At 69.6% G+C, this 56,903-nt stretch carries 46 protein-coding genes and 21 pseudogenes (2 of these 67 running past the window's edge); 45 read left to right on the top strand and 22 right to left on the bottom strand.

The features are described from left to right. From QQK48_RS14960 to QQK48_RS15020, 13 genes and pseudogenes are all read left to right on the top strand, one after another. Window positions 1-281, top strand: partial view of an FtsW/RodA/SpoVE family cell cycle protein gene (locus QQK48_RS14960; RefSeq protein WP_284328981.1) — the final stretch only. The gene continues 601 nt to the left of window position 1, outside the view; only the last 281 of its 882 coding nucleotides appear in the window; its start codon lies off the left edge, out of view; it ends in the stop codon at window positions 279-281. Next, window positions 190-1,302 (top strand): UDP-N-acetylglucosamine--N-acetylmuramyl-(pentapeptide) pyrophosphoryl-undecaprenol N-acetylglucosamine transferase, encoded by a 1,113-nt coding sequence (locus QQK48_RS14965; RefSeq protein WP_284328982.1) that lies wholly within the window; start codon window positions 190-192, stop codon window positions 1,300-1,302. The genes QQK48_RS14960 and QQK48_RS14965 overlap by 92 nt, the downstream gene beginning before the upstream one ends. Then, window positions 1,299-2,729 (top strand): UDP-N-acetylmuramate--L-alanine ligase, encoded by a 1,431-nt coding sequence (murC, locus tag QQK48_RS14970; RefSeq protein ID WP_284328983.1) that lies wholly within the window; start codon window positions 1,299-1,301, stop codon window positions 2,727-2,729. The genes QQK48_RS14965 and murC overlap by 4 nt, the downstream gene beginning before the upstream one ends. A 185-nt stretch (window positions 2,730-2,914) precedes the next feature. Further along, window positions 2,915-3,847, top strand: a complete 933-nt coding sequence (locus QQK48_RS14975; RefSeq protein WP_284328984.1) for a cell division protein FtsQ/DivIB — start codon at window positions 2,915-2,917, stop codon at window positions 3,845-3,847. A gap of 136 nt (window positions 3,848-3,983) precedes the next feature. Further along, window positions 3,984-5,164, top strand: a pseudogene (gene ftsZ, locus QQK48_RS14980) (cell division protein FtsZ). A gap of 1 nt (window position 5,165) precedes the next feature. Next, the gene (locus tag QQK48_RS14985; RefSeq protein ID WP_284328985.1) at window positions 5,166-5,879 is read left to right on the top strand and encodes a purine nucleoside phosphorylase YfiH/LACC1 family protein; all 714 of its coding nucleotides are present in this window, start codon (window positions 5,166-5,168) and stop codon (window positions 5,877-5,879) included. Between the two features lie 179 nt (window positions 5,880-6,058). Next, window positions 6,059-6,445 carry a cell division protein SepF gene (locus tag QQK48_RS14990; RefSeq protein ID WP_284328986.1) on the top strand — a complete coding sequence of 129 codons (387 nt, stop codon included), beginning with the start codon at window positions 6,059-6,061 and terminating at the stop codon, window positions 6,443-6,445. A gap of 18 nt (window positions 6,446-6,463) precedes the next feature. Further along, window positions 6,464-6,754 carry a YggT family protein gene (locus tag QQK48_RS14995; protein WP_284328987.1) on the top strand — a complete coding sequence of 97 codons (291 nt, stop codon included), beginning with the start codon at window positions 6,464-6,466 and terminating at the stop codon, window positions 6,752-6,754. A gap of 97 nt (window positions 6,755-6,851) precedes the next feature. Further along, window positions 6,852-7,325, top strand: coding sequence for a DivIVA domain-containing protein (locus QQK48_RS15000; RefSeq protein WP_284328988.1), 474 nt, complete (start codon window positions 6,852-6,854; stop codon window positions 7,323-7,325). A gap of 56 nt (window positions 7,326-7,381) precedes the next feature. Continuing rightward, window positions 7,382-7,723, top strand: coding sequence for a hypothetical protein (locus QQK48_RS15005; RefSeq protein ID WP_284328989.1), 342 nt, complete (start codon window positions 7,382-7,384; stop codon window positions 7,721-7,723). A 214-nt stretch (window positions 7,724-7,937) separates the two neighbouring features. After that, complete coding sequence (locus QQK48_RS15010; RefSeq protein ID WP_284329422.1) at window positions 7,938-8,303, top strand: TraR/DksA family transcriptional regulator; 366 nt, start codon at window positions 7,938-7,940, stop codon at window positions 8,301-8,303. Next, window positions 8,300-8,908 carry a signal peptidase II gene (lspA, locus tag QQK48_RS15015; RefSeq protein ID WP_284328990.1) on the top strand — a complete coding sequence of 203 codons (609 nt, stop codon included), beginning with the start codon at window positions 8,300-8,302 and terminating at the stop codon, window positions 8,906-8,908. The genes QQK48_RS15010 and lspA overlap by 4 nt, the downstream gene beginning before the upstream one ends. After that, window positions 8,862-9,804 (top strand): annotated as a pseudogene (locus tag QQK48_RS15020) (RluA family pseudouridine synthase); the annotation flags it as partial. The gene lspA and the pseudogene QQK48_RS15020, both read left to right, overlap by 47 nt. A 186-nt stretch (window positions 9,805-9,990) precedes the next feature. On the opposite strand, the gene QQK48_RS22160 reads toward QQK48_RS15020, so the two are convergent. The 3 genes and pseudogenes from QQK48_RS22160 to hrpA all read right to left on the bottom strand — a co-directional run bounded on the left by QQK48_RS22160 (window position 9,991) and on the right by hrpA (window position 15,137). Beyond that, a complete protein-coding gene (locus QQK48_RS22160; protein WP_431308435.1) occupies window positions 9,991-10,344 on the bottom strand; it encodes an alpha/beta hydrolase in 354 nt (117 codons plus the stop codon). Next, window positions 10,319-10,711: pseudogene (locus QQK48_RS22165) on the bottom strand (alpha/beta hydrolase); the annotation flags it as partial. The pseudogene QQK48_RS22165 and the gene QQK48_RS22160, both read right to left, overlap by 26 nt. A 243-nt stretch (window positions 10,712-10,954) precedes the next feature. Beyond that, a pseudogene (gene hrpA / locus QQK48_RS15030) lies at window positions 10,955-15,137 on the bottom strand (ATP-dependent RNA helicase HrpA). A gap of 242 nt (window positions 15,138-15,379) precedes the next feature. On the opposite strand from hrpA, the pseudogene dnaE reads away from it, so the two are divergent. Then, window positions 15,380-18,924 (top strand): annotated as a pseudogene (dnaE, locus tag QQK48_RS15035) (DNA polymerase III subunit alpha). A gap of 16 nt (window positions 18,925-18,940) precedes the next feature. Here dnaE and QQK48_RS22170 read toward each other — a convergent pair. Together QQK48_RS22170 and QQK48_RS15050 are read right to left on the bottom strand one after the other, a co-directional pair. Further along, entirely contained in the window at window positions 18,941-19,954 is a 1,014-nt protein-coding gene (locus tag QQK48_RS22170; RefSeq protein ID WP_431308365.1) for an SDR family NAD(P)-dependent oxidoreductase, read from the bottom strand. Continuing rightward, window positions 19,951-20,526, bottom strand: a complete 576-nt coding sequence (locus QQK48_RS15050) for a TetR/AcrR family transcriptional regulator (protein ID WP_284328992.1) — start codon at window positions 20,524-20,526, stop codon at window positions 19,951-19,953. Before QQK48_RS15050 ends, QQK48_RS22170 begins: the two co-directional genes overlap by 4 nt. Window positions 20,527-20,654: 128 nt before the next feature. On the opposite strand from QQK48_RS15050, the gene QQK48_RS15055 reads away from it, so the two are divergent. The 4 genes and pseudogenes from QQK48_RS15055 (at window position 20,655) to hisD (ending at window position 23,493) form a co-directional block, all read left to right on the top strand. Continuing rightward, window positions 20,655-20,846, top strand: coding sequence for a hypothetical protein (locus QQK48_RS15055; RefSeq protein WP_488798433.1), 192 nt, complete (start codon window positions 20,655-20,657; stop codon window positions 20,844-20,846). Then, window positions 20,843-21,784, top strand: a complete 942-nt coding sequence (locus QQK48_RS15060) for a Rossmann-fold NAD(P)-binding domain-containing protein (protein WP_284328994.1) — start codon at window positions 20,843-20,845, stop codon at window positions 21,782-21,784. Before QQK48_RS15055 ends, QQK48_RS15060 begins: the two co-directional genes overlap by 4 nt. A 10-nt stretch (window positions 21,785-21,794) precedes the next feature. Further along, the gene (locus QQK48_RS22175) at window positions 21,795-22,181 is read left to right on the top strand and encodes a DUF4260 family protein (protein ID WP_431308366.1); all 387 of its coding nucleotides are present in this window, start codon (window positions 21,795-21,797) and stop codon (window positions 22,179-22,181) included. A 4-nt stretch (window positions 22,182-22,185) separates the two neighbouring features. Beyond that, a pseudogene (gene hisD / locus QQK48_RS15075) lies at window positions 22,186-23,493 on the top strand (histidinol dehydrogenase). 4 nt (window positions 23,494-23,497) lie between these two features. Here hisD and QQK48_RS15080 read toward each other — a convergent pair. Both QQK48_RS15080 and QQK48_RS15085 read right to left on the bottom strand, forming a co-directional pair. Continuing rightward, a complete protein-coding gene (locus QQK48_RS15080; RefSeq protein ID WP_284328995.1) occupies window positions 23,498-24,487 on the bottom strand; it encodes an NAD-dependent epimerase/dehydratase family protein in 990 nt (329 codons plus the stop codon). A 95-nt stretch (window positions 24,488-24,582) separates the two neighbouring features. Continuing rightward, window positions 24,583-26,741: pseudogene (locus tag QQK48_RS15085) on the bottom strand (RecQ family ATP-dependent DNA helicase). Here QQK48_RS15085 and QQK48_RS15090 point away from each other — a divergent pair. The 10 genes and pseudogenes from QQK48_RS15090 to QQK48_RS15130 form a co-directional block, all read left to right on the top strand. Continuing rightward, window positions 26,673-26,879 carry a hypothetical protein gene (locus tag QQK48_RS15090; RefSeq protein WP_284329478.1) on the top strand — a complete coding sequence of 69 codons (207 nt, stop codon included), beginning with the start codon at window positions 26,673-26,675 and terminating at the stop codon, window positions 26,877-26,879. The pseudogene QQK48_RS15085 and the gene QQK48_RS15090 overlap by 69 nt on opposite strands. Window positions 26,880-27,043: 164 nt before the next feature. Then, window positions 27,044-27,430: pseudogene (locus QQK48_RS22180) on the top strand (CAP domain-containing protein); the annotation flags it as partial. A 35-nt stretch (window positions 27,431-27,465) separates the two neighbouring features. Then, window positions 27,466-27,831 (top strand): hypothetical protein, encoded by a 366-nt coding sequence (locus tag QQK48_RS15095; protein WP_284328996.1) that lies wholly within the window; start codon window positions 27,466-27,468, stop codon window positions 27,829-27,831. A 75-nt stretch (window positions 27,832-27,906) separates the two neighbouring features. After that, window positions 27,907-29,003, top strand: a pseudogene (locus QQK48_RS15100) (histidinol-phosphate transaminase). Further along, window positions 29,000-29,599, top strand: a complete 600-nt coding sequence (gene hisB, locus QQK48_RS15105; RefSeq protein WP_284328997.1) for an imidazoleglycerol-phosphate dehydratase HisB — start codon at window positions 29,000-29,002, stop codon at window positions 29,597-29,599. The pseudogene QQK48_RS15100 and the gene hisB overlap by 4 nt, the downstream one beginning before the upstream one ends. Further along, the gene (locus QQK48_RS15110; RefSeq protein WP_284328998.1) at window positions 29,596-30,267 is read left to right on the top strand and encodes a hypothetical protein; all 672 of its coding nucleotides are present in this window, start codon (window positions 29,596-29,598) and stop codon (window positions 30,265-30,267) included. The genes hisB and QQK48_RS15110 overlap by 4 nt, the downstream gene beginning before the upstream one ends. Window positions 30,268-30,332: 65 nt before the next feature. Then, window positions 30,333-30,933: pseudogene (gene hisH / locus QQK48_RS15115) on the top strand (imidazole glycerol phosphate synthase subunit HisH). Between the two features lie 32 nt (window positions 30,934-30,965). Continuing rightward, on the top strand, window positions 30,966-31,424 hold the full coding sequence (locus QQK48_RS15120; RefSeq protein WP_284328999.1) for a hypothetical protein: 459 nt from the start codon (window positions 30,966-30,968) through the stop codon (window positions 31,422-31,424). Between the two features lie 86 nt (window positions 31,425-31,510). Continuing rightward, window positions 31,511-32,249 (top strand): annotated as a pseudogene (priA, locus tag QQK48_RS15125) (bifunctional 1-(5-phosphoribosyl)-5-((5-phosphoribosylamino)methylideneamino)imidazole-4-carboxamide isomerase/phosphoribosylanthranilate isomerase PriA). Between the two features lie 76 nt (window positions 32,250-32,325). Next, a pseudogene (locus QQK48_RS15130) lies at window positions 32,326-32,709 on the top strand (SseB family protein); the annotation flags it as partial. 229 nt (window positions 32,710-32,938) lie between these two features. Here the strand turns inward: QQK48_RS15130 and QQK48_RS15135 are convergent. The 4 genes and pseudogenes from QQK48_RS15135 to QQK48_RS15150 all read right to left on the bottom strand — a co-directional run. Continuing rightward, window positions 32,939-33,838, bottom strand: coding sequence for a S1 family peptidase (locus QQK48_RS15135; protein ID WP_284329000.1), 900 nt, complete (start codon window positions 33,836-33,838; stop codon window positions 32,939-32,941). After that, complete coding sequence (locus QQK48_RS15140; protein ID WP_284329001.1) at window positions 33,835-33,966, bottom strand: hypothetical protein; 132 nt, start codon at window positions 33,964-33,966, stop codon at window positions 33,835-33,837. The genes QQK48_RS15135 and QQK48_RS15140 overlap by 4 nt, the downstream gene beginning before the upstream one ends. Next, window positions 33,953-34,852 carry a hypothetical protein gene (locus QQK48_RS15145; RefSeq protein ID WP_284329479.1) on the bottom strand — a complete coding sequence of 300 codons (900 nt, stop codon included), beginning with the start codon at window positions 34,850-34,852 and terminating at the stop codon, window positions 33,953-33,955. The genes QQK48_RS15140 and QQK48_RS15145 overlap by 14 nt, the downstream gene beginning before the upstream one ends. Before the next feature lie 4 nt (window positions 34,853-34,856). Further along, a pseudogene (locus QQK48_RS15150) lies at window positions 34,857-35,211 on the bottom strand (DUF1844 domain-containing protein); the annotation flags it as partial. 224 nt (window positions 35,212-35,435) lie between these two features. Here QQK48_RS15150 and infC point away from each other — a divergent pair. The 9 genes and pseudogenes from infC (at window position 35,436) to QQK48_RS15195 (ending at window position 41,529) form a co-directional block, all read left to right on the top strand. Beyond that, window positions 35,436-36,061 (top strand): annotated as a pseudogene (gene infC, locus QQK48_RS15155) (translation initiation factor IF-3). Between the two features lie 128 nt (window positions 36,062-36,189). Beyond that, window positions 36,190-36,345 (top strand): 50S ribosomal protein L35, encoded by a 156-nt coding sequence (locus tag QQK48_RS15160; protein WP_348523661.1) that lies wholly within the window; start codon window positions 36,190-36,192, stop codon window positions 36,343-36,345. A 3-nt stretch (window positions 36,346-36,348) separates the two neighbouring features. After that, window positions 36,349-36,731 (top strand): annotated as a pseudogene (rplT, locus tag QQK48_RS15165) (50S ribosomal protein L20). A gap of 10 nt (window positions 36,732-36,741) precedes the next feature. Next, window positions 36,742-37,582, top strand: a pseudogene (locus QQK48_RS15170) (TrmH family RNA methyltransferase). A 375-nt stretch (window positions 37,583-37,957) separates the two neighbouring features. Next, window positions 37,958-38,746 carry a cache domain-containing protein gene (locus QQK48_RS15175; RefSeq protein ID WP_284329002.1) on the top strand — a complete coding sequence of 263 codons (789 nt, stop codon included), beginning with the start codon at window positions 37,958-37,960 and terminating at the stop codon, window positions 38,744-38,746. Beyond that, window positions 38,739-39,275, top strand: coding sequence for a GGDEF domain-containing protein (locus QQK48_RS15180; protein WP_284329003.1), 537 nt, complete (start codon window positions 38,739-38,741; stop codon window positions 39,273-39,275). The genes QQK48_RS15175 and QQK48_RS15180 overlap by 8 nt, the downstream gene beginning before the upstream one ends. 91 nt (window positions 39,276-39,366) lie before the next feature. Continuing rightward, window positions 39,367-40,524, top strand: coding sequence for a hypothetical protein (locus QQK48_RS15185; RefSeq protein WP_284329004.1), 1,158 nt, complete (start codon window positions 39,367-39,369; stop codon window positions 40,522-40,524). Then, complete coding sequence (locus QQK48_RS15190; protein WP_284329005.1) at window positions 40,485-41,039, top strand: diguanylate cyclase; 555 nt, start codon at window positions 40,485-40,487, stop codon at window positions 41,037-41,039. The genes QQK48_RS15185 and QQK48_RS15190 overlap by 40 nt, the downstream gene beginning before the upstream one ends. 31 nt (window positions 41,040-41,070) lie before the next feature. Beyond that, complete coding sequence (locus tag QQK48_RS15195; protein WP_284329006.1) at window positions 41,071-41,529, top strand: hypothetical protein; 459 nt, start codon at window positions 41,071-41,073, stop codon at window positions 41,527-41,529. Between the two features lie 22 nt (window positions 41,530-41,551). Here QQK48_RS15195 and QQK48_RS15200 read toward each other — a convergent pair whose 3' ends face one another. After that, window positions 41,552-41,716: a hypothetical protein gene (locus QQK48_RS15200; RefSeq protein ID WP_284329007.1), complete on the bottom strand. Its 165-nt coding sequence runs from the start codon at window positions 41,714-41,716 to the stop codon at window positions 41,552-41,554. Window positions 41,717-41,811: 95 nt separating this feature from the next. On the opposite strand from QQK48_RS15200, the gene QQK48_RS15205 reads away from it, so the two are divergent. The 6 genes and pseudogenes from QQK48_RS15205 to QQK48_RS15220 all read left to right on the top strand — a co-directional run bounded on the left by QQK48_RS15205 (window position 41,812) and on the right by QQK48_RS15220 (window position 47,956). Next, the gene (locus tag QQK48_RS15205; RefSeq protein ID WP_284329008.1) at window positions 41,812-43,065 is read left to right on the top strand and encodes a GGDEF domain-containing protein; all 1,254 of its coding nucleotides are present in this window, start codon (window positions 41,812-41,814) and stop codon (window positions 43,063-43,065) included. 389 nt (window positions 43,066-43,454) lie between these two features. Continuing rightward, a pseudogene (pheS, locus tag QQK48_RS15210) lies at window positions 43,455-44,531 on the top strand (phenylalanine--tRNA ligase subunit alpha); the annotation flags it as partial. A gap of 2 nt (window positions 44,532-44,533) precedes the next feature. Continuing rightward, a complete protein-coding gene (locus QQK48_RS20450; protein WP_348523662.1) occupies window positions 44,534-45,535 on the top strand; it encodes a phenylalanine--tRNA ligase beta subunit-related protein in 1,002 nt (333 codons plus the stop codon). After that, entirely contained in the window at window positions 45,477-46,709 is a 1,233-nt protein-coding gene (locus QQK48_RS20455; protein ID WP_348523663.1) for a phenylalanine--tRNA ligase subunit beta, read from the top strand. The genes QQK48_RS20450 and QQK48_RS20455 overlap by 59 nt, the downstream gene beginning before the upstream one ends. Continuing rightward, on the top strand, window positions 46,648-47,139 hold the full coding sequence (locus tag QQK48_RS20460) for a phenylalanine--tRNA ligase subunit beta-related protein (protein WP_348523664.1): 492 nt from the start codon (window positions 46,648-46,650) through the stop codon (window positions 47,137-47,139). Before QQK48_RS20455 ends, QQK48_RS20460 begins: the two co-directional genes overlap by 62 nt. A 247-nt stretch (window positions 47,140-47,386) precedes the next feature. Next, window positions 47,387-47,956, top strand: coding sequence for an FBP domain-containing protein (locus tag QQK48_RS15220; protein WP_284329009.1), 570 nt, complete (start codon window positions 47,387-47,389; stop codon window positions 47,954-47,956). A 137-nt stretch (window positions 47,957-48,093) separates the two neighbouring features. Here the strand turns inward: QQK48_RS15220 and QQK48_RS15225 are convergent, their stop codons facing one another. The 5 genes and pseudogenes from QQK48_RS15225 to QQK48_RS20470 form a co-directional block, all read right to left on the bottom strand. After that, window positions 48,094-48,720: a putative PEP-binding protein gene (locus QQK48_RS15225; protein ID WP_284329425.1), complete on the bottom strand. Its 627-nt coding sequence runs from the start codon at window positions 48,718-48,720 to the stop codon at window positions 48,094-48,096. Further along, window positions 48,650-49,669: pseudogene (locus QQK48_RS15230) on the bottom strand (PEP-utilizing enzyme); the annotation flags it as partial. The pseudogene QQK48_RS15230 and the gene QQK48_RS15225, both read right to left, overlap by 71 nt. Before the next feature lies 1 nt (window position 49,670). After that, the gene (locus QQK48_RS15235; protein ID WP_284329010.1) at window positions 49,671-49,943 is read right to left on the bottom strand and encodes an HPr family phosphocarrier protein; all 273 of its coding nucleotides are present in this window, start codon (window positions 49,941-49,943) and stop codon (window positions 49,671-49,673) included. A 38-nt stretch (window positions 49,944-49,981) separates the two neighbouring features. Further along, window positions 49,982-52,047 (bottom strand): annotated as a pseudogene (locus tag QQK48_RS15240) (PTS fructose transporter subunit IIABC). Between the two features lie 2 nt (window positions 52,048-52,049). After that, complete coding sequence (locus QQK48_RS20470) at window positions 52,050-53,777, bottom strand: PfkB family carbohydrate kinase (RefSeq protein ID WP_348523667.1); 1,728 nt, start codon at window positions 53,775-53,777, stop codon at window positions 52,050-52,052. A gap of 154 nt (window positions 53,778-53,931) precedes the next feature. Here QQK48_RS20470 and QQK48_RS15255 point away from each other — a divergent pair, with 154 nt between their 5' ends. After that, window positions 53,932-54,195, top strand: coding sequence for a hypothetical protein (locus tag QQK48_RS15255; protein WP_284329012.1), 264 nt, complete (start codon window positions 53,932-53,934; stop codon window positions 54,193-54,195). Here QQK48_RS15255 and QQK48_RS15260 read toward each other — a convergent pair. From QQK48_RS15260 to QQK48_RS15275, 4 genes and pseudogenes are all read right to left on the bottom strand, one after another. Further along, window positions 54,192-54,797, bottom strand: a pseudogene (locus tag QQK48_RS15260) (response regulator transcription factor). The gene QQK48_RS15255 and the pseudogene QQK48_RS15260 overlap by 4 nt on opposite strands. After that, entirely contained in the window at window positions 54,794-55,159 is a 366-nt protein-coding gene (locus QQK48_RS15265; RefSeq protein WP_284329013.1) for an ATP-binding protein, read from the bottom strand. The pseudogene QQK48_RS15260 and the gene QQK48_RS15265 overlap by 4 nt, the downstream one beginning before the upstream one ends. Before the next feature lie 67 nt (window positions 55,160-55,226). Continuing rightward, window positions 55,227-55,373 (bottom strand): annotated as a pseudogene (locus QQK48_RS22185) (histidine kinase); the annotation flags it as partial. After that, on the bottom strand, window positions 55,354-55,881 hold the full coding sequence (locus QQK48_RS15275) for a hypothetical protein (RefSeq protein WP_284329015.1): 528 nt from the start codon (window positions 55,879-55,881) through the stop codon (window positions 55,354-55,356). The pseudogene QQK48_RS22185 and the gene QQK48_RS15275, both read right to left, overlap by 20 nt. Window positions 55,882-56,082: 201 nt before the next feature. Between QQK48_RS15275 and QQK48_RS15280 the strand changes: the two genes are divergently transcribed. Further along, the gene (locus tag QQK48_RS15280) at window positions 56,083-56,577 is read left to right on the top strand and encodes a hypothetical protein (protein ID WP_284329016.1); all 495 of its coding nucleotides are present in this window, start codon (window positions 56,083-56,085) and stop codon (window positions 56,575-56,577) included. An 8-nt stretch (window positions 56,578-56,585) separates the two neighbouring features. Here the strand turns inward: QQK48_RS15280 and QQK48_RS15285 are convergent, their stop codons facing one another. Beyond that, window positions 56,586-56,903 carry the 3' portion of a class I SAM-dependent methyltransferase gene (locus QQK48_RS15285; RefSeq protein WP_284329017.1) on the bottom strand. It continues 246 nt past the right edge of the window, so 318 of the gene's 564 nt are visible here — the last part of the coding sequence; the start codon falls outside the window, past its right edge; it ends in the stop codon at window positions 56,586-56,588.

The raw sequence follows: 56,903 nt of genomic DNA on the forward strand, positions 1-56,903 counted from the left end.
TCGGCCTCTTGCCCGTCACGGGCGTGCCGTTGCCCTTGGTGTCTTCTGGAGGTTCGTCGCTCATCGTGTCGCTCGTCGCCGTCGGAGTCCTGCTCGCGTTCGCGCGCCACGAGCCTGGAGCGCAGGAGGCTTTCGCCGCCCGTCCCAGCGTGATCAAGCGGTCCATCGCGGTCGTCTCCAGGGGCCGACGTGGCTACCTTCCTCGTCGCCGGTGGCGGCACTGCCGGGCACGTCAACCCGATGCTCGCTACGGCGCATGCGCTGCGCGAGCGCGGGCATGACGTGGCGGCGCTGGGGACGGCGGTCGGTCTCGAGGCAGACCTGGTGCCCCGCGCGGGGCTGACGTTGCACGAGGTCCCCAAGGTCCCGTTGCCGCGCCGTCCGTCCATGGACCTGCTGCGCCTGCCCAAGAACTGGGCGGCCGCGGTCTCTGCTGCCAGTCGTGCCATCGAGGTCTCGGGGGCCGATGCGGTGATCGGCTTCGGCGGCTACGTGTCGACTCCCGCGTATCGCGCCGCGCGCAAGGCGGGCCTGCCCATCATCGTGCACGAGGCCAACGCCCGCCCCGGGATCGCGAACCGCCTCGGTGCGCGCTGGACGGAGCACGTGGCGGTCACGGCGCCGGGCACCCCACTGCCGCACGCCACGGTGACGGGCATGCCGCTCCTGCCCGCCGTCCAGGAACTCGCGCAGGCGCTCGCCGACCCGACTAGGGCAGGCGACCTCCGTGCCTCGGCCCGCGCGGCGCTCGGCTGGGAGGCCGACGCCCCTGTGGTGGTCATCACCGGCGGGTCGCTGGGCGCCGCGAGCCTCAACGCCGCGACCGTCGGCGCGGTGGCGCGGCTCGTGGAGCACGGGATTCACGTCTGGCACCTCACGGGGCGCGGCAAGGCCGACGAGGCGCTGCGCGCGCAGGGTGACATCCCCGCGGCCCTGCGTGGCCACTACCGCGTCGACGAGTTCAGCCACGACATGTCGCAGGTGTTCGCCGCGGCATCGGCCGTGGTCTGCCGCTCGGGTGCGGGAGCGGTCGCCGAGGCGACCGCGATGCGCCTGCCCGCGGTCTACGTGCCGTTGCCCCATGGCAACGGTGAGCAGGCGCTCAATGCCACCCCCGCGGTGGACGCGGGCGCCGCCGTCCTGGTGGACGACGCGGCGCTGACCGCCGCCTCGCTGGAGCAGCAGGTCGAGCGCCTGCTGCTTGAGCCCGGCGTGGGAGACGCGATGCGGGCGGCGGCGGCGCAGTTTGGCATCATCGACGGAGCCGCCAGGGTGGCGGCCATGGCGGAGGGGGCCCTGTGAGCCACGTGCACTTCATCGGAGTGGGCGGCTCGGGCATGTCTGCGGTGGCACGGCTCACGGCTGCGCGCGGGCACGCGGTGACCGGGTCCGACATGCGCGAGTCCCACTACTTCCTTGCGCTGCGCGAGGCGGGCATGGATGTGCGCATCGGCCACGACGCCGCCTTCGTCGACGGCGTCGACACGGTCGTCATCTCGTCCGCGGTGCGCGAGACCAATCCCGAACTTGCCCGGGCCCGTGAGCGCGGCATCGAGGTCATTCACCGTTCCGAAGCCCTCGTCAGAGCGCTCGACGACCAGCGTCTCATCGCGGTCGCGGGCACTCACGGGAAGACGACGACGTCGGCGATGGTGGCGCACGTGTTGCACGGCGCGGGCATCGACGCCGGTTTCGCGGTGGGCGCGCGGGTGTTCGGCGTGGAGGGCGCCGTGGCGGGCGGTTACGCGGGCACCGCTGGCATCAGTGCCGTCGAGGCGGATGAGTCCGACGGCTCCTTCCTTCGCTATCACCCCGAGGTTGCCGTCCTGCTCAACATCGAGCCCGACCACCTGGACCACTACGGCACGGTGGAGGCGCTGCACGAGGCCTTCGTGGCGTTCGCCAGCGATTGCCGCACCCTCGTGGCGTGCGCCGATGACCCCGTGGTCCGCGACGTGGCCTCGCAGGCGGCCGCCGCGGGCGTCGAGGTCGTCACCTACGGCTCGGAAGGTTCGGGCGCAGACATCGAGGTCACCCCCACGCACCTCCTCCTTTCCCGTCAAGTGGATCCCTTTGGTTCGCCTCAGGCCCGAGACGAACCAAAGGGATCCATTCGACCGCTGGGGGAGGGTGATGGCGCCGCTGCGTATCCGCTCTCCGTCCCCGTGCCCGGCGCGCACATGCGTCTCAACGCCGCGGCGGCGTGGGCGGCGGCCGTGGCCGTCGGCGCCGACCCCTCCCGCGCGGCCGATGCCGTGGCGACCTTCGCCGGCACGGGCCGCCGGTACCAGGCCAGGGGAGAGGCAGCCGGCGTCGCGGTCGTCGACGACTATGCGCACCACCCCACCGAGGTCGCGGCCCTGCTCGCCGCCGCACGGTCGGCGGGAGCGGGCCGCATCGTGGTGCTCTTCCAGCCCGCGCTGTTCAGCCGCACGCAGGCGCACGCGGCTGCGTTTGGCCACGCGCTGTCGATTCCCGACGCCGATGTGGTGATCGCAGGGGTTCACGGAGACCGTGAGGACCCGATCCCCGGCGTAACCTCTCAGTCGATTCTCGACGCCGTCGAGTCGCGGGACGGCAGCACCGCACGCGTCGTGGAGGACCTTGCCGAGGCCGCCGCGCAGGCCGCTCGCCTGGCGCGCCCGGGGGACCTGGTTCTCACGGTGGGTTCCGGTCCGGTGACGTATGCAGCGGACTGGATCCTTGACGCGCTCCGGGAGCGCGCGTGAGCGAGCCGCGTCGCCCCCGTCCTCCGAGCGTTCCGCCGAGGGCGCCGGCGAGGCCCGCGGCTCCGCGCGCCCGCACGGCCCCCAGCACGCCGTCTGCTCCCGAGGCGCCCGCACGTCCACGCTCCTCGTCGGTGACCACCGCGACACGGCCTCAGGCGAAACCCGCCACCGCCGCTCAACCCACCATGGGGCGGGGAGCCGCGAGCCCGGCCACTCCTCGCGACGGGCGCCTGAGGATGTGGTCGCGTCGCCTGAAGCGCCGTGGCGACGAGACGACTGCCGTGCCCCGGGCATCGGCCGTGCGCAAGGACGTGGGCGACGGCACCATCGCGACCCCGTGGGCGCGAGTGAGCGCGAGGCTGCACCCTGACAACGTGACGCTGCGCATGCAGGAGCGCCTGCGCGAGCGCCGTACCGCAGACAGGCGCCTTGCGCTGATCCGGTGGTCCAAGCGACTCGCCATCGCCGGTGCGGCCGGTGCGGCCGTGTGGATCACCCTGATGTCGCCGCTGTTGGCCTTCGACGCCGCCGATGTGGAGGCGACGGGCTTCGGGACCGTCGTGGATCCCGCGGATGTCGACGCGATCGTGGCGGCGTATGACGGTGAGCCACTGGCAACCCTCAACACCTCGCACGTGGAAAACCAACTCACAGACCTGGTGGGTGTTGCCTCCGCCCAGGTCGAGTTGGTGTGGCCGCAGGGTCTGCGCGTGACGCTCACGCCCTCCGAGCCCGTGGCTGCCGTTCCCGGTGGCGACGGTGGATACCTCTTGGTCAACGAGTCCGGCGAGCAGGTCAGCGAGTCCAAGAAGGCCCCGAGCGACCTGCCGGTCATCACGGTTCCGGTGGGCGAGGAGCACGAGCGCATCCTCACCGGCGTGCTGGCGGTGGTCGAGGAGATTCCCGTGGAGTTGCGCGAGTCCGTCGAGGGCATCGAGGCCGCCACGGAAGACACCATTCACTTCACGCTGCGCAATGGCCCCGCCGTGGAGTGGGGCAGTGGCGAGGACTCCCACCTGAAGGCGGAGGTGCTGGCGACGCTGCTGGCGTCGGAGCAGGCGAAGGGCGCGAAGCTCATCGACGTCTCGGCGCCCACGTTCCCGACCGTCACCTCGTGACGTTTCGCCGCCTTTATCCGCGACACGCGCGCGCCGCTGAGACGCATTGCCGACGCGCGCCCGTACCGTCGTGCGTGGAAAGAAGTTGACATAACTATAACCTTCAAGTAGAGGGTTAAGGTGAGGAGTAAGGCTCATGGCCGCACCGCAGAACTACATCACCGCCATCAAGGTCGTCGGCGTGGGCGGTGGCGGCGTGAATGCCGTCAACCGCATGATCGACGTCGGTCTCAAGGGCGCCGAATTCATCGCCATCAACACCGACGCACAGGCACTCCTGATGTCCGATGCCGACGTCAAGGCTCGACATCGGCCGTGAACTCACGCGTGGCCTTGGCGCAGGCGCCGACCCCGAGGTGGGTCGCCAGGCAGCAGAGGACCACGCCGACGAGATCGCCGAGGCGCTCAGGGGCGCCGACATGGTGTTCGTCACTGCGGGTGAGGGCGGCGGCACGGGCACCGGCGGCGCGCCGGTGGTGGCCCGCATCGCCCGTGAGCTCGACGCGCTGACCGTGGGTGTCGTCACCCGTCCCTTCGGCTTCGAGGGCCGCCGTCGCGCCGACCAGGCCGACGCGGGCATCCAGGCCCTTCGCGAAGAGGTCGACACCCTCATCGTGATCCCGAACGACCGTCTGCTCGACATCTCGGACGCCAACCTGTCCGTGCTGGGCGCCTTCGCCGCGGCCGACCAGGTTCTCCAGGGCGGAGTCCAGGGCATCACGGACCTCATCACGACCCCCGGCCTCATCAACGTCGACTTCAACGACGTCAAGTCGGTCATGAAGGGCGCAGGCACGGCCCTCATGGGCGTGGCGAGCTCGCGCGGCGAGTCGCGCGCGCTGGAGGCAGCAGAGGGCGCGATCGCATCGCCGCTCCTCGAGGCATCGATCGAGGGCGCGCACGGCGTGCTGCTGTCGATCGCCGGTGGCTCCAACCTCGGTATCAAGGAGGTCGAGAACGCCGCGCGCCTGGTGCGCGAGGCCGCCCACCCCGAGGCGAACATCATCTTCGGTACGGTCATCGACGACTCGCTCGGCGACGAGCCTGCGCATCACCGTGATCGCCGCGGGCTTCGACGGCGGGGCGCCGACCACGCGTCGTCACGATGGCGCACTCGGCGGCTACGAGAACGCCACGCCCGCGCCCGCCGCCGCTTCGGCGGCGCCCGTCTCAGCGCCGGTCGAGACCTCGGCCGCCGCCACGGAGTCGGTGCCGCAGGCACTCGACGCCGACGAGCCGGAGCCCGACACCGACGCGATCGAGGTGCGCGCCAGCCGCGACGCCGACGTCCTGGACGTCCCCGACTTCCTGCGCTGACATGATCGACGCCGGGCTTCCCGTCCGCGCGTTCTTCACCACCCGTGATGGGGGAGTGTCCGCGACGCCGTACGACTCCCTCAACGTCGCGGTCCATGTGGGCGACGACGAGGCGACGGTTCAAGAGAACCGTCGCCTCGTCGGCGTCGCAGCCGGTGCACCCGTCACCTTCCTGACGGCCGAGCACGGCATCCGGGTCGCGCGCATCGAGGCGCCCACAGCATCGGCCCCTGGCGCCGACGTCCTCGTGACCACCACGCCGGGAGTCGCGCTCGGTGCCATTGCGGCCGACTGCCTGCCGATCCTGCTGCACGATGCCGCGACCGATGCCGTCGCGGCAGTGCACGTGGGGCGCCCCGGTCTCTTCGCGGGCACCATCGATGCCGCGTGGGCGGCACTGCTCGACGCCCGCCCCCGGCGCACTCGAGCGCCCAGCATCCGCGCCTCCATCGGCCCCGCCATCTGTGGCCGATGCTACGAAGTGCCGGCAGAACTACGCGACCAGGTGGCGGCACGCCACCCCGTTGCGCGGTCCACCACCTCCTGGAGAACGCCGTCGCTCGACCTTGGCCGTGCGGCCGAGGCCCGGCTGGCCGAACTGGGCGCTCTCGACATCGTCCGCATCCCCGTCTGTACCCGCGAGGACGACCGTCTGTTCTCCTTCCGTCGCGACGGCGTCACGGGACGCCACGCGGGTGTCATCGTTCACCCGTAACCCGCGGCGGCGTGTCGCTCCCGATCCTCGGCAGGATGCCCCCGTACCTTGAGGGAGTACCGCAGGTGACCACCCGTCAGGAGCAAAAATGAGCGCCATGCGCAAGGCGATCCAGTACCTCGGCTTCGACACGAGCCAGCACGAGGATTACGACTACACGGATGAGGAGCCTCGCTCCCGTGACGCACCTGCACGACGTTTCCGAGGTCCGCGAGAAGGCCGAGGCGCCCAAGGCGACCCGCGACCGTCAGCGCACCCCCGCATCGGCCATGTCCTCCTCGGACCTGCGCCGCATCCAGACCATCAAGCCGCGCTCGTACAACGACGCGCGCCTGATCGGCGAGGCGTTCCGCCAGGGCGTCCCCGTCATCATGAACCTCACGGAGATGTCCGACGCCGACGCGAAGCGTCTCGTCGACTTCTCGGCAGGCCTGTCGTTTGGTCTCCACGGCTCGATCGAGCGGGTCACCACCTCGGTGTTCCTGCTCTCGCCCGCCCACGTGGAGATCGGTGTGGACGAGGAGCCGCCGGCACGCGCCGAGAGCGAGTTCTTCAACGAGCGCTGAGTCCGTTAGGCTCGCGGGGTGTTATCAGCAGCCATCTCGTTGGTGCAGTTTGCCCTTTTCTTGTTCATGATGGCCCTCATCGGGCGAATGATCCTTGGCTTCGTCATGTCGTTCTCGCGCGAGTGGCGGCCCGCCGGCGCGATGCTGGTCGTCACGGAGTCGATCTTCACCGTGACGGACCCGCCCCTCAAGGCGCTCCGCAAGGTCATCCCACCCCTTCAGTTGGGTCAGATTCGCCTGGACATCGCGTTCCTGGTGCTCTTCATCGGCTGCTCGATCCTGAACAACCTGCTGGAATACATCAAGTAATCGCTCATGTGCATGCCGATGTACATGTGAGTACAGTGAAAACTCATCAGCCCTGGTCGGCATCCGTCGACCGCGACTCGACACGAGGTGGTCACACATGGCACTTCTGACGGCGGAAGACGTCCTGAACAAGGCGTTCTCCAAGACCAAGTACCGCGAGGGATTCGACCAGGACGAGGTCGACGACTTCCTCGACGAGGTTGCTCACACGATCTCGTCGCTCGTCGCGGAGCGCGACGACCTCGCGCAGCGTCTCGCGCAGGCGCAGGCCGGTCAGCCGACCGCTCCCGTCGCCGAGGCCCCCGCACAGGGCGAGAGCCTTCTCCAGGCGGCGACCGACCCGACGCCCCCCAGCGCCACCGGCATGCTCGCCATGGCGCAGAAGGCTCCACGACGAGTACGTCGCTGCGGGCGAGGAGGAGCGCGAGCGCCTCATCGAGGAAGCCAAGAACAAGGCCGAGTCGATCGTGGAGCAGGCCGAGACCGACGCGAAGACGCGCATGGACGACCTGTCGAGCGAGCGTTCGGCCCTCGAGTCCAAGATCGACGACCTGCGTCGCTTCGAGCGTGACTACCGCTCGCGCCTCAAGGGTTACCTCGAGAACCTGCTCGGCGACATCGAGCACGGTGCAGAGGTGGCTCCGTCCGCGAGCCTCGGCACCCTCGTCGATCCCCGGTGCGGCAGGCCTCGCCGGTGCGGCCGCGGCCGTGAGCGCGGAGCCCGTGGCGGCCCAGGTGGCATCGGCCCCCGAGGCCGACGCCGTCGAGCGCCCCGAGCCCACTCCCAGCCCCTGGGCGCAGGTCCGCGAGCAGTCGGGCGCCACGGCGACCTCTGCGGTGTCCGCCCCCGAGGCGGAGGCCCCGGCGTGGGGTGCCTCGCAGTACACGCCGCGTCTCGAACTGCGTGACGACGCCGAGCAGTCGGATGTTGCTCAGGCATTTGGTGGCGAGGACGACACGCAGCGCTGATTTCACTGAGGCATGGGGCGCCGCCCAGGCTGAGGCCGGGCGGCGCTTCCGTGTCTACCGCGCGTCTCTTTGCGGACGTGCACGCGCCGGACTACTATCTCGTCACTACCCGAAACGAGGATGGGCATGACCAGTACTGACCTGACGGTGGTTGTGATCGACCCCGCCGATCTCAAGGCTTCCGATGTGAAGTCGATGCCCGTGCGTGACGGAGATGACGCCTGGAAGATTGCCGAGCCTTCGCGGCATCGTGACCACGCTGAACGAAGACGTCGAGCGCCTCGTCGCCGAATTCGAGGGCGCCGAGCACGAGCTCGCCGACCTCCTGCACACCTCCGAGGGCGCAGGCGACGACCAGGCAGACGCCGGCTCCACCGCGCTGGAGCGCGAGCAGGAGATGTCGATCGTCAAGAACACCCGTGAAATGCTGGAGCAGAGCATCGACGCACTGCGCCGCGTGAAGGCCGGAACCTATGGCGCGTGCCAGGTCTGCGGTCAGGGCATCGGCAAGGCGCGCCTGCAGGCGTTCCCTCGTGCCACCCACTGCGTGACCTGCAAGCAGCGCGAGGAGCGTCGTTGACCTGGCGGCCAGCCTTCTGGTTGGTCGCGCTGGCGGTGCTGGTCGTCGATCAGGCGACCAAGATCTGGGCTCTCCATTCCTTGGTGCCCGGCGAACCCCACGAGGTGATCGGCCAGTTCCTGCAGATTCAGCTGACCTTTAACTCGGGTGCGGCCTTCTCGCTCGGTGCGGACTACACCTGGATCGTCACGCTGGTGATGGTGGCTATCACGATCGGCCTGATCTGGTACGCAAGGCGGGCGCGGCCCGGCCTTGCCGTGGCGCTGTTCGGCATCGCGCTTGGCGGAGCACTCGGCAACCTCATCGATCGCCTGTTCCGCGAGCCGGGCTTTGCCCGTGGCCACGTGGTCGACATGATCAACTACAACGGGTGGTTCATCGGCAACGTCGCGGACATCGCGATCGTGGGCGTGGCGATCGCCATGCTGGTGGTCACGTTCATGGGTCGTCAGTTGCTCCTGCCTGCAGAGCCCGAGCACACCCAGGTTGATGACTCCGACGTGGTGCTCGATGCCGCGGCGGCGAGCGACGCAGCGACCCCGGACGCGGACGAGGCCGATGCCCCCTCACCGGCGACCCCCGAGGCGGGCGTTCCGCGTGTCTGATACTCGCTACCTTCCGGTGCCCGATGCCCTCGCGGGCGAGCGTGCCGACGCGGCGCTGTCACGCATGCTCGGTCTGTCACGCACCAAGGCGGCCGATGTGCTCGCCGGCGGGGGAGTGATGCAGGACGGCCGGGTGCTTGGCAAGTCGGACCGCGTGGCCGACGGCATCCTCATCGTGGACCTGCCCGATGAACGCGAGCCCGCGCCCGAGCCGGAGATTCCCGGTGGGCTGACGCTGCTGTACGAGGACGACGACCTCGCCGTGGTGGACAAACCCATCGGCGTGGCCGCCCACCCGTCGCCCGGCTGGACCGGCCCCACGGTGGTCGGCGCATTGGCGTCGGCAGGCGTGACGTTGGCGTCGTCTGGTGCGGCAGAGCGCCAGGGCATCGTGCATCGGCTCGACGTGGGAACGTCCGGGCTGATGGTCGTGGCCAAGAGCGATATCGCCTACACCCACCTCAAGCGCGCGTTCAAGGAGCGCACGGTGGAGAAGGTGTATCACGCCGTCGCGCAGGGACACCTCGACCCGACGGCCGGCACCATCGACGCGCCCATTGGCCGTCATCCCGGCTCGGACTGGAAGTTCGCGGTGATTCAGGACGGCAGGCCGTCGATCACGCACTACGAGGTGCTGGAGATGTTCCCCTCGGCGTCGCTGCTGGAGATTCACCTCGAGACGGGGCGTACGCACCAGATTCGCGTGCACATGTCCGCCATGCGCCATCCCCTCGCCGGTGATGCCACCTATGGTGCGGATCCCACGCTCGCGAAGCGCCTAGGGCTCACGCGTCAGTGGCTTCACGCGCGCGAGCCTGGCGTTCGCGCATCCCACGCGTGAGGGCGAGGTGCGCGTGCGTTCGGAGTACCCCGAGGACCTGGCCGCCGCGCTCGAGAAGCCTGCGCGGCTAGAGTTCCTCGCGCCGTCCTGGTGGCCCGATGTGCGGGCCGTCCTCTCACGCGTTCGTTTGGTCCACGAATGTGACGGGCGTGACGGATGTGACTCGCGGGGTCGCCGCATTCGTCCCATCAGCCTCATTCGTCCCAGGTGTGGGCCAAACGGATGGTCGAGTCAGGTCAGGTCAGGGCAGCGAGTCGAGGAATTCGAGCATGGCAGCGGAGATCTGCTGACGGGCCTCATCGTCGCGCAGCGTGGGGACGCCGTCGCCCGGCTGGGCCCCGTAGTCGCCGAAGGAGGAGTGGCTTGCGCCCTCGATGACGGTGAACGTGGTGTCCGGCGGCAGATTCTCGCGGGACGCGTCGATCTTTTCCGGCGTCGACAGACCATCCTCGGAGGCGGAGATGGACAGGGTAGGCACCGTGAGCGATGACGAGATGTCGCTGGCAGGGTAGGAGCCGAGCAGGATGAGTCCTGCCGACCCGCCGAGCCTCGTCGCCGTCGTGATCGTCGGCCTGGATCGCCGCCACGGTGCCACCGAGCGAGTGCCCGGCAACCACCCAGCGTGCGACGTAGGGCTCGCGGAGTGGATCGGGCCAGCGCGGGAGCGCCGTGAACGCGATGCCCAGCGGCTGTTTGATGATCACGACCGGGTAGCCGGCCTCCGCGACGGGGAGGAACTGGTCCACATACGCCCGCGCGTCGACGCGCGCGCCAGGTTGGAAGAGCACACCGAGCCCCGTGTCGGCCTGGCCTGAAGGCTCGATCACGATCTGCCTGGACGACTCGGTGACGACCGCGCCACCGGTGCCCGCCATGGCGCTGAGCGACGGCTCCGTGGCGCCGAAGGGCGCCAGCCACACCAGGAAGGCGAGCCAGATCGCCGCGAGGAGCCTGGCCCCCATAGCGCGCGACGAGGCGCCATCCTGCGCGACGGGAAGGGCGCCGCCACGAGCGCCACAGGCTCCACGCGCCCAGCGCGGCCGTGCCGACAAGGAGCGCAGGGTAGGCGGGCGAGCCGTGGACGACAGGGGACCACGAGGTCGCGAACACCCAGAGGGGGCCCACGATCGCCGCGGCCGCGACGGCCCGACCCGTCCACGCGGTGACGGGGGTCCGCGTGCCGCCGGGGATCGGCTCGGCGGGAGTCACCCGAGTTCCTTGAGGATTCGCTTGGCGGACACCGGCTCGGATGTTCCCGCCTTCTGCGCGAACAGGGAGACCCTCAGTTCCTCGACGAGCCAGCGTGCGCGCTGCAACTGAGCCTCACGCTCGCGGTCGGGACGCCCCGCAGCGTAGGCCGCCCGCGCCTGATCCACCACGTCAGCGACGTCACGCACCTGGCCAGCGAGCACCGCGTCCTGGTGAGGATTGCTGGCGGCCTTGTCCAGACGATGCGTCAGCGCCGTGAGGTAGCGGGTGAGGTGCGGTAGCCGGTCGGCGGGCGTCGCGGCGACAAACCCCTCGTAGACGAGCCCACCCGCCACGGCACGCAGGTCCGCGAGCGTGGTGAGTAGCGCGAGTGAGTTGGCACGGCCGATGGCGACATCGAGATCGCGGTGCGCCGCCAGTGCATCGGCGACGACGCCAGCCACGGCCAGGACCTCGTCCTCCAGGACCGCACGGATGCGGTCACGCAGCACCTCGTAGGCCACGCGGTCGCGGATGCTCGCCAGGTCGTCGGCACCCGTGAGCCTTGCGATGGCGGCGCGGTGAAGATCGGTGACGAGCGCGTCGGTGGTGCGGTAGGGCGAGGCGGCCAGGGCCATCGTCTGCGCGGGGCTCCATCGTGTGGTGACGCGCTTGGTGGCGAACGCGCACTCGCCGAGCAGCAGTGCAGCGACACCGGCGGCGTGCGAGGCGGGGACCGCATCCGCGTGCGCGAGCACCCGCAGTGATACGTCGCCGCCCTCGACGGCAAGCGCGGGGTAGCCGCGCACGGTGGCGGAACCGGCCTGAACCGTGACCTCCGCGGGGATCGTGTCGGTGTCGGAGGCCGCGGCGGGAGATCCCGCGAGGATGGGCCACGTGGCGAGGCCGTCCTGTTCGAGGCCGGTCGTGCGCACCACAGTGTCGCCGCCGCCGGGTCCGCCCAGGTGATTTGCCTGCGGAGATGCCGTGCCGCCAACCCCGCCAGCGCGAGATTGTGGTGCGGAGGACCGCGGCCGCACGCCCGCAGGAGTCCCCACCGCGGCGGAGACCGCCGCCTGTGCCGCGGGCGCGAGCCTGCGCTGAAGCGTCAGCAGCGACGTGGAGTCGCCGAGCACCTCGCGCCCATCTTCGACGCGGAAGGTCACCCTGAGGTGCGCGGGAAGGCGTTCCTCATGCCCGTCCCACGCGTCGGCGGGAATCTCGACGTCCCGCAGGGACCTGACGGCGCGCGTGAACGCCTCGCGGTACGGCTCCGCCATGTCGCCAGCGCGCGCCACGTCTTCCCACTGCGGGGTGTGTTGAGCGAGCCATGCCACCACGTCGCGGGCGGCATCGGGTGCGGGGACGAGGAGGCGCCGCACGGTCTTGGGCAGGGCGCGGATGGTCGCTGTCGCGAGTTCGGCGGCCATACCGGGCACCATCCAGTCGAACCCGTCCGGGACCACGCGCGCGAGGACGGCGACGGGGATGTGGACGGTGACGCCGTCGGCCTCGGAGCCCGGCGAGAGTTGGTACGTCAGCGGCAGCGTGAGGTCGCCCTGGGGCCACACGTCGGGGAACGCGGCGAGGTCGAGTTCTTCATGTTCGGGGGCGACGTCGCCAAGGGAGAACGTCAGCAGTCCCGGCTGGCGCCGCCGCTCCCTGTCCCACCAGCGGTCGAAGTGCCGCTGGGACACGATCGACTCGGGCACCCGCTCGTCGTAAAAGTCGTACAGCGTGTCCTCGTCGACGATGAGGCCGCGCGAGCGTGTGCGCGCCTCAAGTTCCTCCGCCTCGGCCAGCACCCGCTGGTTGTCCTTCCAGAAGCGATGGTGCGTGCGCCACTCGCCCGCGACGAGCGCGTGCCGGATGAACAGGCTCGCGCGCCTCCTCGGGACGGATGCGCCCCCACAGGATGGTGCGGTCGGTGACGATCGGTACCCCGTACAGCAGGACGCGTTCGGTAGCCACGGCCGCGCCGCGTTTGGCCGACCACACGGGCTCCGAGTGGGTGCGCTTGGCCAGATCTCCCGCGAGTTCCTCCGCCCATTCGGGCTGGATGGCGGCGGCGTCGCGCGCCCATAGGCGCGAGGTCTCCACGAGCTCGGCCGCCATGACGAAGGCGGGCGGCTTCTTGGACAGCGGCGATCCCGGGAAGATCGCGAAGCGTGTCCCGCGTGATCCCAGGTACTCGTTGCGGGCGGACTTGCGTGCGCGCCGCATCGCCTGCTCCTTGGCGGCACCCTTGAGGTGCGTGAACTGGGACGCCTTGGGCTCGCCGCTTTCCTGCATGCCGACCTGGCTGAGCAGCCCCGCGAGGACGGAACGGTGGATCGCCTCCTCGTCCCACAGGTAGCGCACCGCACCCTGGACAGCGCCCTCCGGAGCGTCCGTGGGCTTCGCCTCGCGTCGCTCCCACGCGATGCCGAGCGGCTTCGCGGCGATCCGGATCTGCTCCACGACGTCCTGCCATTCGCGGATGCGCAGGAAGTTCATGTACTCGGCGCGCACCTCGCGCCGGAACTGGTTGCCAGAGAGGTCGCGCCGCCGCTCACGCAGGTGCTCCCACAGGTTGAGGTAGGTCAGGAGGTCAGAGGTGGGATCCGCGAAGCGCCTGTGCAGGAGGTCGGCGGCCTCGCGGTTCTCGGCGGGCCGTTCGCGGGGGTCCTGGATGGACAGCGCCGCGGCGACGATCGCCACCTCGCGTGCCACGCCGCGCCTCGCGCCCTCGACCACCATGCGCGCGGCGCGGGGGTCCATCGGCAGGCGTGACAGCGAGCGGCCGATGCTCGTGAGACGCGTGGTGCCGCCACCGGTTTCGATGGCGCCGAGTTCGCCGAGCAACTGCACGCCGTCGCGGATGGCACGGGTGTCCGGGGGCTCCACGAAGGGGAATGCGGCGACGTCGTCGGGGAGGAGACCACGCCCACGGCGATCATCTGCAGCAGCACCGAGGCCAGCGACGTGCGCAGAATCTCGGGCTCGGTGAACGCGGGACGGCCCTCGAAGTCGTCCTCGGCGTAGAGCCTGATGGCCACGCCGTCGGCAAGGCGGCCCGCGCGGCCGGAGCGCTGGTTCGCGCTTGCGCGCGAGATGGGCTCAATCGGCAGACGCTGGACCTTGGTGGCCTTGGAGTAGCGCGAGATGCGGGCGGTGCCGGGGTCTACCACGTAGTGAATGCCGGGCACCGTGAGCGAGGTCTCGGCGACGTTGGTGGCCAGCACGATGCGCCGTGCGGAGTGAGCCTCGAACACCCGGTGCTGCTCGGCGGCGCTCAGACGGCTGTACAGCGGCAGAATCTCGACGCGCCGGGGGTGGCGCGGGTCTCGCGCTCGCGGGCCGAGGTGTCCCTCGAGCGCATCGGCTGCGTCCCGGATCTCGCGCTCGCCCGAGAGGAACACGAGGATGTCGCCGTCGCCCTCGGCCATGAGTTCGTCGCACGCCGCGACGATGCCGGAGGCCTGGTCGAGCCTCGTCGCCGCGTTCCTCGCCCGCGAGGGGGCGGTAGCGGATTTCTACGGGATAGGTGCGTCCGGTGACCTCGACGACGGGTGCGGTGGCGGCGTCGTCCTCGACGGCATCGGCCGCCTCCTCGGCCGTGAGTTGCGGCAGAGGCCCGCCGGGTGCGAAGTGGCGTGCGAAGCGCTGCGAGTCGATGGTGGCCGACGTGATGATGATCTTGAGGTCGGGCCTGCGTGGCAGCAGGTTGGTGAGATATCCCAGCAGGAAGTCGATGTTGAGGCTGCGCTCGTGCGCCTCGTCGATGATGAGGGTGTCGTAGGCGAGCAGGTCGGGATCGCGCTGGATCTGCGCCAGCAGGATGCCGTCGGTCATGACCTTGACGAGGGTGCGCTCCGACGTCTCGTCGGTGAATCGGACCTGGTATCCCACTACTTCACCCAAGGAAGTGTGCAGTTCCTCCGCGAGCCGTTCCGCGACGGAGCGGGCGGCGATGCGGCGGGGCTGGGTGTGGCCGATCTGCCCCTCGCGTCCGCGGCCGAGGTCCAGGCAGATCTTGGGGATCTGGGTGGTCTTGCCCGAGCCTGTTTCGCCCGCGACGATCACCACCTGGTGATCGCGGATGGCGGCGGCGATGTCCTCACGCCGTGCGGTGACCGGCAACTGGGCCGGGTAATCGATGGGGGCGAGGGCGACGGCCCGTCTGGCCGATGCCGCCGCCTCCAGTTCGCGCTTGCTCACCCTGCGATGGGGGTCGTGAGGGCTCGGGCGCCTGCCGCGGCCACCGCCGCCCGAGCGGCCGGCGCCCCTGCGGGTGCCGTCGGCGACGGCGCGCTGGCGCGGCTGGCCGGCTCCGGCATCGGCCGTGGGGGACGTCTCACTCACCCCGCCATTGTTCCAGGCGTCGGAGGGGCCGATGCCAGGACGACGCGGCGGCGTATCACGTGCCGCGATGTCGGCGGCCGGTCCTAGAATCTGATGCCATGCCGGGCTCCGATTTTGTTCACCTCCACGTCCATACCGAGTACTCGATGCTGGACGGTGCCGCGAGGCTGAATGATCTGTTCGAGCACGCGAAGGAACTGGGTCAGACGGCGCTTGCGACTACCGACCACGGCTACATCTTTGGTGCCTACGACTTCTGGGCAAAGGGCCAGGCACATGGCGTGAAGCCCATCATCGGCGTCGAGGCGTACCTCACGCCGGGCACCGCGCGTCAGGACAAGACGCGCGTGCGGTGGGGTGAGCGCGGCCAGGAGTCCGACGACGTCTCTGCCGGTGGCGCCTACACCCACATGACCATGTGGGCGCAGAACACGGCGGGCATGCACAACCTCTTCAGGATGTCGTCGTACGCCTCCCTCGAGGGGCACTTCCACAAGCCGCGTATGGACCGCGACCTGCTGCAGCGCTACTCGAACGGCATCATCGCCACCACTGGTTGCCCCTCGGGCGAGGTGCAGACGCGCCTGCGTCTGGGGCAGTACGACGAGGCGCTGCGCGCGGCGGGCGAGTTCCAGGACATCTTTGGTGCCGAGAACTTCTATGTCGAGTTGATGGACCACGGGCTGCTCCTGGAGAAGCGTGTCCGCGAGGACCTGCTGCGCCTCGCGCACCAGTTGGGCGCGCCGCTCGTGGCGACGAACGACTCGCACTACGTGCGCAAGGACGACTCGGTGGCGCACGAGGCGCTGCTGTGCGTCCAGTCGGGTTCCAACCTCAACGAGCCCACCTACGACCAGGGCGGCAAGCGCTTCGCGTTCAACGGCGACGGTTACTACCTGAAGTCCGCCGCGGAGATGCGCGAACTGTGGCGCGAGCCTGCCCGAGGCCTGCGACTCCACGCTCGAGATTGCCGAGAAGTGCGAGGTCGAGTTCAACACGAAGGCCGACTACATGCCGGTCTACGACGTCCCCGCGGGCGAGGACGAGCACTCCTGGTTCGTCAAGGAGGTCCAGAAGGGCCTTCACGAGCGCTTCGGCGAGACGATTCCCGCCGAGGTGCAGGAGCGCGCCAACTTCGAGATCGAGGTCATCGCGGGGAAGGGGTACCCCGGCTACTTCCTCGTGGTTGCCGACTTCATCCAGTGGGCGAAGGACAACGGCATCCGCGTGGGGCCCGGCCGTGGCTCCGGTGCGGGATCCATGGCGGCGTACGCCATGAAGATCACGGACATCGACCCGATCGTCCACCAGGCTCTACTTCGAGCGCTTCCTCAACCCCGAACGTGAGTCCAAGCCCGACTTCGATATCGACTTCGACGAGCGCAGGCGCTCCGAGGTCATCCGGTACGTCAGCGACAAGTACGGCGAGGAAAAGGTCGCGATGATCGCGACCTACGGCACCATCAAGGCGAAGCAGTCGCTCAAGGACGCCGCGCGCGTGCTGGGCAAGCCCTTCGCGGTGGGCGAGCAGGCGACCAAGGCGTACCCCGAGGCGATCATGGGCAAGGACATGCCCCTGATTGGCATCACGGATGCGGCCCACCCGCGCCACCACGAGGGTCAGGACTTCCGGGCGCTGCTCGAGACCGACCCCGAGGCGCAACAGGTGTTTGAACTCGCCCAGGGACTCGAAGGTCTGAAGCGTCAGTGGGGCGTGCATGCGGCGGGCGTCATCATGTCGAGCCATCCGCTTATCGACATCATCCCCATCATGCGCCGCGAGCAGGACGGCGCCGTCATCACGCAGTTCGACTACCCCACCTGCGAGGGCCTCGGCCTGGTCAAGATGGACTTCCTCGGCCTGCGCAACCTGACGATCCTGGACGATGCGCTGGACAACATCGTCGACAACGGCAAGGAGCCGCTGGTCCTTGAGGACCTCGAACTGGCCGATGCCGAAACGTTCGACCTTCTGGGCCGCGGCGACACGTTGGGAGTGTTCCAGCTCGATGGCACCGCCATGCGTCACCTGCTGCGGCAGATGAAGCCCGACACGTTCGAGGACATCTCGGCCGTCCTTGCGCTGTACCGTCCCGGCCCGATGGGCATGAACTCGCACACCAATTACGCGGAGCGCAAGAACGGCCGCCAGCCGATCGCTCCGATTCACCCCGAGCTCGATGAGCCGCTGCGCGAGGTGCTGGGAATCACGTACGGCCTGATCGTGTATCAGGAGCAGGTGCAGCGCATCGCGCAGATCGTCGCGGGCTACACGCTGGGTGCGGCAGACCTGCTGCGTCGCGCGATGGGTAAGAAGAAGAAGGAGATTCTCGACAAGGAGTTCGGGAACTTCGAGTCGGGCATGAAGGCCAACGGCTACTCCGATGCCGCCATCAAGGCGCTGTGGGACACGCTGTTGCCGTTCGCCGACTACGCCTTCAACAAGGCACACACGGCCGCGTACGGCGTGCTGTCCTTCTGGACGGCGTACCTCAAGGCGCACTATCCGACGGAATACATGGCGGCGCTGCTGACCTCCGTCGGCACCGACAAGGACAAGTCCGCCCTGTACCTGGCCGAATGCCGGCGCATGGGCATCACAGTGCTGCCGCCTGACGTCAATGAATCCAAGGGCCTGTTCTCGGCCGTGGGCACGGACATTCGCTTCGGCATGACCGCGGTGCGCAACGTTGGTGCCAACGTGGTCGAGGCGATCATCCAGACGCGCAACGACAAGGGTGCGTTCACCTCGTTCCAGGACTTCCTCGACAAGGTCCCCGCCACCGTCTGCAACAAGCGCACCATCGACTCCCTCATCAAGGCGGGCGCGTTCGACTCGCTGGGTCACACGCGACGCTCTCTCAACGCGGTCCACGAGCAGGCGATCGACTCGGTGGTGGGCGTCAAGCGCCAGGAGGCCACGGGTCAGTTCGACCTGTTCGGCATGGACGACGAGATCGGCTCCGGCGTGAAGGTCACCGTTCCCGAGCGAGGAATGGGACAAGAAGACCAAGGCTCAACCTTGAGCGCGACATGCTCGGCCTGTACGTCTCGGATCACCCGCTGTCGGGGCTTGACCACATCATCAGGTCCGAGTCGTCGCACCAGATCCTTGCGGCCACGCCCGCCAACGGCGTGAGCGATGGCGGCCAGGTGTCGTTTGCGGGCCTCGTGACCAGGGTGGACAGGCGCGTGGCGAAGTCCGGAAACCCCTACGCGATCGTGACGCTCGAGGACCTGACGGGCGAGACGGAGATCTCGTTCTTCGGTAAGACGTACGACACGTACGCGCGCGATCTTGTCGACGACGCCGTGGTGGCGATCAAGGTGCGCGCCCGCGAGCGCGGCGACGGCGGGCTGCAATTCTCCGCCGTCGAGCCTGCGCGTGCCTAACCTGCAGGTGGCGGACACGTCGCCGGTGGCGATCACTCTCCCCGCGGCGCGCGTCAACCCGCCGATGGTCGAGGAGATCAAGGCGATCCTGCGCTCGCACCCTGGCAACATCGAGGTGCGCATGGTGCTCACGGGCACCGGCGACCCGATCACGATGCGGTTGGGAGACGAGTTCAGGGTGGCGCGTTCCTCCGCGCTGTATGGCGATCTCAAGGCCGCCTTCGGGCCAAGCTGCCTGGTCCCGGTCTAGGAGTCAGCAAGGACGGTCACCCGAGCGCCACTGTCACGCGCGCCCCAGTCACCCCTGCGCCCCAGTCACCCATCCGTGCGCCCCAGTGGTCGCTGAGGGCGCGGTCGCGCACTCCAGAGCGCCCCAGTGGTCGCTGAGGGTGCCCGGACGCGGACAGGTCAGTACAGATCAGTACAGGCTGAGCCCGCCGTCGGACTTCAGGACCTGACCCACCACCCATGCGCCCTGCTCTGACACCAGCCAGGCGATGAGGTTCGCGGGGTCGACGGGGGCGCCGAACCGGCCAAACGGGGTCCGCAGGCGCCACTCGTCGATGGGCCCGAGGTCGCGGTCGGTGGAGTCGGAGTCGAGATATCCGGTGTTCACGGGACCGGGGTTGATCGTGTTGAGGATGACTCCTAGGCTCGAGGAGTTCCGCCGCGACGGTCGCCGTCACTCCCGAGAGTGCGGCCTTGGAGGCGGCGTACGCGACCTCCCCACGCATCGGCCCGTCGCCCTGGCCGGAGGTCATCCAGATGACCCGGCCGGTGGGAGCCTCGAGGGGAGCGCCGTCGGCGCGGTCACCAGGCCGAGCCCCGCCCGGCCTGCCGCCGTGAAGCGCAGCGAAGGCCGCGGTCATGAGCAGGGTGGCGCGCGTGTTGGTCTCCCACATGGCGCCGAGCCGCTCGGCGGTCATGTCGTGGATGGAGCCGTCGTCGCCGCTCTTTGCCTGGTTGCACACCAGGATGTCCAGCCCGCCGTTGAGCGCCGCCGCCTGTGCGACCAGCGCCTCGGGCGCCGTGGGGGAGCGGAGGTCCGCACCCGCCTCGCCCACGAGGGCGTCCGGGCCGGCCAGCGCGCGCAGTTCCGCGACGAGTGCGTCGATGTCGTCCCCACCCCATGGCTGCGCCACGTCGTTGGCGCGGTGGTGCTGGATGAAGACGGATGCGCCATCGCTGAGAAGGCGTGAGGCCACCGCGAAGCCGATGCCGCGTCGTCGCGAGACCCCGGTGACGAGGGCGGTCTTGCCTGCGAGGGGAAGGTGAGTCATGCGTCGAGGGTAAGGCTCGTGCCGATGGCCGTGGCGTGAGCGACGACCGCGGCGCGTCGCGCGGCGCCGCTGGTGCCAGGAGCCACCGCGTCGGTGAGCCGAGGAAGCGTGGTCCAGGACACGACTACGACGATGATGCTGAGCAGCGCCTGAGTCGCCGCCTCGTGGTCGCTGCCCGTCGCGGAGCCGATGGAGGCGGCCACGCCCGCGCACACGGGCCTGCGCGCATCGATCCCGACGGCGTGATCGAGTTCGAGGCTCTCCCACGCGAGGAGCCGGGGAAGGTCCGGTTGAGCCTCGCAGCGGTCGAACATCGCGCCGGCGAGATTGCCCACCGCTGCCGGCCCGCTGCCGTGGGCGGCAAGGCCGTCGAGCAGGCCCGCGAGTTGGCTGGCGAGCACCGCCTGGAACAGCCCCTCCTTATTGCCGAAGTAGCGGTAGACGCGCTCCTTGTTGACGCCTGCGTCCGCGCCGATGGCGTCGATGCGTGCGCCGGCAAAGCCGTGCTTGGCGAACTGGCGCACCCCTGCCGTGAGAAGTCGTTCGCGGGTGAGGTCGGTGTCCCATGCCATGGCGCCACTGTAGCGCGAATTCCAACCGTATGTTTGGAGATTGGCTTGTGACGAGGTAGGTTCACATAACCAACCAAACGTTTGGAGATTGACGTGAAGCCCTGGCCCTTCCCGTCCGGATCGTCGTGATGTGGGCCGCGATCTACCCGCTCATCCTCGGGGCGCAGGCCCTTCTGTCGCCGCTGACCCGAGGGTGGCCCGGTGAGGCGACGACGGCGCTGGTGCTCGCCCTGGTGGTGCCCGTCGCCATGCTGGTCACCGTGCCGTGGCTCAGCCGCCTGGCAGCGCGGGCCATGCGCGCCGGTGAGGCGCGGTCGTGAAGGCGCTGGTCCTCGGCGCGCGCGGAGCGGTGGGGGTCGCCACAGTCGCGGCGCTGCGCGCGGATGGTCACGCTGTTGCCACCGCGGGTCGTCGGGGGGACGTCGACGTCGTCCTCGACCTACAGGCGGCCGATGCCTCGGCTCGCCTGGCACAGGCGGCGCGTGGCCAGGACGTGGTCGTCAACGCGTCGGGAGTGGAGTCACGGGCTCTCGCAGGCCTTTCCGCGCTCGTGGAGGTCTCGGCGTCCGCCGCCTACCTGCGAGACCTGTGGGCTGCGTCCCCCGGCGGTGCGCGGGCGGTGTGGGGCGCGGGTCTCGCTCCGGGCCTGTCGACGCTGCTCGTGGCCGCGCTGGAGACGGAGCCCGGCGACGAGGTGGATGTGGCAGTGACCCTCGGGGCGGGCGAGGCGCACGGTCCCGCTGCGGTCGCGTGGACCGCGGGACTCGTCGGACGGGAGGTGGTGTCGGCCCCTGCCGGTGAGCGCGCGGTCAACCTTCGCGAGCGTCGCCGCCTGCCGGGGCGCGCCGGACGGCCCGCAACCTTTCTGCGTGCGGACTTCCCCGATCACGACCTGATCGGCGTGGAGCGAGGCGTCGCGGTCCGCGCCTATGTCGCGGTGGACGTGCCGTGGCTCACCTGGGCCATGCGAGCCGCCGCGTATGTGCCCGGCGGCGGGCGGATGGTGGCGGCAGCCCCGCACCTGGGAGGGACGGCATGGTCGGTCAGTGCCACGCATCGGCGCACGGGGCAGGCACTCGGGGTGCAGGGGAGCGGGCAGTCGGCCGCGACGGGGGTCCTCGCGGCGCTCGCCGCGACACGCCTGGTCGAGTCCGGCGTCCCAGGGATGGGCTCGATGGCGTCGGTCGCAGGTTGGGAGGAGGCGGTCGCGGCGCTCCGGCGTCACGACGCCAGCGTCGAGCACTGGCAGCGGCGCTAGCGTGGGCGTCATGAGCCCCGTCCTCTGGCAACGTGTCGAGTCCGTCGCGATCGCCTTTACCGCCGTCGCCGTCACGGTGGTTGGCTTCGGGTATCAGTGGTGGTGGCTGCTGGCCCTGTTCCTCGCCTTCGACCTCAGCGCCGTGGGATACGTGGCCGGGCCACGGGTGGGCGCCGCGCTGTACAACGTGGGCCACAGCCTACGTCGCTCCCGTGCTGTGCGGCGCCGCCTTCGCCCTCACCGGCGCCGACTGGCTGATGGTTGCGGCGCTGGCGTGGGCGTTCCACATTGCCGTCGATCGTGCTCTCGGCTACGGGCTCAAGGAGACCGACGACTTTCAGCACACTCACCTGGGTTGGATCGGACGGAGACGCGACTCCGCACGGCGATAGGCTGAGCGCGTGTTGAGCCGCATCGACCTCCGTGACCGTGACCTGACCGCCCGCGAACTCCTGGACGTGGTGCCGCGTGCCGACCTGGACGTGAGCCACGCACTCGAGGTGGTGACTCCCATCATCGCTGACGTGCGCGAGCGCGGTGCCGATGCTTTGCGTGAGTATGCCACGCGGTTCGACGGCGTCGAGCCTCGAGCACATTCGTGTCCCCGCCGAGCGCATCGAGGCGGCGCTTGCATCGCAGGACCCCGCCGTCCTCGACGCGATTCGTGAGGCCATCACCCGTGTGCGTGCGTTCCACGAGGCGACCGTGCCGCCGCCTGTCGAGATCGAGGTCGCGCCCGGTGCGAGGCTCGCGCAGCGGTGGGTCCCGGTGGGACGCGTGGGCCTTTACGTGCCCGGTGGCCTCGCGGTCTATCCGAGGCTCCGTGGTCATGAACGTGGTCGCGGCTCAGGCCGCGGGCGTCGCCTCGATCGCGGTCGCGACGCCACCGCAGCGCGAGTTCGGCGGCGAGCCGCACCCCACCATCCTTGCCGCGTGCGCGCTGCTCGGCGTCGACGAGGTCTACGCCGCGGGTGGAGCCCAGGCCATCGCCATGCTCGCCTATGGCGCCGAGGACCTGTGCGACCCGGTCGACATCATCACCGGACCGGGCAACGTGTACGTGGCCGCCGCGAAGCGTGCCGTCAACGGCGTGGTGGGCATCGACGCGGAGGCAGGGCCCACGGAGATCGCGATCATCGCCGACGAGACCGCGGACCCGGAGTTCGTTGCCGCCGACCTCTTGAGCCAGGCGGAGCACGACCCCCTCGCCGGTTCGGTGCTCATCACGCACGACGCCCACCTCGCCGAGCGTGTCGAGGAGGCGCTCGGCCGTCGTGCCGAGGACACGAAGCACCTGGCGCGCACCAAGGAGGCGTTGACGGGCGTGCAGTCCGCGGTGATCCTCACCTCAAGCATCGACCAGTCCATTCAGGTGGCCGATGCCTATGGCGCCGAGCACCTCGAGATCCACACGCGTGACGCCGACGAGGTCGCGGGTCGGATTCGCAGCGCCGGCGCGGTGTTCATCGGGCCCTACAGCCCCGTCCCCCTTGGTGATTACATGGCGGGCTCGAACCACGTACTGCCGACCGGCGGCACGGCGCGGTTCGCGAGCGGGCTCAACACGACGAGCCTTCCTCAAGGCCATCCAGTACATCCGCTATGACCAGGCGGCGCTCGCGGAGATTGGCCACAAGGTGATCGCTCTCGCAAACGCGGAGGACCTTCCGGCCCACGGGCAGGCCGTGCAGGCGCGCCTCGAGGGATAGATCTCTACGCGGCGCCGTCGAGCGCGGCGCGGAGGTCGCGCTCTTCGTCGTCGGACAGGCCCGCCCGCGAGGCGTCGCCGTCGTGCGGGCGCGGCCGGCCCTTTTCATAGGCGAGGCAGCGCGCGAGCGTCTCGGCCACCGGCCGGGTCACCAAGCCTTCCGCGCGAGCGGCCGTCGTGTCGAGCGTGGCGAACCACCGCCATTGCGGATCGTCGATCCATAGCGGCAGTGACCGTGCACCCATCCACGGCGCGATCCCGTGCGCGCCGAGGTGAGAGGGATCCACCCACCTCGGCGCCGCGGTGCTGCCTGACGCTGCGGCGGCGTGCCTCATGACCTCGCCGAGCGGCATCGTGGGGCCGGTGGCGTTAAAGACGCCGTCGAGGCGGCGCTCGGCCGCATCGACGATCCACGCGGCGAGGTCGTCGACGTCGATCATGGCGGTGGGAAAGTCGGGGCCCGCGGGTACGAGGACGTCGTCGCCCGTCGGGTTCGCGAAGCGCCAGGGGTAGTAGCCGCTGCGAGAGGTGGCATCGCCCGGCCCGGCGATCAGCCCCGGCCTCACCACGGTGGCGCTGGCCGATGCCTCACGCACGATGCGCTCGCATGTCACCTTGGCGCGACCGTAGTCGCTGGGGTCGTCGAGGTCATCGACCTCGTCCAGCAGGACCGCATCCTCGCGCTGCTCACGACGGTCGAAGCGCGCGTACACATTCGTCGTGGAGACGAAGACCCAGTGGCCCGCGTCGAGGTCGCGGACGGCGCGCTCGACGTGGCGTGGGGTGCGGGAGATGTCGACGATCGCGTCACACCGCACGCCAGCCAACGGTGCGAGGCCCTGAGGCTCGTCGCGGTCAACGCGCACGAAGGCCGCCCCGTCGGGTACTGGCGCACTCCCGCGCGCCGCGCACGTGACGACGTGGCCGCGCGCGAGCGCGCGGGAGGCGATCGCATGTCCAAGGAATGCCGTGCCGCCCAGGATGAGGAGTCTCATGACTCCCATCACATCGCGACCTCGCGCATGGACGTCGGAGGGTTCGCCGTCGGCGCAATGTGTGGCGCGGTCGCCACGGCCTTCGCAGCCCCCGCCTACCTCACGCCGAGCACGAAGGGATAGACGTCGCGAGCGCCGGCCTGGCGTAGGAGCCGCGCCGCGACGGTCAGCGTCCAGCCCGAGTCTGTGTAGTCGTCGACCAGCAGCACGGCGCGCCCGCCGAGCGAGGCGCGCGCTGCGTCCTCGAGGTCGAGCCTGCGTGCGACGACGGCGAGCCGCTGCGCGGAGTTGAGGTCGTGGCGGCCGGGCTCCTCGTGGCCGAGGCGCGGGCCCACCCAGCCGACGAACGGCATCTGCAGGTACCGCGCGAGGCCAGGCGCAAGATGGCCCATCGCCTGGGGCCGCGTGGCGGACCGGATGCCGACCACCGCGTCGATGGTGCGCACGCGTGTGAGTCCCGCGCCCGTCCACAGTCCATCCCAGTCGTCGAGCACCCGCGTCGCCGCAGCGCGCAGGGGCACGGGAGTCTCGCCGTCCACCGGCGCTCCCTCACCGTCGCGCGACTCCAGAAGTTCTCGCAGCCTGCACCGCCCACCCGAGCCCATCGAGCCTGGCGACGGCACGCCCCGGCTGCGCCTGCTCGGACGCGGGGATGCGGCCGCGAAGGTCGAGTCCCATGCGGTCCACACCACTCGGCCACTGCTTGCGGGCGGTCACCTCGACCCCGACGCGGTCCATGTCGGCACGCGTCGCGGCGACGGCGGCGGCGTCGGGGACCGACGGCAGCGTCACGCCGCCGCACACGTCGCACCGTCCGCAGACCCAGCCGTCAACTAGCGCGGGGTCGTCGAGCACGCGGCGCAGGAACGCCATGCGACAGGTGTCGAGGCGTTCGTACGCGAGCATCGTGTCCTGCTCGGCGGTGCGAGCGGCCGCCACCCGCGCGTAGCGATCGGCGTCGTAGGCCCAGGGCTCGCCGGTCGCGACCCAGCCACCCTGGACTCGCCGCACGGCACCGTCAACGTCGAGCACTTTGAGCATCGACTCGAGGCGTCCACGCCGGAGATCAACGGACGTTTCCAGGGCGGGCACCGAGGTCGGCTGGTCGGTCGAGAGCGCCGCCAGCGCGGCGCGGACCTGCTGTTCCGGCGGAAAAGCCTGGGAGCCGAACCAGTCCCAGATGGCCCGGTCCTCCGCGCCCGGCAGCAGCACCACGACGGCGCTGTCGACCCCGCGGCCCGCGCGCCCCACCTGCTGGTAGTACGCAATGGGTGAGGAGGGCGCCCCCAGGTGGACCACGAACGCGAGGTCGGGCTTGTCGAAGCCCATGCCGAGCGCCGAGGTGGCGATGAGCGCCTTGACGCGGTGGTTTTTGAGGTCGTCCTCCAGGGTTTCGCGCTCGGTCGGGTCTGTGCGGCCCGTGTACGCCGCCACCTCCAGGCCCGCGGAGCGCAACTGGGAGGCGACCTCCTCGGCTGCTGAGACCGTGAGGCAGTAGACGATGCCGGAGCCGTCGATCTCCCTCAGCGCGCCCGCGAGCCACGCGACGCGGGCCGCGGTGTCGGGCAGGTCCACCACCGCGAGGTGAAGCGACTCGCGGTCCAGTTCGCCGCGCAGGACCAGCACCTCGTCGCGGAGCCTCGCCGTGGTCGCCTGCCGCCACCGCCGCGGCCACCGTGCCGGGACGGCGCACGCCCAGTTGCTCCGCGACGTCGGCCGTCACGCGCGCATTCGCGGTCGCCGTCGTCGCGAGGACGGGGATGCCCTCAGGCAGGTCGCCAAGCAGAGTCCTGATACGGCGGTAGTCGGGCCGGAAGTCGTGGCCCCAATCCGAGATGCAATGCGCCTCATCGATCACCACGAGTCCGGCATCGGCCGCCAGACGGGGAAGAACCTCGTCACGGAAGCCGGGGTTGTTGAGGCGTTCGGGTGAGCACAGCAGCACGTCGATCTCGCCGGCGCGAATCGCCGCATGGACGTCGTCCCACTCGGTCACGTTCGCCGAGTTGACGGTTGCGGCCCTTACTCCGGCCCGGGAGGCCGCCGCGATCTGGTCGCGCATCAGCGCGAGCAGGGGAGAGACGATGACGGTGGGGCCAGCGCCGCGTGCCCTCAGCAGCATGGTCGCGACAAAGTACACGGCGGACTTTCCCCATCCCGTGCGCTGCACCACCAGGGCACGAGCGTGCCGGTCCACGAGGGCTTCGATCGCGCTCCACTGGTCATCGCGAAGGGTGACGTCGTCACGCCCCACGAGGCGGCGCAGGGCCGCCTCGGCGTCGTCGCGAAGTTCCGTCACGGCGGCCGATGCTGGGGCAGGGGAGTCAGGCATGCCCACCACGGTAGGGGAGGCGCCGACATCGCCGACAGGCGGCATTCGGCCCAGATGTGACAAAACCGACGGGACGGCACCCCTCGGCCTCGCTACCAGGGAGGTTATGAGCGGTCGCGCGCCGCGATCCGCCCCAAAACTCAGGTGTGTCGAAGGGGGCGTCGATAACGTCTGCGCTGCAGGCGAACCCCCGCGCCGGCACTCGCACCGTCCCAGGAGACTCGATGCCCTTGACCGGCCCCCGTGGCGCACTGTCCTCGCTCGCCGTCGTCGCGCTCGTCGCGGCGTTCGTGTTCGGCGCCACGGCGCCCGCGCAGGCGGCCACCGTCTCGGAGTCTCAGGGGCGCACCACCATCGTGGCGGGAACCAACAAGCACCGCACGGCCAACGACCGCTCCCTGCTGAGGACCAGCGCGGCCCTGGACAAGGTCGCCCAGACGTGGGCCGCGAGCCTCGCCAAGTCGCGCAACCTCGCCCACAACCCCAAGATGTCTCAGCAGATCCCCGGCGGCTGGACCGCGGCGGGCGAAAACGTCGCCTACAACTGTGGCTACAGCGCGCCTGCGAGCAAGCCTCGTGTCGCAGTGGAAGGCATCGTCCGGTCACAACGCCAACATGCTCAGGCTCCAAGTACACGCACCTGGGCGTGGGCTATGCGACCGACAAGTACGGGTGCGCGTGGGGCGTTCAGGTGTTTGGCGGCTACCCCTCGTCGAAGACGCTTTCGTCGTCTGCCACGCTCCAGACGTACTTCTCGACGTCCAAGCCTGCGATCTCCGGCACCCGCAAGGTCGGGTCCAAGGCGACCGCGTCGGTCACGGCGTGGCAACCCTCGGCCACCTTCACCTACCAGTGGCGCCGTGACGGCAAGGCGATCTCCGGCGCCACGGGGAAGACCTACCTCCTGCGCGCGGCGGACAAGGGCCACCAGATCGACGTGAAGGTCACCGGCAAGCGAGCCAACTACGTCACCAAGGCTCGCTTCTCCGCCAAGACCGCCTCCATCCGCTAACCCGCCCGCACGGACCGCTCCAGCGGCGGCAGCCGCCGCATCGGTCCGTCATACGCGACCACTAGACTCCCAGCCATGACCCTGCCCCTGCGCCCCGACCTCGCGGGGCTGGAGCCGTACGGCGCCCCGCAACTGGCCGTCGCCGCCCGCCTCAACGTCAACGAGAACCCGTACTCGCCGCCGCCCGTGGTCGTCGACGCGATCACGCAGGCCGTCCGCAAGGCGGCCGAGGGCCTCAACCGCTACCCGGATCGCGACTTCACCCTGCTGCGTCAGGACCTCGCGGCGTACCTGGCGGCCGAGTCCTACGTGGACTTCGTCGAGGCACGCAACATCTGGGCCGCGAACGGGTCCAACGAGGTCATGCTGCACCTGCACCAGGCGTTCGGTGGCCCGGGGCGCAAGATCATGAGCTTCGCTCCCACGTACTCGATGTACCCGGAGTACGCGCGCGACTCGCTCACGGAGTACATCGCCGTGCCCCGCAACGAGGACTTCTCGATCGACATTGCCGCGGCGACCGCGCAGATTCGCGAGCAGCAGCCCAGCCTCGTCATCGTCGCCAGCCCTAACAATCCCACGGGCACCGCGCTCAGCCTCGACGAGGTGCGGGAACTGTACGCCGCAACGGAGGAGGTCGAGGGTGGCTGCGTGCTCGTCATCGATGAGGCCTACGCGGAGTTCAGGCGAGCCTGGCGTGCCGAGTGCCGCGAGCATCATCCCCACGCACCCCAACCTCGCGGTGAGCCGCACCATGTCCAAGGCGTTCGCGCTCGCGGGCGGGCGCCTGGGTTACTTGGTGGCACACGAGCCGGTCATCGATGCCCTGCGAGTGGTGCGTCTCCCGTATCACCTGAGCGCCGTGACACAGGCGGTGGCGCGTGCGTCGCTCGCGCATCACCGTGAGCCTCCAGGCACAAGTCGACGAGATCCGCGCCGAGCGTGACGACACCGTCGAGTGGCTCCGTGAGCAGGGCTTCACGGTGGCGGACACGGACGCGAACTTCTGCCTCTTCGGTCCCTTCGAGGATCGTGAGAGGGTGTTTGAGGGGCTGCTGGCACGCGGCGTGCTGATCCGCGTGACCGGCCCCGAAGGATGGCTGCGAGTGTCGATCGGCACCGCGACGGAGATGGCGCTGTTCCGTAGCGCCCTGATGGAGGTCACTGCATGAGCCGCACCGGACGCATCGAGCGGGCGACGAGCGAGTCCGAGGTGCTCGTCGAACTCGACCTGGACGGGTCGGGCGAGACCGACATCGACACGGGTGTGCCGTTCTACGACCACATGCTGACCGCGCTCGGCAAGCACTCGCTGATGAACCTCACGGTGAAGGCGACCGGCGACGTGCACATCGACGCGCACCACACGGTGGAGGACGTGGCGATCTGCATCGGTGAGGCGCTCAAGCAGGCGCTGGGCGACAAGGCGGGCATCTCTCGCTTTGGCGACGCGCTGGTCCCGCTTGACGAGGCCCTCGCGCAGTGCGTCGTGGACGTCTCGGGCCGCCCCTACTTCGTGCACGTCGGGGAGCCCGTGGGTCAGGCGACGCACCTCATCGGCGGCAACTTCGCGGGGTCCCTCACGGGGCACGCGCTCGAGTCCATTGCGCACCACGCGGGCATCTGCGTCCACATGCGGGTGCTGGCGGGCCGCGACCCTCACCACATCGTCGAGGCGCAGTTCAAGGCGCTGGCGCGCGCGCTGCGGTTTGCGGTGACGGCCGATGCCAGGGTCAAGGGCATCCCCTCGACCAAGGGTGCTCTGTGAGCCAGGACGGCATGCACGACGAGTTGCCCGAGGGCGTCGAGATCCCTGACGACCTCTCGGGACTCGACGCGGCGAAGCCCGCGGGCGAGACAGGACGGCACGTCGAGGAGGACACGGTCGCGATCTTCACGCCTATCCAGAACGGTCGCGTCCTCGCGGCCGTGTGCGCGCTTCAGGGCGTTCACGGACGGTGTATCGAGACCTCGGCCGGCGCCTTCGCTGTCCTGGATGACACCTCCGCCGGCGCCACCGATGAGGCGGGGCGCGTGGTCTCGGTGTTCGTCAAGCAGCAGCCCATCCTCGCGATGGAGCGCCGTGCGGGTCAGATCACCATCCATCGGTGGCTCGCCGGCGTGAAGGGCGAGAAGGTCGCGCCCGGCTTCGCGCTGGACGAGGCCCCCGGCGTCATCACCACGTTGATGAGTGGGGTGCAGACGATGGACGAGATCGCCATGACGCACCCCGGCAAGGTGTTCGAGGCGCGCATGTCGAAGTTCCAGGCCTTCCGCGAGCCTCCGTGCCGCCTCCAAGGACGCCAAGCGCGCCTACCGCGCGCAGCAGGAGAACAAGCGCAACTCGGACCCGAACCCCGACGGCTCCGAGGAGGACTAGGCCCGGCCGATGCCTTGGCGCCGTCCCGTGACCGGGGCGCCACGGGCTCTCGGTAGGCTGGTGCCGTGACTTCCCCCTCGTCTGCGTCCTCGATTACGGCTTCGGCAACGTCCGCTCTGCGGTGCGGGCCATCGAGCATGTGGGGGCGCGCGTGGTGCTCACCGACGACCGCGTGATCGCGGAGAACGCCGACGGGCTCATCGTCCCCGGCGTGGGAGCCTTCGAGGCCGTCATGGGTGGTCTCAAGAGCGTGCGCGGCGAGCAGATCATCGGCCGTCGCCTCTCGGGTGGCCGCCCGGTGCTCGGCATCTGTGTGGGAATGCAGGTGATGTTCGAGCGTGGCGTGGAGCACGGCGTGGAGGCCGAGGGCCTCGACCAGTGGCCCGGGACGGTCGAGCTGCTGCAGGCGCCCGTGGTGCCGAACATGGGCTGGGCGAAGGTCGAGGCACCGCAGGGAACCACGCTGTTCGCCGGTGTCGAGGACGAGCGGTTTTACTTTGTGCACTCGTACGGCGTCCGCGACTTCCCGCTGGGAGTCACCGAGGACACGGGTCGCTTTGCGGCGCCTCTCGTGACGTGGTCCGAGGCGGGCACGCAGGAGCGATCCGATCGCTTCGTTGCGGCCGTGGAGAACGGGCCGCTCACGGCCACGCAGTTCCACCCGGAGAAGTCGGGCGAGGCGGGCCTCCAGGCTCCTGAAGAACTGGGTCACGACGCTCTAGCGCGTGCGGCCGCGCGTCGGCACACTGATGTCGTGACACGCACACGCGCCTTTGCTGCCCCGTCCATTGCCGTCGCCGTGGCGGCTGCGGTCGCCGGCTGCTCGGACCCCGGCGACCAAGACTCGGATGCGACGGTGACGGGGGTGAGCGGTGCAGCCGCGTGCGAGGCTCCCTACGCCGTCGTCTCCCCGGCCGTGGCGACGCCCGGCTCCGTCGTGACGGTGACGCTGTCGAGCATGACCGACGAGTGCTTCGATACCAACGAGAGGCCGCGCGCCGAGACGCCGGTAGCGGAAGTCATCCTCGTGTCTCTCGTGGAGGTCGACGGAGGCCACAAACTGAACCAGGGCGAGGTCATCCTGGGGCAGTCGCTGTCCGGCTCTGTGTCGCTCGACGTGCCTTCCGGCGCGAGGCCGGGTGACTACGAGGTGGTCCTCACCCCCGAGGTCGTGTCCGCGGATACCGAAGGCTTGACCGTCGTCGCCGAATGAGGCCTTGGTGACCCGCCCAGCCCGGTAGCCTGGTGCCCGCCGCATCGGCCGCTCGTGCCGAGACGACCCGACCCGAAAGCGAGACCATGACCGACTCCCCGCGCCTCGAGCTTCTTCCCGCCGTCGATGTCGCAGACGGCCAGGCCGTCCGCCTCACGCAGGGCGAGGCGGGGTCCGAGACGAGCCTACGGCTCGCCGCTGAAGGCCGCGCAGGACTGGGTTGATGGGGGAGCGGAGTGGATTCACCTCGTGGACCTCGACGCTGCCTTCGGTCGTGGATCCAATGCTGACCTGCTGGCCGAGGTGGTGCGCAGCGTCGACATCAAGGTCGAGATGAGCGGCGGCATCCGCGACGACGAGTCGCTGGAGCGCGCCCTCGCCACCGGCTGCCACCGCGTCAACATCGGCACCGCGGCGCTCGAGGACCCCGAGTGGACCGCATCGGCCATCGCCAAGCACGGCGACAGGGTGGCCGTCGGCCTCGACGTGCGCGGCACCACCCTGTCGGGCCGAGGCTGGACCCGCGACGGCGGCGACCTGTGGGACGTCCTCGCGCGCCTGGACTCCGAGGGCTGCGCGCGCTACGTCGTCACCGACGTGAAGAAGGACGGCATGCTGTCCGGCCCCAACCTCGAACTGCTCGGCCAGGTTGCCGAGGCCACGTCCGCGCCCGTGGTCGCCTCCGGCGGCATCTCGAGCCTCGACGACATCGCCGCGATCCGTACTCTCGTGGGCAAGGGCGTCGAGGGTGCCATCGTGGGCAAGGCCCTCTACAACGGCAACTTCACGCTGCCCCAGGCTCTCGACATCGCCGGACGCCCGTAACGGGAGGCCATCGCCGCCTGGCGTGTTCGCCACGCCTGGCGGGGCGGTGTCGGTGCCACCCCGTAGCATCGATGCCATGAGTGACGCTGAGCCCTCGAAGGAGATCCCCGAGTCGATCTTCGCCGACGACGACGGCTCGGCAGACGCGCACCTCGCGCAGGCCCTGATTCGCTACTCGCACGGCAAGACCACGCTGGCCGATGTGGTCGACGCCCTCGCGTACGCGCGCGTGTTGATCCCCGTCCTCGCGTCCGGCGAGCAGCGTCACATCGGCAAGCACGGCCTGGAGCAGGATGCGGTGGCATCCACCGGCGTGGTGGCGGTACAGATGCCCGATGGTCGCGCCGCGCTTCCCGTCTTCACGGACGTGGACGCGATGCAGACGTGGAACCGTGAGGCGCGACCCATCCCAGCCGAGGGTCCGCGTGCCGCGCTCGCCGCGGTCGCGGAGGGGTGGTCGTCCCTCGTCGTCAACCCCGGGATGGAGACCGTGCTGATCCCGCGGCCTGCGGTGTGGGCGCTCGGCCAGGGGCAGCCTTGGAGTCCCGCCGTGGAGGAAGGCTCCGTGGTGGCCGATGTCGTCGCCGCCGTGCGCGGTGCCGTCACCCTTGACGACGCGCTCCGCGCTGTCGACGTGACGCCGGGCCGCGGCGCCGAGGTCGCCATCGTGCTCAGGCTCGTGGCTGGGCTCACCCGGCCGGAGGTCGACGCCGTGCTGGAGCGCGTCCAACGCGAGGCTCGCTCACTCGGACGTGGTCGCACAGCGCATCGACAGCCTCGAACTGCGTCTCGCGCAGGCGTAGCGACGCCCCACCCGAGCGGACCGGCGTTACGCCTGGGAGCCGTTGTCGCAGGTGGCGGCTTGGGGCACGAGCAGGCGCGGTTGGGCGAGCAGCGAGTTGAGCGTCGAGACGGGCACGATGTAGGCTCTGGTCGGTGGTGTCGCTCTTGGCGTAAACGACCCCCACCACCTCGCCGTCCTCGTTCAGCGCGGGCGAGCCCGAGGAACCGGGCTGGACCACCGCCGTGGTGGCGAGCACCGTCCCCACCGCGCCGCGGTCCTCGGAGTCCAGCGGGTCCTTGACGGACCCGAGCACCACGCCAGTAGTGGTGGTGAGCCGACCGCCGTTGGGATATCCCGTCACGGTGATCGCATCGCCCTCGATGGGGTCTTCCTGGGCGGGTGTCGCGAACGCGGCGCCCAGGGATGACTCGGTCTTGACGATCGCGATGTCCGCGACGGTGGTGACTTCAGCGGCGGTGACTTCGATGAGGCGGCCGTCGTGCGTCGAGACCTCGAGCCGGGAGGAATCCTCCACCACGTGCCGATTAGTGACCAGGGTAAAGGCGTCGAGCGCGAAGCCGGAGCCGGTCGAGACGAAGCCACAGCCGATGTTGCGCACCCGCACCGTCATGCGCTGGGCGGCCGTGAAGCCGTCGGGGGAGAGGGCGACGTTGTTCTGGTCGGGCTCCGCCGAGGGCGAGGGCACCCAGTTGTCGGGGACGCTACCTGGGGAGGCGGGCAGGGCCGCGCATCCGGTGAGCGTCAACGCGCACGCGGCCACCAGGACGATCGTGAGGCGACTCATTCGGTGAGCGAATCCTGGAAGGTGCCGGTCGCCGATTCGGCGGTGTCGCAGAGGTCCGTGACGGACTCCGCGTAGTCGGCGATCTGCGTGGGCTCGTACGCCTCGTCGGGCGCCTCAAGGTACGTCACGAGCCTGTTCCAGACCGTCGATGCACGAGGACAGCGACGACGTCGCGACGTGTCCAAGGCTCAGCGTCTCCTCGAGCCGCTCCGTCACCTGGGAGGCGTACTCCGAGGAGTCGATCGCGGCAGCCTTCTCCGCGGAGAGGTCCACGACGCGCGCCTTGTTGGTCGCGAGTTGCTCGGACAGCAGGTCCGCCTCGTTCTGCTTGTCGACGAGGTCCTGGCGCACCTCGGCGATCTGCTCGCCGAGCGCGTAGTTGGCGTCTTCGACGTCGGCGGCGTAGGCCTGCCATTCGCCGTTAATCTCCCACATGCGCCACCCGAGGTAGCCGGCGCCGATCAGCAACGCCGCGAGAACGCAGGTGGCGATGATCCATGGCCGCCGGGGCTTGGGCGGGTAGATGGGGCCGATGACGGGCATGGCGCCGGTGATGGGGTTCGCCTCGCCGACAATCGGGATGGCGCCCGTGGGTGAATACCGGTGGAGAGAGCCCGTCACGGGGCTGGCGGAGCCTCCCACGGTCGCGGCCGATGCGGTGTGGACAGGCGCCTCCCGAGCGCCAAGAGCGGCATCGAGCCCGGTCCACGCGGGAGCGTCGAGCCCGTCGACCTCGTCGGCATCGTCAGCGCGGCTCGCGTCGTCGGCCTCATCGTCGTCATCGTCGAGGCTGAGGTCGGCGGCCGCGAAAGGGCTGCGCGACAAGATGATGGTGTCGTCCTCGTCCGAGGCGAGGTCCTCGGCGAGGACCGGGGCAGCATTGTGCGCGTCGTAGTCCTCGGCGACGGCGCTGCGGTGCTCGTGAGTTGCGGCCGCGGGAGCGGCGGGCTCGACCGAGGGGTCGACGGATCCGTCGACCTGATCGGTGGTGCTCGCGTCCTGCGGACCCGTCATCTAGGCTCACTGCCCCCGTGTACTTCTCTCCCGGGCCTTCGCCCGGCGCATCGGGAATGACCGAGGCCTCCCGGAACGCCAACTGTACGCTTCGAAGGCCGTCGCGCAGCGCGCGTGCGTGAGTGTCGCCAAGATCGGGCGCCGCGGCCGTGATGAGCCCGGCGAGGGCATTGATCAGCGTGCGCGCCTCGTCGAGGTCCTGGTGTGCCTCGCCTTCATCGGCGAGTCCGCAGCGGAGCGCGGCCGCACTGAGGAGGTGCACACTGACCGTGGAGATCAGGCTCGACGGCGTTGACGTCGGCGATGTCCCGGGCGGCCTGGGCCGATGCGGAATCGAGTGCGGGCATATCAGAGGTCATCGTGCTATCCTTGTGAGTCGACCGGCCGAGAAACGATTCTCGGCGCGCAAGCGGAGTCCACCTCCCACCCTAGGGCCAAGACATTGGGCCTGGGTTCCAGGTCGCGGCACAGCCGGTGCGAGAAGCACCGGATGCGCCGCCATCGTGGTGGCCCTCGTCTGCGTTTGGACGGGGGCTTTTTCCTTGTCCGGCGGCCGAGTTGTACTCGACAAGAAGGAGCCACCATCAACGAGCCCCGCATCAACGATCGCATCCGTGTTCCGGAAGTCCGCCTCGTCGGCCCCCAGGGCGAACAGGTCGGCATCGTCCGTATCGAGGATGCGCTCCGTCTGGCGCAGGAGTCCGAACTCGACCTGGTCGAGGTCGCTCCGAACTCGCGGCCCCCGGTCGCCAAGCCTCATGGACTATGGCAAGTTCAAGTACGAGGCGGCGGTGAAGGCGCGCGAGGCGCGTCGTAACCAGGCCAACACCGAGATCAAGGAGATGCGTTTCCGTCTCAAGATCGACGAGCACGACTACGAGACCAAGAAGGGCCACGTTGTCCGCTTCCTTAAGGGTGGCGACAAGGTCAAGGTCACGATCATGTTCCGCGGTCGCGAGCAGTCGCGTCCCGAGATGGGCCGTCGCCTACTGTTGAAGGCGGCCGACGAGCCTCCAGGAGTTCGGCGTGGTCGAGAACATGCCGTCCCAGGAGGGACGCAACATGTCGCTCGTCCTCGGTCCTCTGAAGAAGAAGTCGGAGGCCAAGGAGGAGCAGCGCGTCGTTCGCGAAGCCAAGCGGGCCGCCGACCGTGCCGAGCGCGAGCAGCGCGCCGCGGCCAAGACCGCCAAGCAGACGTCCGGCGAGTAAGCCGGTCCCATTCGTGCCCAAGCCCCCTTGCGGGGTGAAGGCCTGATGTCAGAAAGGGCAGATCATGCCGAAGAACAAGACCCACTCGGGCGCCAAGAAGCGCTTCAAGGCTCACCGGCACCGGCAAGGTGAAGCACTCGCACGCCATGAACGTGCACAAGTTCGAGGAGAAGACGTCGTCGCGCAAGCGTCGCGTGGCGCAGGACGCGATTCTGTCCGACGCCGACTCGAAGAAGATCAAGAAGCCTGCTGGGCAAGTAAGGCCCGAGGAACGCAAGGAGTAACACATGGCACGCGTCAAGCGGGCAGTCAACGCCCAGAAGAAGCGCCGTAGCACCCTCGAACGCGCCCACGGTTACCGTGGCCAGCGCTCGCGTCTGTACCGCAAGGCCAAGGAGCAGGTCACTCACTCCATGGTGTACGCCTACGGCGACCGCCGTAAGCGCAAGGGTGACTTCCGCAAGCCTGTGGATCCAGCGCATCAACGCCGCTGCCCGCGCGAACGGCATGACCTACAACCGCTTCATCCAGGGCCTCAAGGCTGCTGAGATCGAGGTGGACCGCCGCATGCTCGCCGAGGCTCGCGGTGAACGATGAGGCCGCCTTCGCGACCCTCGTGGAGGCCGCCAAGAAGGCGCTCCCCGCGGACGTGAACGCTCCCGCCGCGTAAGCGCATCAGCATGACAGGACGCCCCGTCGGGCCGGACGACCTCACGCTCACCCTCGATAACCCGAGGGCCGAGCGGATCAAGAAGGTCGCCGCCCTGGCGGGGCGTTCTGCGCGTTCCCGGGCCGGCGTGCTGCTGGTCGAGGGGCCGCAGGCGGTGCGCGAGGCCGTGCGCCACGCCGCCGCGAGGGTGCGGGACGTGTACCTCACGGAGGACGCCCACGCCCGCCATCCCGAGATCGCGACCGAGGCGCTCGCCGCTGGTCGCTATGTGCACCTCGGTTCGCCTCAGGTGCTCGACGCGATGAGCGCAGACGCCCAGGGCGTAGTCGCGGTCGTCGACGATGCGGGCTACGCGCTCGACGACGTGCTCGCCGCAGGCCCCCGCCTGGTCGCGGTGCTGAGCAACGTGCGCGACCCAGGCAACGCGGGCACCGTGATCCGCGCCGCCGATGCCGCGGGCGCCGACGCGATCATCCTCGCCGGACAGTCAGTGGACCCCGGCAACCCCAAGGTGATTCGTTCCACTGCGGGATCGATCTTCCACCTGCCGATCGTGCGCTCGCTGCCGCTCGAAGATGCCGCTGTGGCGCTCTCGTCCGCGGGCCTGCGCGTGCTGGCAGCCGACGGTTCGGGCGACGCCGAGCCTGGGCTCGGGCGCGGCCGATGCCGCGGCACTGGCCGCCCCGACCGCCTGGGTCTTTGGCAATGAGGCGTGGGGCTTCGAGCCCGAGGAGTTGGCACTCGCCGATCAGGTGGTGCGCATCCCCATTTATGGCGCGGCCGAGAGCCTCAACCTCGCCACCGCCGCCGCCGTGTGCCTGTACGCGTCGGCATCGGCCCAGCGCGCCTGAAACGGAGCGGTCGCCGTCGTTGACGGCCGCGATGTGACGAAGACCACCCCAAAACGGGAAAAACCCCTGCGTGGGGCGCATATCTTGGGTTCATGCTCTCCCGGAAGCGACCCACCCGCATGCGTGGGTACGTCATCGCTATCGGGATTGTGGTCGGCATCGTGATCCTGCAGGCCGTGGCCACCATCACCGGCGTGGTGCTTGCCTCGCGGCAGGTGGACGCGGCCGCACTGGATACATACGGCTACGTGGGTGACCTCACCGAGGAGCGCGTCGCGCGCTACGCCGAATCCGCGCGGGACGTCGCGGTAGGCACGGCTCAGCAGCTTGTCGCGCGACGGGATGCCTGTGAGTCGCGAGGACCTCACTCAGTCGGTGCGAGAGCGACTCCAACGCGAACCGACCGTGCGTGCGATCTATGTGGGGTGGCCCGATGGCTCCTACCTGGTCCTGCGCCGCATCGGCACGGGGTATGCCGAGTACACGGGATCTGCCGACGGTGTGGCCGTTGGCACCCACCTCGACGCTGTGTTCTCTCCCTTGGGTGAGATCGAGCCTCTGGTGAACTACGACCCGCGGGTGCGTCCCTGGTACCTCGCGGGTGCGAACGCGACGGGGCCGTCGTGGACCGAGCCCTACCTCGAGTACGACACCTCTAACACCCTCGAGTCGGTGGCCGATGCGGCGCGCGTCGACGGTGACATCGAGGCGGTCGTGGGCGCTGACCTCAACCTCGATCTGCTCGGGGGAGTGCTCGACGACCTCCCGTACGGCGACGGGGCCGAAGCCTTCGTTCTCACTCCGGGAGGCGAGGTCATCGCCGCGCCCACCGCGTATGAGGAGCAACTGCTCACCATCGCGTCCGCGACCGGCGAGGTGCCGACGGGAGCGGACATCGGCCTTACGCATTCGAATGCGCCCACGCGCACGGACACGACGTCGTTCACCAGAACGGGATCGGTGATCCTGTTGGACAGGACGTTCCCTGGCGAGGAGGGCCTGGACTGGGTCATCCACATCACCGCCGACGAGGCACAGGCTGTCCGCGGGGCTGGGCGACCTCGGCACCACGTTGGCGTGGGTGACGGGTATCTCGCTGGTGATCGTGGGAGGTGCCGTCGTCTTCGCGCTGCGTCTGCGCCATCCGCTGAAGCGCATGCGTGAGCGCGCCACCATGGATCCCCTGACAGGACTCGCGAACCGCTCCGAACTCATGCGCCGCGGAGGGCACCTCGTCGCGGGAGCACGCTCGCGCGGCGATCGCATCATGGTAACCATGCTCGACCTCGACGGGTTCAAGGGCATCAACGACGAGCATGGGCATGACGCCGGGGACAGGGTCCTCATCGGCGTCGCGATGGCACTTCGCAGCGCCATTCGTGAGGGCGACGTGGTGGCGCGTCTGGGAGGCGACGAATTCGTCACGGTGCAGGTGTTGCGGCGCCGGGCCGATGCTGTCACGGTCGCCGAGCGGGTACGCAGCGACGTGGAGCGGGACCTGCAGACGAGGGTGGCGGTGGCCGCGTCGGTGGGCGTCACCATGGGCGTGGCCGAGGCGCTTGACGGAGAGACCGACCTCAAGGCGCTGGTGACCCGCGCCGACACCGCGCTGATCCACGGCAAGCAGCGTGCCAAGGGGCACGTGTACGACGGCAACTCCTGCCCGACGGAGCACGTTTCTCCGTCTGACTGAGACGCATCTCACGTCCGTGTGACGCCGCGGGAGCGCGCGACGGGGCCAAGGTCCCGCACCTCCCGAGGCGACGGCGGCTGACACTCGACTCATGCCTGATAGAGGCCTCGCCGCGCGGACCAGGGTGCACGCGGCGCCGAGCCCCCGCACCCTTGCGCGCGTCGCCGTGATCGCGGGTGCGCTTGTGGTGCTCCAACTGGCGCTGACCCTGACCGATGCGTGGCTCTCGACCCAGGCGTCCGCACGTGCGCTACGCGACACGTATGGGTACGTGGGTGATGTGGTCGAGGCCAGGGTCGCGCAGTACGTCGACGGCAGTGCCGACGCGATCGACCGTCTTCACGCCCAGGTCGCGGTCGCGGACTTCGATGCCCTGGACGTCATGGCTGCCGCCGAGCAGATGGCGCAGACCATCCTCACCGAATCGTCGGTCTCCGGGCTCATGGTCGGCCTGCCCGACGGCAGCGTCGCCGGCGTTCAGGAGCACGACGACGGCTTCACCGTTCACTGGTCCGAGCCCACGGGAGACGGCGACTACGCCCTGACGACCGTCACCACGGATGTCGAGGGTGTCGAGACGGGTCGGAGTGAGGAGGTCACCGCGGCATCGGGCCTCGATACCGCCTGGTACCAGGCGGGATCCACGGCCGTGGGGATCGAGTGGACGGACCCGTACCGGGGTGAGTTCTCGAGCGGCACGTACGTGTCGCCCACGAGGGCCGTCCACTACGACGGCGAGTTGGTCGCAGTGGTGGCGGCGCAGTTCGAGCGCGAGCGACTCGTCGACATCATGGAGGACGTGCCGACCGGCAAGGGCACGGTGGCGATGGTGTTGGGTGACGGTGACACGGTGATCGCCGCTCCGAGCTCCTACGAGGGTGACCTCGACATAGTGGACGGCTCGGGGTGCTTCCCACCGCGTCGGACCTGGGACTCCTCGAGGTGGATCTCGACACGGTGCGTCGCGGCGAAGACGCCATCGTGCAGGTGGGCGATGTGGCCGTCCTCGAACGGCCGCTGGCGACCGCATCGGGACTCGACTGGGTGCTCCATCTGCGCGCGCCCGTCGAGGCCCTCGCCCCCGCGCAGGCACATTCCCAGTTCAGGCTCGTGGCGCTCACCGGACTCTCGTTGGTGCTGTCCGGCCTCGTCATCCTCATGGCCGTTCGCTACTGGAGGCCAGCCCGAGACGCGTTGCAGCGCTCCGCGATGGACCCGCTCACGGGTCTCGCGAACAGGGCGGAATTAGACCGCGCGGGGGCGGCGCTGCTGGCGGCGGCTGCACGCGATGGGCATCGGGCTCTGGTCGTGACCCTCGACCTCGACAACTTCAAGTGCCTCAACGACACCCACGGCCACGACAGGGGAGACGCGGCCATCGTCGCGGTGGCCGACGCCTTCCGGTCGGCGACGCGCGCCCGCGACATCTCCGCGCGTACCGGCGGCGACGAATTCGTGGTGGTGATGCGGTTGAGTAGCAGGGCCGATCCGGCCGCGATTGCGGCCCGGCTGCGCGCTCACGTGGCGCACACCATCGTCACGGAGGTGCCCGAGGCGCGCGACGTCGGCGTCGATGTGACCCTCGGCTACGCCTGCACGGCCGAGCATGGCTATGAGCCTCGCGGAACTCCTCACCGCAGCCGATGGGGTGCTCGTCGACGGCAAGGGGGCCCAGAAAGGCCGTGCCTACGCCGCGTACCCGCCCCCAGCATCGGCCACCTGAGCGCCTACGGCGACACGAGCCCGCAACATGGGCGGTGCTAGCCTCACTGCGGACATCGACGAAGGCAGGACCATGGCAGGCAATCTGATCCCCCTCACCGTTCCCGGTGCTACCGGCAAGGTGGAACTCAAGGGCGCGAACGGGATCTTCTATTCGATCCTCGTGGACGGCGTGGCTCTGTCGCGTCGCCGTGGGACCTGGACGGTGCCGCTGCGCGGCGGAAAGAGCGCGTCCATCACGGCCCGCGGCATGTTGCCTGGCTTCCAGACGCTCTACCTTGGCGACACGGAGCTCTACCGGTTCGGTGCGCACGCCTCGCGATTCGAGAAGATTGCGATGTTTGCACCATTACTCCTGGTACTTTCCGCATCGTTGCTCGGCATGATCCTCGCGATCCTGCTGTTCTTCTCCTCGGTGCTGGTGGTGAAGAACTCCGAGATTCCCCAGAAACTCAGGACCGCTCTGCCCTTGATCAATACCTGCGCAGGGGCCATGATCCTCGTGGGGCTCGCAGGACTTGCTGCGGGGTAGTTGCTGAGGGGGAAGCATGGGGTCACGCGCGCGTCGGCCCGTCATCGTGACCCTCGCCACCGTGGGCGTCACGATTGCGTTGCTTGCGCAGGCTCGCGGGTGCGCTGGTCATGTCGGCGATCGCCGAACGCGGTGCACGGTCGGCCTCCGCGGACGTCGCGGGGCTCATTGCCGACTCGGCGGCCACCCAGGCGTCGTCAGTGACCGACCTCGCAGAGCAAACCGTCCTGGCCCTCTCGAGGCTCGCCGCCCAGGGCCCGCAGGCTGGATGCGTCCTATGACGTGCTGCTGACCGGGGTCCGCAGTTACCTTGATGCCAACCCTGCGTTCACCGGCCTGGTCACGGTGGGGGAGAACGACTCGATTCTGGGGCTGTACGAGGCGGGTGGCGGCTACGTCGCTCGCGTCACGGCGCCTGACGGCGTGACGTATGAGCAGGATTTGGACCGCAACCTGCAGGTGATGAGCAGCCCGCGCGTGTACTCCTACGTGGACCAGACACCGTGGCTCGCGAAGGCGCGAGAGGGCACCCACGGCGCGCTCATGTGGCAAGTGGTGGCGTCCGACGACGGCCGGTCCGAGGACGTGGTCGTGACCGTGCTCGGTGACCGTGATGACGGCTCGGTGGTCTCGGCGGTGGTGGTGCGTGCCACAGCGCTGGTCAACGCGGGCACCACCGTTGACGCCAACGCATGGCTGCTCGACAGCGGCGGTGACGTCATCGCCGCCGACACGACGGCCGAGGTGCCTGCCATCGCACCCGGTGCGAGTGTGGACGAGGTGGACGGGCGCACGGTCGCCTTCACTGATGACGCCATCGTCGTGGATCAGCCGCTGACCGACACCGGATCGCCGGCCTGGACGGTGCGCGTCGAGGTCTCGCCAGAGGAAGTCGTGCCGGGAATCGCGACCCTGCCGCGCACCATGATCATCTACGCCGCGGTCGCCACCTCGATCGGCGCCGCAGTCGCACTGGTGGTGTGGTTGGTGCGTCGCCCCCTGGTTCACACCGTGGTCAGGGCCCGCTCCGACGCGCTGACGGGCCTGGCGAACCGCTACGAACTGGAGAGTCAGGGACAGCGCATCCTGGACGCTGGTGCCAAGCGGCCCGCCGACGTCGCCGTGGTGGTCATGGACCTCGACCACTTCAAGACCGTCAACGACTCCCTTGGCCACGACGAAGGCGACCAGGTACTGCGGGCGTTTGGCCACTCGCTCACGCTTCACACGGGCCCGCGGGACCTCGTGGCGCGCCTGGGTGGCGACGAGTTCGCGGTGGTGCGGTGGCTCGACCTCGGCGCGGATCCAGACGCGACCGTCGAGGACCTGCGGGCCACCGTGGAACGCGACCTGCGCGCCCTGGTGCCGTCCGCATCGGCCGTGGGAGTCTCCGCGGGCTTCACCACGGCGGCGCTCGCGGGCTCGTACCGCATCGGCGAGTTGCTGTCCGCCGCGGACGAGGCGATGACCCGCGGCCGCCACGGGTCGAAAGGCGCCACCTACGCCGCCGCGGCCACGAACCCGGTCCTGTCCTAAACCCGCTCCCTTTCCGTCAAATGGATCCATTTGGTTCGCCTAAGCGCCACGATGAGACAAAATCCACCGCGCGGAGCGTTACAGTGGGCACCATGAGCACGAGCGCGCAGCCCCAGGCCGTTATGGCCCGCGCCGCCGTGCGCCGGGAGTCGGCCGCTCCGGTGAGCGCCGCACCTTCGCTGTTTATCTAGGCCCGGGGAGAACCCCCGGGCCTTGCCGCGGTTGATTTTGTCTCGTTTCACCTCCTTAGCCGCGCCAAATGGATCCATTTGGCTCGTGTAAGCGCCCCGATGAGACGGAATCCACCGCACGGAGCGACGCGCTCGCCCGCCGATAGACTTCCCCCAGACCCCCGAACTCCTCAGGAAAGCAGCCATGACTGAGATTTCCCCCTCGACGGTGCCGCCGTCGACGCGGCCGTTACGGAGGCCCTCGCCGCCATCGCCGCCGCCACTACCCTCGACGAGTTGAAGGACGCCCGCCTCGCCCACACCGGAGACAAGGCCGCCCTCACGCTCGCCAACCGCCAGATCGGTGGCCTCGAGCCCACCGACAAGGCGACCGCAGGCAAGAACATGGGCAAAGCCCGTGGACAGGTCAACCAGGCGATCGCCGGACGCCAGGAGGAGCCTGGAGGCGGAGCGTGACGCCCGCGTCCTCATCGAGGAGACCGTCGACGTCACCCTGCCCGTCAGCCGCGAACTGAAGGGCGCCCGCCACCCCCTGGAGACGATGCAGGAGGCTCATGTGCGACACGTTCGTCGCGATGGGCTGGGAGGTGGCCGAAGGGCCGGAGATGGAAGCCGAGTGGTTCAACTTCGACGCCCTCAACTTCGACCCCGACCACCCCGCGCGCGAGATGCAGGACACGTTCTTTGTGGACCCGCCCGAGGCAGGCATCGTGCTGCGCACCCACACCTCGCCGGTGCAGGTGCGCGCCGCGCTGGAGCGTCGTGACGCCCTCCAGAACGAGGGCCGCGGCATCTACGTGGTGTGCCCCGGCAAGACGTTCCGCACCGACGAGCTCGACGCCACCCACACGCCGGTGTTCCACCAGATCGAGGGCCTGGCGGTCGACAAGGGCCTCACGATGGCGCACCTCAAGGGCACGCTCGACGCGTTCGCGCGCAGCCTCTTCGGGCCCGATGCCGTGACGCGTCTGCGTCCCAGCCTTCTTCCCCTTCACGGAGCCCAGCGCGGAGATGGACCTGCGCTGCTTCGTGTGTGGCGGCGAGGACAACGACTGCCGCACGTGCTCGGGCACCGGTTGGATCGAGTGGGGCGGCTGCGGCATGACCCACCCGAATGTGCTGCGCTCGGCAGGCATCAACCCCGACGAGTACACCGCCTTCGCGTTCGGCATGGGCGTCGAGCGCACCCTGATGTTCCGTCACGGAGTCAAGGACATGCGTGACATGGTCGAGGGCGATATCCGCTTCTCCCAGCAGTTCGGAATGGAGATCTAGACGTGCCGAAGATTCCGCTCAAGTGGCTTGAGGAGTCCGTCGACCTCGTCCCCGGCTCGACCCCCGAGGACGTCGCCGCGGCGCTCGTCAAGGTGGGCCTCGAGGAGGAGGGCATCGAGGGCGGCGGCATCACCGGGCCGCTCGTCATCGGCCGTGTGATCTCGCAGGTCAAGGAGGTCGCCTCCAACGGCAAGACCGTCAACTACTGTCGCGTCGACGTCGGCGAACACAACGACCCCGCAGGCCCCGGCCACAAGCCCGACAACAAGGAGGAGTACCCCACCTCCAAGGGCATCGTGTGTGGTGCGCACAACTTCCACGAGGGCGACTTCGTGGTGTGCATCCTGCCCGGTGGCGTGCTTCCCGGTCCGTTCCCCATCGCTGGCCGCAAGACGTACGGTCACTGGTCGGACGGCATGATCTGCTCGGCCAAGGAGTTGGGCCTGGGCGAGGACCACGACGGCATCATCGTGCTCGCGTCGCCCTCGGGCGAGTCCGAGGTGACCTTCCCCGGCCTCGTGGCCGAGGCGGACCTGGTGCCCGGCGCATCGGCCATCGGCCTGCTGGGTCTGGACGAGTCCACGATCGAGATCAACGTCACCCCCGACCGCGGCTACTCGTTCTCCGTGCGTGGCGTGGCGCGTGAGTACAGCCACTCCACCGGACAGGTTTTCCGGGACCCGGCCGATGTCACGGTCACCGGCAGCGCCGGCGACGGTTTCGGTGTGGTCATCGAGGACGCCGCGCCGGTGCGCGGCCGGGTGGGCTGCGACCGCTTCGTCGCGCGTCGTCTGACGGGTTTCTCGGCCGACGCCGCCTCGCCGTCGTGGATGAAGCGTCGCCTGGAGCAGGCGGGCATGCGCCCGATCTCGCTTGCGGTCGACGTCACCAACTACGTGATGCTTGAGCCTGGGCCAGCCGCTGCACGCGTACGACTTCGCTCAGGTGAGCGAGCCGATCGTGGTGAGGCGCGCATCGGCCGGCGAGAAGGCGACGACCCTTGACGACGTGACGCGTGAGTTGCACGCCGAGGATCTGGTGATTGCGGATTCGGCTGGTGGTCACGGCGCGCGTGCCATCGGCCTGGCCGGTGTCATGGGCGGCGCGGAGACTGAGGTCTCGGGCGCGACCACGGACATCCTGCTCGAGGCGGCGCACTTCGACGCCGTGACGATCGCGCGTACGGCGCGGCGTCACCGCCTTGGCTCGGAGGCGTCGCGACGCTTCGAGCGGGGCGTGGACACGCGCCTGCAGGTCGCGGCGGTGGAGCGTGCGCTCAGCCTCATGCAGGAGTTCGGCGGCGGCCAGATCGAGGACGTCTACACCGATCTCGATGAGACGGTCGCGCCCGCGCAGATCGCCATGGACGTGGCGTACCCGAGCACGATTGTGGGTGTCGAGTACCCGGCCGACGAGGTCGTGGAGGCGCTCGAGAAGGTCGGCTGCGTGGTGGACAGGGATTACGAGTCGCTGCTCGTGACGCCGCCCACGTGGCGCCCCGACCTCGACTCGGCGATCACCCTGGTCGAGGAGGTCGCGCGCCTGCGCGGCTACGACAACCTGCCGTCCGTGCTGCCGGTGGCGCCTCCCGGGCGTGGGCTGACGCATGGGCAGAAGGTGCGGCGTGCGGTCGCGCGCACGCTGGCCGAGTCGGGGCTGACCGAGGTGCTGACGTACCCGTTCATCTCGGAGCAGCGGCTGGACGACCTGGGGATTCACGACGAGGACCCTCGCCGCGACTGGATCGCGCTGGCGAACCCGCTCTCCGCGGAGCAGCCGCTGATGCGGACCACGATGATTGCCACGCTGGTGGACGCCGTTCGCGTTAACCTCGGCCGCGGCGAGCAGGACGTGGCCGTCTACGAGCTGGGCCGTGCGTACCAGGCGAAGCACATCGGCACGTTGCCGGTCGTTGACACGACCGATGGCGGTATCACCCCTGCCGAGGTCGAGGCGCTGAACGAGGCCCTGCCGGGGCAGCCGCGTCGTGTGGCCGGCATCATGGCGGGTAACCGTGTGCGGGCCGGCTGGAACGGTCACGCCACGCCATGGGGGTGGGCCGATGCGCTGGCCGCCGTGGAGCGTGTGGCTTCGGTGGCGGGGGTGGAGGCTCACGGTGTCGCAGGGCTCGCGCCTGCCGTGGCACCCGGGCCGTGCGGCGACGTACTGGCTGGATAGTGGCGAGTTCGTGGGTCACGCGGGGGAGTTGCACCCGAAGGTGTGCGAGACGCTGGGCCTTCCCGCGCGTTCCGTGGCGTTCGAGGTACTGCTCGATCCGCTGATCGCAGCCTCCGAGGGCGTCATCGCGGTGGCGACTCCGGTGTCGCAGCAGGTCCTCGCGAAGGAGGACTTCGCGTTCGTGGTGGCGTCCGACGTGGCCGCCGGTGACCTTGCGGGCGTGGTGAAGCACGCCGGGGGAGACCTGGTGGAGGACGCGACTGTGTTCGACGTGTTCACGGGCGAGCAGATCGGCGAGGGCAAGAAGTCCGTGGCCATCAACGTGCGCCTGCGTGCGGCGGATCACACTCTCTCGGCCGATGAGGTGCTGGCCGTGCGCGAGGCGATTATTGCCGCTGCTTCGGAGAAGTTCGAGGCTGTGCTGCGGTAGCGATCGAAGCGACGTTGGAGGGCGGTGGGCGGTCGGTCGCTCACCGCCCTCCGTACGTCTACAGGTTCTTACAGGCGTCGTAAACTGTCATGGTGAGTTCTCAGGAGGTGGTCGGCGCGCGTTGCGCCGGCATCAGGTAATCCCGCCCCGGGGCTGCGCCATCAGGCGCGGCCCACAGCGTCGACCCTGAAAACTCCGCCTGCGTGTGCGCCACGAGCGCCGCAGGCTTCGCAGAAAGCGACACCTCATGCTTCCCCTGACTGCTACATCCCTCCGCGCCTCCTTTATCAACGCGTCCCGCAAGGAGGTCTCCGACCTCACCCTGCCCGCCGATTTCGACTCCCTCGACTGGGACCGACTCGATCTCCTCGGCTGGCGCGACCCCAGGCTCGCACGCCGCGCCTACGCCATCGTCCCCACGCTCGAGGGCGACATCATCGGCATCCTGTTCCGTCACCCCGGTTCTATGCCGCGTACCCGTGCGCAGTGCTCGTGGTGCAATGACGCGACCCTGCCCAACGACGTGGTGCTCTACAACGCCAAGCGCTCGGGCAAGGCGGGCAAGAACGGCAACACTCTCGGCTCGCTGGTCTGCGAGGACTTCCAGTGCTCCGCCAACGCGCGGCGTCCTCCCAAGACCTGGTACGAGGGCTTTGACGTCGAAGAGGCACGCCAGGTCCAGATCGCCGAGCCTGCAGATTCGCGCCGCGGCCTTCGCGTCGCAGGTCTAGACGCGCCGCCTGCAACGCAGCGTCGACCGCAACACAGCGCCGCCCACAAGACAGTGCCGCCGGTCACACCCGGAAGAGAGGTGTGACCGGCGGCGCCGGGTCGGGAAACAGGCGCAACTAGAGAATCGCGGACAACTCCGCGTTCGCGGCCGCTCGCACGGCATCGCGGGCCGCGACGGCCGACGACGCATCACGCGCCACCTCGGCCAGCGCCCGGCACTCCTTACGGCTGTGCAGCGACAGGGCAAGGCTTCACGGCGGGCACCTTGGACGGCGCCATCGACAGGCTCGCGACGCCCAGGCCCGCGAGCACCAACGCCAGGTAGGGGTCACCGGCAGATTCGCCGCACACGCCCACCGGCTTGCCGGTCTCGTCGCCGCCGGCACACGCGGCGGCGACCATGTCGAGCACTGCCGGCTGCCACGGGTCGAGGAGGTCCGACAGCGCGCCCTCCATACGGTCGGCGGCCATCGTGTACTGCGCCAAATCGTTGGTGCCGAGCGAGCCGAAGTCGACCTCGGCGAGCACGTGACGGGCACGGAGCGCCGCCGCGGGCACCTCGATCATCACGCCTGCCGAGGGCAGGCCCGCCGCGCGCACACGGGAGGCGAACCATGCCGCCTCCTCGGCCGTCGCGACCATGGGCGCCATGACCTTGACGTCGGCGCCGGTGTCGCGCGCGGCCAGCGCCAGCGCCGAGAGTTGCGAGTCGATCAGGCTCGGGCTTTTCCTGGCACAGTCGCAGGCCTCGGCGGCCCAGCGCAGGGTTCTCCTCCTCGCCCAGGTTCGCAAACGCGAGTGGCTTGTCCGCCCCGGCGTCGAGCGTCCGGACCACCACACGGCGGCCATCGAACGGTGCCAGCACGGCGCGGTAGACTTCCGCCTGCTCCTCCACCGTCGGCATCGTGGACGCGGAGAGGTAGACAAACTCGGTGCGGAACAGTCCCACGCCCTCAAGGTCCTGGGCGCCTGCGGCCACGGCATCGTCCACACCGCCGATGTTGGCCAGCAGCGCCACAGGATGCCCGTCGGAGGTGCGGCCGGGACCGGAGACGCCCGCCAGGGCGGCAGCGCGCCGCTCGCGTCGCTCCCGCTGTGCCTCGACGAGGGCCATGTCGGGATCGACGGTCACCTCGCCCGAGTCGCCGTCCACCGCCACCACCGTGCCTGCGGGAATCGATGTCGCTCCCGGTACCTGCACCACCGCGGGGATGCCCATCTGGGCGGCGAGAATGGCGGTGTGGGACGTGCGGCCGCCCGCCTCGGTGACGATCGCGACCACCTTGGAGCGATCGAGCGCCGCGGTCTCGGCGGGCGCGAGGTCGCTGGCGACGATGACGGACGGACCGGTCAGCGCCGGGACGCCAGGCATCGGCACACCGAGCACGGCGGCAATGGCGCGCGAACCCACGTCGCGCAGGTCCGTGACGCGTTCCGCGAAGTACCCGCCGAGCGCCTCAAACTGCGCGGCGTATGTCTCGACGGCAGCCGCGATCGCGGTGGCGGGTCCCTTGCCGGCGCCCACCTGCTTGCCGGCCTCCTTGGCGAGTTGCTTGTCGCGGGCGATGAGCGCGGTGGCTTTCAGGATCGGCTTCGCGTGATCATCGGCCACGGCGGCGCGTTCGTCGAGGTCGGTGGCGACAGCCGCAAAGGCGCCGAGCACCGCGTCGACGGCGGCTCCGGAGTCGGTGGGGGTGGGCTCGTCGGCCGGGGCCTGGACCGGTGGCGCCACTTGCACCACGGGTCCGGCCACGGTACCGGCGCTGACGCCCACGCCCGTGCGGATGTCGCCCGACATCTCAGCCCTCCGCGTCGAGGTCGCGCGAGAGCAGGGCGACGAGCGAGTCGAGGGCGGCCTCGGCCCCGTCGCCTTCGGCGGTGAGCGCCACCTCCTCGCCGTGCTTGGCGCCGAGCGCCATGACGCCCAGGATGCTGGTCGCGTCGACGGCGTCCTCGCCGGGACGGCCGATCTCGATGTCGAGCCCGGTCTCCTGCGCTGCCTCCACGAAAAGGGCGGCGGGGCGGGCGTGAAGGCCGACGGACGAGGCGATGGTGACGGTGCGCTGTGCCATGACAGTTCTCCTTGTATTGAGGGTCGCGAGTTGAGGGGTTAGGCGGTGGCGACCGCGTCGGCGGCCACGTTCTTACGGTCGAGGGACTTGAGAAAGAGCACGATGGTGGTCGTGAGTGCCACGCCTGCCGCGAGGGCGACGAGGAACCACAGGAAGCCACCCATGAGGGGCAGGACCCAGATGCCGCCGTGCGGGGCGCGCAGGGTGACACCGAAGACCATGATGAGCCCGCCGGTGAGGGCAGAGCCAAACACGGCGGACACGATCACGCGGATGGGGTCTGCCGCCGCGAAGGGGATCGCGCCCTCAGAGATGAACGATGCTCCCAGCAGCCACGCGGCCTTGCCGTTCTCGCGCTCAGGCTCGGAGAAGAGCCTTCGGACGCAAGGTGGTGGCGAGCGCCATGGCGAGCGGGGCGACCATGCCTGCCGCCATGACGGCGGCCATGATGGTCAGCGCCGGTGCGTCGGTGGCGGTACCGGCGGCGGCCAAACCAGCCGTGCCGAAGAAGTACGCGACCTTGTTGACGGGACCACCGAGGTCGAAGCCCATCATCGCGCCAAGGATGAGGCCAAGCACGAACGCGGAGCCGCCCTGCAGGCTGGTCAGCCACTCGTTGAGGGCATCGGACAGCGCAGAGATCGGTCCACCCAGGAGGGTGATGAACAGGCCCAGGGTGATGAAGGCTCGACAGCAGCGGGATCACGACGACGGGCATCACGCCGCGCACGCCCTTGTGAACCTTCCACGAGGCGATCCACTTGGCCACGAGGCCGCCCAGAACACCGGTGACGATGCCGCCGAGGAATCCTGCACCCATGCTCGCCGCGACGGAGCCGCCGACGATGCCGGGGACCAGACCTGGCCGGTCGGCGATCGCGAAGGCGATGAAGCCGGACAGGATCGGGACGAGGAAGCCAAACGACGCCGCGCCGATGACGTAAAGGAGCGCTGCCCAGGCGGTCAGGGAGGCGATGTCGAAGTTCTCGGCGATGTTGTACGCGTCGTCGGACGTCAGGTTGTACTTGACGATCTCGATGGCGCCGGACTCGCCCAGGGCGACCTGAGACAGCATGAATGACAGCGCGATCAGGATGCCGCCCGCGGCGACAAACGGGATCATGTAGGCGACGCCGGTCATCAGCCACTGGCGGATCTGGGTGCCGATCCCCGCCTTGGTGTCGACCTTCGACGACAGTCCGCCCGTCGCCCCCGCGGCGGGTGCCACCGTCCGGACCTCGGGGTTGGCGCGCCATTCGGCCGCCTTGGTGGCCGCCTGGGCGATGAGTCCGGGGCCGTCGGAGATGGCCTTCTTCACGCCGACGTCGATGAGCGGCTTGCCTGCGAAGCGGTCGGCGCCGCGTACCTCGACGTCGTGGGCGAAGATCACCGCGTCGGCAGCGGCGATCTGCTCCGGGGTGAGCGGGTTGGCGCCCGCCGAGCCCTGCGTCTCCACCAGCATCGTGTGACCGGCATCGGCCGCCGCGCGCTCGAGCGCCTCGGCCGCCATGTAGGTGTGAGCGATGCCGGTGGGGCAGGAGGTGACGCCCACCAACGTGAGCCCGGCCGATGCGCCTGCCGGCTCGGCGGCGGCACTCGCCTCGGGTACGGGTGCGGGTGCGGGTGCGGGTGCAGGTGCGGCGCTCGCGGCGGGCACCACCTCTCCTACTTCGGCCTGCACGAGGGCGACGACCTCGGCATCGGACGTCGCGGAGCGCAGTGCCGCCGTGAACTCCTTCTTCATCAGCGCCTTGGCGAGCTTGGGCAGGACCTGCATGTGAGCCTCTCCGCCGCCCTCGGGAGCAGCGATGAGGAACACCAGATCGGCCGCGCCGTCCTTGGCGCCCCAGTCGAGGCCCGTCGCGAGGCGCCCGAAGCCAAGGGTGGGTTTGGTGATCGCCGCTGAGCGAGCGTGGGGGATGGCGATGCCGCCGGGCAGGCCGGTGGCCATGGTCTCCTCGCGCTTGCGTACGTCCGCGAGGAAGGCCTCGAGGTCGGTGCAGCGTCCGGTGGCGACCAGGCGCTCGGCGAGCACCCGGGTGGCGGCGTGGCGGTCGTCGGCCGTGAGGTCGAGGACAACCTGCGTCTCATCGATGAGGGGCATTGTCAGTCCTTCCGTGGGTCAGGCTCTGACCCAGGCTCCATGGTGAGGTCGGGCGTGGTGGTGAGGTCGACGATGACGCCGGCCAGGTGGGCGGGGGAGGGGACGCGACTTCCGGGAAGGCTCACGGCGGCTGAGCCCCATGCGACCGCGGCGCTCAGGGCCGCGGCGTGGTCGAGCCCGGTGGCAAGTCCGTGGAGCAGACCGGCGAGCATGCAATCGCCGGCGCCGACCGTGGACAGCGGACGCTCGACCGTGGCGCGAGCGTGGAGAACGGCGGAGGCCGTGACCAGCAGTGCGCCGTGGGCGCCAAGGCTGACCGCTACGGTCTCGATGCCGCCGTCCACGAGAGCGCGGGCCGCGTCGAGCACGTCTGCAAGGGTCGCCAGGGGGCGGCCGACGAGTTCCGCGAGTTCCTCGTGATTGGGCTTGATGAGGTCGGGGGAGGCGGCTACCGCCGCGGCGAGTGCCGGGCCGGAGGTGTCGATGGCGACCTTGGTGCCGCGCGCGTGACCGCGCTTGACGAGCGTGGCGTAGAGCCATCGGGCGCGCCGGGAGGAAGGGAGCCGCAGCCGACGAGCCACGCCGAGGCGTCTGCGCGGTCCACGGCAGCGTCGACGAGCGCCGCAAGTTCCTCGGCGCTGAGGCGCGGCCCTGGCTCGTTGAGCCTTGGTGGTGGTGCCATCGGGCTCCGCGACGGTGATGTTGACGCGTGCGGCACCGGCGACGGGCACGGAGGCGCGAGGTACACCGGCGGAGTCCAGCAGTTCGCCGAGCAGGACGCCTTCGGCGCCACCCGCGGGGAGGACCGCAACGGCGTCGCCGCCTTGTGCGGTGACGGCCCTGGCGACGTTCAGCCCCTTGCCGCCCGCATCGACGTGCACCTCGGTGGCACGGTTGACTTCGCCGCGTGCCAGGCGCGCGACGGTGACCGCACGGTCCACGCTGGGATTGGGGGTGAGGGTGACGATCACGCGCACACCACCTCGGTCCCGGCCTCGCGCAGGCTCGTCTGCGATGTCGTCGGCAAGGTCGCTGTCGGTCACGATCAGGTCCACCTGCTCGAGTGAGGCGAAGCGGTGGAGGTGATCGTCGCCCGCCTTGGAGGAGTCCGTGGCGACGATGACCCGGCGAGCGGCGTTGGCCATCGCGGCCTTGGCGTGTGCCTCGGCCTGGTCGGGAGTGGTGAGGCCGCGTGCGGCGGAAAGGCCGTTGGTGCCGAGGACGGCGACGTCGACCACGAGGCCCGCCAGCGCCTGGGTGGTCCAGTCGCCCACGGCCGCCGCGGTGGCGCCGCGTACCGACCCGCCCAGCATCAGCAGCGTGAGGTGGGGCCGTCCGGCGAGTGCGGCAGCGGCGGGAATCGAGTTGGTGACCACGGTGAGTGCGGCATCGGCCGGGAGCAGATCGACGATCGCCTGCGTGGTGGAGCCCGAATCGAGCAGCACCGTGCCGCCTGCGGGGATCTCGTCCAGGACGCGGGCCGCGATCCGGCGCTTGACGTCGGTGCGCTGGGTGCTGCGGGAGGCAAGTGTCGGTTCGAGCTCGAGGCGTTCCACGGGGATGGCGCCTCCGTGGACGCGACGGACGGCACCCTTGTGCTCGAGCGCGGTCAGGTCGCGGCGGATGGTCTCGGTGGTGACATCGAGCGCATCGGCGAGCGAGGCGACTTCCACGCGACCTTCGGTGCGCGCGATCTCAAGGATGCGCTGCTGTCGCTCTGTGGCATACATCTGGGTGAACTCCCTTGTCCGGCTCACCCGATAAAACCACACAAACAAACTCAATGCAACATAAAGCCACATCCGTTGTTGTGGTCATGGGGCGCGGCCCGGGAGGCCGCTGCTCGCTAGGCTGAGCGTCGAGCATGATTGCCGAGGGGGTCTTGTGAACGCGCGTGCTGAGCACCACGGCACCGGAGTCATCCTCGACTGGGACCGCGCCGAGGGCGTCGGCGTGGTGCGCACCGACGAGTCCGAGCGCCTGGTCTGGATTCACTTTTCTATGCACGCGAGCGAAGGCGAGAGCCTTTCTGTGGCATCCGGGCTTGCGAGTGTCGATCGACTACAACCCGACCGAGGATCAGGACGGCTACGTGTGGGTCGGCGAGCGCGTGGTGATCCTCGACTAGTCCGAGAACTCCGCGCCTAGATCCACCCCTGCTCGCGCGCGTAGCGGGCGGCGTCGTGCCTGGTGGCGGTGTGAGTCTTGCCGATGGCGCTTGAGAGGTAGTTGCGCACCGTGCCTTGCGCGAGGTGGAGCCTGCGCGCGATGTCCGTGACGGAGTAGCCGTCGCTGGCCACCCGCAGCACGTCCAGGCTCACGGTCCGTCAGCGGGCAGTCGTCGATGAGTGCCTGGGCCGAGACCGCAGAGTCGATGTGCCTGCCGCCCGCGTGCACCTGAGCGATGGCCTCCGCGATGAGGTCGGGCGACGAGTGCTTGCCGAGGAACCCTCGAACCCCCAGGCGAGTGCTCGTCGCAGCGTCCCCGGTCGCGCATGGCGGGTGAGCATCAGGATGCGCTGCTCGGGATGCTCGGCGAGCACCCGCGCGGCCACCTCGAGTCCGTCGAGGACGGGCATCTCGAAGTCCAGCACCAGGACATCGGGCCGATGCTCCACGAACGCCGCGTACGCGGCCTCGCCATCGGCGGCCTCGGCCACCACGTCGATGTCGCCCTCAAGCGGCAGCAGGGTGGCGAGCGCCGTGCGGATCAGTCCCTCGTCGTCGGCCAGGACCACCGTGACCGTCACGGCCGGACCACCGTGGCGTGAAGGGCGAACGTCTCGCCCTCGTGGCGGATGTCGAGGTCGCCGCCGGCATGCGTCACTCGCTCCCGTAGTGCCGCGAGGCCGCGTAGCGGGCGTGCCTCATGGGCGGCGCCGTCGTTGCTGATGGTCAGCGATGAGGGCGTGAGGACGATGCTCACCTCCGTCGCGCGCGGGTGGCGCAGGATGTTGGTGGTCGCCTCACGCAACACGAGGGCAAGGGCCTCGTCCTCGGCGGCATCGTCCGGATGAGTGTTGCCGACGTCCACCCGCATCCCCGCGGCGGTGAGCAGCGCGGTGGCGTTGGCGAGTTCGGACGTGAGGGACAGTCGTCGCGTCGAGTTCACGAGCCTGTTGGGCCTGTTCGATGGTCTCTCCGGTGAGGCGCTCGATGTCGGCGAGTTCTGCGGCGACCCGCTCGGGGTCGGTGTGCTGGAGCTTGGCGGCGACCGCGGCCTTGAGTTTGATGACGTGGAGGGTGTGTCCCTGGATGTCGTGAAGGTCGGCGGCGAATCGCATGCGTTCCTTCACGACCGCGAGTTCAGCGGCGGAGGCGCGCATCTCGTCGAGGCTCGGTGAACAGGCGCCAGCCCACCGCGTTGAGCCAGAACGTCACCCCAAAGATCGCCGTGTAGATCAGCGAGACGATGACGTAGGTGCCCGTGGAGTCGGGGTGGCCGAGCGACCCCAGCCAGGCGGTGAGGCCCACGACGGCAGCCAATGCCGCCCCGCCGGCGCGCTGGAGTTGCGGCAACGTAGCGACGACCGTGGCGCCGACTGCGACCAGGGGAGTGACTGTCGCGGGGCCTGCGTCCATCATCACGGCCGCCAACCATGACGCCCACGTAAATCCGAGCGACGCGAGGGTCGCAGCGCGGCCGCGGGGCTTCTCCCAGCGGCTGGTGAACCACATGGCTACCAGGACGGACGGTGCCAGGAGCGCGACCTGCCACCCCGTATCGGCCGCATCCACCAGACTGAACGTGCCGATGAACCCGACAGTGAACACGATCACCGCCGTGCTCATCCTGCGCATGCGACGTAGCGGCCGGACTTCGGTGGTGACCATGGAAAACCTCGAGCGCAGACGGGGACGGTGTCCCCATCATGGTGCCTGGCAGCACGGGGCAGTAGTGACGCCGCGTCACATCGAATCGGTGACGTCCCGCCCCTACGCGAAGGCGGCACGCGAGTCCAGGGTGGTGGGTGTCATCAGCCGAGGTCCCAGACGACGGGGCCGATGGCTGCCCCTCAGTCAAGGAGTTCCCTCATGTTCAATGACCTGATCCTGAATCTCACCGACTTTGTCGCGGGATTGTCGCCGTGGCTCCAAGCCTTCGGCGTCGCGCTCATCAGTCTGATCCCGTTCGTGGAGTCGTACCTCGGGACGTTCATCGGGGTGCTGGTGGGCATGAACCCATGGCTCGCGCTCGTCGCCGCCGTGATCGGCAACACCATCTGCACCTTTGCGCTCATCGCGGCCGCCAGCCGCACCCGTCGCGCGGTGATCGCCCGGCGCCAGGACCCCGAAGCGGCCGCGCCATCGAAGCGTCGCCAGAGGATCGCCGGGTACCTCGAGCGGTTCGGCGTCCCGGGCGTCTCGCTGCTGGGACCCCTTGCGCTTCCCAGCCAGTTCACCGCGCCCACGATGGTCGCGCTGGGAGCCTCCGCACGGAGCGTCTACTTCTGGATGGGCATCTCCATCGTCGCGTGGGGAGTGCTGTTCGGCTTTTTCGGCAACTGGGCCGCGGGCGTGCTGGTGTAGCGGTTCGGCTAGCGCCGCCCCAGCACCACGAGGCCATCAACTAGCGTGGCCCGCTCACCATCGGGGCCCGTGGCTTCGCGTTCGACGTCCGCCACGCGGACCTCCTGCCAATCGGCGGCGTCGAGCGCGAGTGCATCGGCTTCCTCCCGCGACGTGAGGAAACGGTGGTGAGCCACGTGCTCCGGCGGCGCCCACGCCGGGGCGGCGGCGTGGGTGACGAGGACCAGGTGGCCTCCCGTCGCCACGGCGGCCGATGCTCGCCGCAGGATCTCCGTCCGGTCCAGGTGCACCGGCGAGTGTAGGAATGAGGCGGTCACCAGGTCGTA

The sequence above is a fragment of the Demequina litorisediminis genome, from assembly GCF_030161615.1.
Lineage (GTDB): Bacteria > Actinomycetota > Actinomycetes > Actinomycetales > Demequinaceae > Demequina > Demequina litorisediminis.

Excerpts from the sequence above, each read along its gene's own strand:
- QQK48_RS15010 (WP_284329422.1), top strand. The coding sequence starts at position 7,938 with ATGACGCCTGGAAGATTGCCGAGCCTTCGCGGCATCGTGACCACGCTG.
- QQK48_RS15145 (WP_284329479.1), bottom strand. The coding sequence starts at position 34,852 with ATGACGGGTCCGCAGGACGCGAGCACCACCGATCAGGTCGACGGATCC.
- QQK48_RS15225 (WP_284329425.1), bottom strand. The coding sequence starts at position 48,720 with ATGGCCGCCGTGTGGTGGTCCGGACGCTCGACGCCGGGGCGGACAAGC.
- QQK48_RS15280 (WP_284329016.1), top strand. The coding sequence starts at position 56,083 with ATGTTCAATGACCTGATCCTGAATCTCACCGACTTTGTCGCGGGATTG.
- QQK48_RS15220 (WP_284329009.1), top strand. The coding sequence starts at position 47,387 with ATGCTTCCCCTGACTGCTACATCCCTCCGCGCCTCCTTTATCAACGCG.
- QQK48_RS20470 (WP_348523667.1), bottom strand. The coding sequence starts at position 53,777 with ATGTATGCCACAGAGCGACAGCAGCGCATCCTTGAGATCGCGCGCACC.
- QQK48_RS15190 (WP_284329005.1), top strand. The coding sequence starts at position 40,485 with ATGGACCCGCTCACGGGTCTCGCGAACAGGGCGGAATTAGACCGCGCG.
- hisB (WP_284328997.1), top strand. The coding sequence starts at position 29,000 with ATGAGCCGCACCGGACGCATCGAGCGGGCGACGAGCGAGTCCGAGGTG.
- QQK48_RS15050 (WP_284328992.1), bottom strand. The coding sequence starts at position 20,526 with ATGGCATGGGACACCGACCTCACCCGCGAACGACTTCTCACGGCAGGG.
- QQK48_RS15185 (WP_284329004.1), top strand. The coding sequence starts at position 39,367 with ATGCCTGATAGAGGCCTCGCCGCGCGGACCAGGGTGCACGCGGCGCCG.
- QQK48_RS14975 (WP_284328984.1), top strand. The coding sequence starts at position 2,915 with ATGGGGCGGGGAGCCGCGAGCCCGGCCACTCCTCGCGACGGGCGCCTG.
- QQK48_RS15000 (WP_284328988.1), top strand. The coding sequence starts at position 6,852 with ATGGCACTTCTGACGGCGGAAGACGTCCTGAACAAGGCGTTCTCCAAG.
- QQK48_RS22170 (WP_431308365.1), bottom strand. The coding sequence starts at position 19,954 with ATGACTCACCTTCCCCTCGCAGGCAAGACCGCCCTCGTCACCGGGGTC.
- QQK48_RS15235 (WP_284329010.1), bottom strand. The coding sequence starts at position 49,943 with ATGGCACAGCGCACCGTCACCATCGCCTCGTCCGTCGGCCTTCACGCC.
- QQK48_RS15080 (WP_284328995.1), bottom strand. The coding sequence starts at position 24,487 with ATGAGACTCCTCATCCTGGGCGGCACGGCATTCCTTGGACATGCGATC.
- QQK48_RS15135 (WP_284329000.1), bottom strand. The coding sequence starts at position 33,838 with ATGAGTCGCCTCACGATCGTCCTGGTGGCCGCGTGCGCGTTGACGCTC.
- QQK48_RS15055 (WP_488798433.1), top strand. The coding sequence starts at position 20,655 with ATGTGGGCCGCGATCTACCCGCTCATCCTCGGGGCGCAGGCCCTTCTG.
- QQK48_RS15195 (WP_284329006.1), top strand. The coding sequence starts at position 41,071 with ATGGCAGGCAATCTGATCCCCCTCACCGTTCCCGGTGCTACCGGCAAG.
- QQK48_RS22175 (WP_431308366.1), top strand. The coding sequence starts at position 21,795 with ATGAGCCCCGTCCTCTGGCAACGTGTCGAGTCCGTCGCGATCGCCTTT.
- QQK48_RS14985 (WP_284328985.1), top strand. The coding sequence starts at position 5,166 with ATGATCGACGCCGGGCTTCCCGTCCGCGCGTTCTTCACCACCCGTGAT.
- QQK48_RS15180 (WP_284329003.1), top strand. The coding sequence starts at position 38,739 with ATGCGTGAGCGCGCCACCATGGATCCCCTGACAGGACTCGCGAACCGC.
- QQK48_RS15275 (WP_284329015.1), bottom strand. The coding sequence starts at position 55,881 with ATGGTCACCACCGAAGTCCGGCCGCTACGTCGCATGCGCAGGATGAGC.